Source organism: Micromonospora sp. WMMD1102 (assembly GCF_029626265.1).
Taxonomy (GTDB): domain Bacteria; phylum Actinomycetota; class Actinomycetes; order Mycobacteriales; family Micromonosporaceae; genus Plantactinospora.
Map to the genome: position 1 here is coordinate 50685 of NZ_JARUBN010000002.1, position 51324 is coordinate 102008.

Here is a 51324-nt window from a genome sequence, read left to right on the forward strand (position 1 = left end):
ACTCGGCATCCACGACGTGGATGAGCCTGCCGGCCTGACGCCGGACGCGAGGGCACGGTTTGCCGCACTCCCCCGCGCCCAACAGGTGGCGGTGATGGGGCGGGCAAGACTGGCGCTACTCGACGCCTACCCGGACCTATGGGACGACCTCGCCGTGCGTCGGGAGAACCCGAACTGGCGCCCGTCGTACGCGGTCCGGCCGGTACGGGACCTGCAAGCCATCGCCCGCCGTCGCGCCGCATAGCCCCCGATCGAACCCCTGCTGCTCGCACCCGTCGGGAGGAGTTGTCGTGTCCAACCGTCGGAAGCTACGGCCAGGCGCCTACAAGGTGCGGCTACGCGAATCCGCCGCCGTCCTCGGTCCGCCAGCGGACGTCGCCGCGTCGTCGGAGACGGTGATCGAAGGGTCGCAGCCGACACCGATCGTGCTGCACGAGACGTGGACCGAGGCCCGCACCGAACCGACAGCGGACGGCGCCCGACAACTGGTGCAGATCATCGACGCCGGATGGGGCTCATCGGGGTTCTACTCGCCGGACATGCTCGCCGAAGCCGGTCGTAGGCGGGTCTTCGCCGCCGGCACCCACATGTACCTCGACCACCCGACCGAGTCTGAAGACCACGAACGTCCGGAACGGTCGGTACGGGACCTCGCGGCGGTACTCACCTCCGACGCCACCTACGACCCTGCTCGGCGGGCGCTGGTTGCCGAGGTGCGGGTGTTCGCCGACTACGCCCCGTTGATCAACGAGAAGCGGGAGCACATTGGCCTGTCGATCCGCGCGAACGGCGTATCTGAGTACGGGGAGGCCGAAGGCCGCCGGGGTGTGATCGTCAAGGAAATCACCGAAGCGGTGTCGGTCGACTACGTCACCAAAGCCGGCCGGGGCGGGAAGGTGCTCGCTCTGCTGGAGTCGACCCGCACCAACATGCGGGAGGCCCGCTCTGTTGGGGCGTGGCTGGAATCCCGGCTCCACCTGGCGCTCACCCAGTTGGGCGACGACATGTACGGCGACGGGCGGTTGACCCGCGACGAACGAATCACGCTGTCGTCGGCGATCGGTGACGCATTGCAGGTGTGGACGGCCCGCGTTGAAGCCGACGCCCCGCAACTGTTCACCCGGGACCTGTACGACGAGCCGACACAGGCTGTCGAGGTCAACGAGTCCACCACCCCGGAAGCGGCCGTTGAGCCGGCCACTGACCCCGAGCCGGCGGTTTCCGGCGCCCCAGTGACGGACGGCCCCGAGCCGGCCGCACCCAACTACCCACCCATGGAGGCACCCGAGATGTCGGGAACTCAGACCGGCCCCGCGCCGGGCACGGCGGGGACGGCCACGGCAGCCGAGGCCCCGACCGTCAGCGCCGAAGCCCGCGTCGAAATCGTCACCGCCCAGCTCGGTGAGGCACAGTCGCGGATCACCGCCCTCGAAGCGCAGAACGCCGCCCTCACCTCCGAGCGGGACACCGCCCGCACCGAACTGCGGCGGATGCGGAACGTCGAAGCGGCCCGGGGTGTGTGCGCGAACGCGCTCGACACCCACACCGACCTGCCGTCGGCGACCCGGAATCGGATCGTTGAGGCTGTCACCCGTGACGTGCCCGTCACCACGACCGGCGACGTGGACACCGCCGCCCTGACCGCCGCGATCTCCCGCCATGTGGAGGCGGAGCAGGCGTACATCGCCCAGATCCGTGAGGCGGCCGGGGAGGGCACCCCGACCGGGCTCGGCGGCAGCACCCCGTCCACCGTCGCCGACGTCGGCCAGTTCCAGCAGCAGCTCGCCGACCGGTTCGCCGGGTTCGGTCTGACGGAGTCGGCGGCCTTCGCCGCCGCGAAGGGTCGGGGGTTCTGATGGCCACCAACCAGGTGTACGAGCACGGCGACGCGTTCGTTGTCGTCGCCTCCGACCCGACGACCCCGCAGTCCGGTGACCCGATCATCGTCGGTCAGCTTCCCGGTGTCGCCCTCACTGACGAGAACGCCGACGGTGAGGTCACCGCCAAGTTCAACGGTGTGTGGGAGTTCCCGGTCGAGGCCGAGGGCGGGGCGATCACCCCGGGCGCGATCGTCTACTACGACGCCGCCGACGACGGCCTGAACAACTCGTCGTCCGGCAACATCCGGTTCGGCTACGCCCTGGATGCGGTCGACAACGCGGCGACCACCACCATCCGAGTCAAGATCGGCTACTGAGGAGAGGCAGGCACATGTCTACCGCAACCCTGTCCGACCTCTCCCTGAGCGAGGCCGGCACGTGGACGGCGACGCACGACGCGCCCGTCACCCCCGCCCAGATCTACGCCGGTGAGCACGTCGGCTACCAGACCGGGCGTGCCCGCCGGGACGCGGACCCGAAGTATCGGGAGTCGTTCCTCCGCACCCTCGACCTTCTCGACGCCGTCATGTCCGGCAACGCATACGCCGCCCTCAGGTTCCGGGAGGCGATGTCGACCAGCGACTTCCCGCACCTGTTCGGTGACGCCCTCGACCGGATGGTGTACGGCGCCTACCAGCAGATCCCGATCCGGTGGGAGCCGATCGCCCGCCGGGGTACCGTCCGCGACTTCCGGCCGGTCGAGCGGTACGCGATCGACGGCGCCGAGTCGGCTCTCCCCGAGGTTGGGGAACTGTCCGAGTACCCAGCCGCGAAGCTGTCGGAGACCCCGTACACGTACCGGGTCAGCAAGCGGGGCCGGCGGGTGCCGATGTCGTGGGAGACGTGGCTCAACGGCGACCTCGGCCAGTTCCGGGACCTGCCGACCCGGCTCGCGAACGCGGCCCGGAAGACGGAGGAGAAGTTCGTCACCGAACTGTTCGCCACCGCGACCGGCCCGAACCCGACGTTCTTCACCGTCGGCAACGGCAACATCGTGGACGGCAACCCGGCCCTGAGCGTGCAGGCATTGCAGGACGCGCTGACGCAGATGGGCAACCAGCGTGACGCCGAAGGCGAGCCGATCTACATCGAGGGTGTGACCCTCGTCGTCCCGCGTTCGCTTCAGGTGGTGGCGGAGAACATCCTCAACTCCACCGAGGTTGACGCGGCGACCGGCGGCGGCGACAACACCGGCAACAACATCCTCCGGGTCCGGAACTGGATGCGGGACCGGGTCAGCCTGGTCGTCAACCCGTGGCTTCAGATCGTTGACGGCGTGTCGGGTGACGACGCCTGGTACGTGTTCGCGAACGCGTCCAGCGCCCGCCCCGCCCTGGAAATCGGATTCCTGATCGGGCACGAGGCGCCGGAGATCTGGATGAAGTCCGCCGACGCGGTCCGGGTCGGCGGCGGTGCCGTCTCTCCGGAGATGGGAACCTTCGACACGGACACGATCCAGTGGCGGGTTCGGCACGTTCTCGGCGGCACCCGCGTCGACCACAAGGCTGCGGTCGCGTCGACCGGCCAGGGCGACGGTTCCTGATGGGTCGCCGGCTGCCGACACCTCGTACTCCGGCTGACGAGTACGCGGCTGCGTCGTACGAGCTGCTGGGCGGTCTGGTGTCGGCGGTCGGCGAACTCAACCAACTGCTCCGTGACCGGCTTCCTTCGCCTGATCGGGAGGAGCCGGTCACGGGGGCGGTGCGGTTGACGGAACCAGCCCCACCGTCGGCACCCGAGCCGGCTGGGTCGGAACCTGTGCGGCTCACCGAACCGGACCCTCCTGTCGAACCTGTTCCGGCAGAACCCGAACCGTCGACAGACCGGCCCGCTCCGCCGCCGCGCAGCGGTCGAGGGTCCGGCCTTGACGCGTGGCGGTCGTTCGCCGAACAGGCGCAGGTCCGGTACGGGCTGGACGACAGCCGGGACGACATCATCGCCGCCTGTGAACGCGCAGGCGTCCTCAACGGAAAGTAGGACAACATGGCGGACACTGCGAAGGGCCAGCCGAACGGGCTGGCAACTCTCGACGCGGCCGGCAAACTCGCGGCGGACCAGATCCCCGGCGACCTCGGCGGCATCAGCCAGGGGGCGGCGGTCGCGAACGTCGCCACCGCGAACGCCGACGCCACCTACGGGCAGCCGGAAGCGGACCTGATCAACGAGCTGAAGACGAAGGTCAACGCGCTGCTGGCGTCGCTGCGGGCAGCCGGGGTCATCGACACCTGATGGCCGATGTGGTCACGAACCGGGTCAAGCGTTGGGAGGTCGGAACGTGGCGCTCGTAGAGGCTGCTCTCAACCCCGCCGTGGAAGCGGTCACCGACCTGGCCGCCTACATGTCGCTGCACTCCGCCGACCCCGGCTCCGGCGGCGCGAACGAGTTGTCCGGTGGCAGTCCGGCGTACGCCCGGCAACAACTGTCGTGGGCGGCGGCCGACGACGGCGAGGCGGCGATCACCGGAACGGAGACGTTCAACATCCCCGCCGGGTCGACGGTCGCCTACATCGGCCTGTGGACGGCCGTCACCGGCGGCACGTTTCTCGGCGCCGACGAACTCGCCTCGTCGGAGACGTATACCGGGCAGGGCGTGTACGAGGTGACCGCCGCGACCCTGACCGCCACCTGATCCGGGGCCGGTCGTGCCGCTGATCGGAACCCTCACCGACGATTTCGAAGCCGGCGTGGTCGACGCCGTCAAGTGGCCCGGGAACTACGGCGGGATCTCGCAGACCGGCGGCCGGGGGCGGGTCGACTGCGCGGTCGCCTACTGGTCGGGTTGGAAATCGGCGACCGCCTACACCCTGACCGGATCAATGTGCGGCGGCCGGTTCTGGCCACCGCCGTCGGCCGGGGCGACGACCACCGCCTACATGTCGATTTTCGTCACGACGACGACGGCGGGCACCGACGCCGGGTTCAACATCGACGCCCAGTCGGGGTTCATGGGCGTCCTGCTCCGGGCCGGGTTCTCGGACGCTGGTGCCGTGTTCCTCGCCTACAGTCCGACCGACCATGCGTGGCTGCGGGTACGGGAGGACGCCGGGAGTTTGCTATGGGAGGCGTCTCCGGACGGCGACACGTGGACGACACTTCGGTCCGCCACCACACCGGCGTGGGCGTCCGATCCCGATCTGGCGCTGCTCGTCGAGTGCAAACGCAACGACGGGGCAGACAACTACGGCGAGATCGACAACATCAACCTGTACGCGGCAGCACCCGAGGAGCACGCCGGGACCGCCGCCTACGGACTGACCTGCACCACAGTCGGGTCAGGGCGTAAGCAGGCAACCGGTACGGCGTCGACCGGTTTGACGCTCGCGGTTGCCGCCGCCGGACGGAAACACGCTGCCGGCACATCGGACCTCGCCCTGACCGCCGATGTCGCCGGGCTGGGACGCAAACGTACAGGTGGCGTTGTCGCCGCCGATTTGGCGGTTACCGCCAGTGGAGTCGGCATGGTGGTCGTGGAAACCGAGACGGTCGCCGCTCGCGGATCAGCGCGGGTTCCAGCGACCTCGACTGTTCGTGTCCCGGCCCGATCGGGGGTGCGGATCCGGTGAACACCCGCACCTACTGGCAAGGCTCCCGCTTCGTCGTCGAGTGGACGCTGACCGACCCGGAAGGCGCCTCGGTTACCGGCGCCACCGTCGCCGGAACCGTGTCCCGGCCGGACGGCACCACGGCGGCGATGACGGTCACCGACGACAGCAACGTCTATACCGCCTGGTATGACGTGGCCGAGCCTGGTACTCACGGGTATCGACTGGTCGCATCTGGGACCGGCGTGGACGCCCACGAGGGTGTGTTCGTGGCGCACCGGTCGTTGGTCGGCGCCGCACCGATCACCGTCGACCCGACCTCCGACATCGGCCGGGTGCGGATTCTGGCCACCGACCTGAACGAGATCGAACCGCTTTTCACGGACGCGCAGGTCACCGCCTTCCTCGCTCTGGAGGCTGGTGTCAAGCGGGCTGCCGCGTTGGCATTGGAGACGATCGCCGTCTCCGAGGTTCTGATCTCGAAGAAGATCCGCACCGGGGACGGGCTGTCCACCGACGGGCCGGCGGTGGCGAAGGAACTGCGGGAACGCGCGAAAGCGCTTCGTGACCAGGCGGACGTGGAGGACGGCGACCCCGACGACTACGGGATTGAAATCGTCAACTACGACCCGTACGCCGCCTACCGGGTCTGGGGCTACTAGTCATGGCACTCACCGGACGTCCCGGCCTCCGCGCCACCCATGTTGTGCCCGGTGCCTGGCAACACCACCACCGGCCGGTCAGCGACGACGGCATGCCCGACGAGTGTCTGATCGTCCGACCCACCAGCAGTGGGCGGGCTTGGAACGACACCACCGGCCGCAGCGAATATCCGACGCCGCCGACCGTCTACGACGGCCCGTGCCGATTGACGCGGGGTGGCACCGGCAGCATGCCCGCCGGAACGCAGGTCACTGTCGGCCGGGCAACCACCCTGTCGGATTACACCTTGGTCATTCGCACGGATTCGGACCTGGTGCAGGTTGGCGACATCGCCGAAATGCGCCAGTGCGGCGGTGACCCGGGCTTGGTCGGCCAGCGACTGAGGGTCAAGAACGCACTGCGGGGCTCGTACACGTGGGAGCGGCTGCTGTCCTGTGAGCTGGAACCGCCAACCACCCGGTAGGAGGCGGACCGTGGGTGACCTTGATGCGTTGGCCGCAGACTTCGACGCCGCCGGGGATGAACTCGGCCGGCAGGTGTACGCGTTGGTGCGCGCTTCAACGCTGCGCACTGAGGCGTTGGGCAAGGTGAACTCGCCTGTCCGGACCGGGTTCATGCGGGGCAGCATCACAAGCGAGTTCGACGGCGGCCCCGGCTCCAGCACTATGCGCGGCGAAACCGGGCCAACCGCCAACTACTCGCATTACGTGCACGACGGCACGTCGCGGCAGGCGCCGCAGCCGTTCATGGACCGGGCCGCCGACGTAACCGAGCCCGAGTTCTACGCCGCAGCCGAAACGCTGGGTGGGCGGGCCCTCGGTGGCTGACGCCGACGTCGGCTGGGCACACGCCGCCGCTATCGGCGCCCTGCTCGACACCACCACATACCCCGTCTACATCGGCGAGGTCGACACCGCCGACGACGATCTGACGTACCCGCACTTGGTGTGCTGGCCACCGCCGGCCAGCCGGCCTACGACAACCTTGGCCGGCTACGGCGGCGAGGCGTCCACCACGACACAGATCACCGCCGCCGGTCGAGACGTTCGCGAGGTCCTAGCCGCACTCGACCGGGCCTCGGCCGCGCTGCACCGCCGACGGCCCGCCATCGCCGGGCGACGCTGCTCGCTGATCACCCAGATTCCGGCCGCCGAACCGCCGCAGCCGGAACGTGACCCGGACGTGTCAACGCCGGAACGGCCGGTGTTCTTCAGCTTCATCCAGGTCAGCCTGACGTCGTCGCCGGTCGAGCCTCTCGATGTCGGAGGTTCGTGAGTGCGGCTCGTACTCCTCGGTAACCCTCGACTGCAACGAAGCTGGAAGAACTGCCTCGCCCACGCCGCACGCCTTCTCGGCTGGGACGTGACCATGTTGCAGGACGACGCGGTCACAGTCGGCCGGGTCATCGCCGAATGCTCGGGCGCTGACATGCTGTTGTGGGCCCGGTCCCACGGGCATTCCCCGAGCGGAGATGTGGAGTCGATGTGGCGGGCCGTCGAAGCCGGCGGCACGAAGACGGCGGCAGTGCATCTGGACCTGTACTGGGGTGTGCCGCACCGGCAGGCGCAGATTGGCCGGGACCCGTGGTGGCTGGCCCAGCACGTGTTCACCGCCGACGGCAACCCGGCACACCGGGCACTGTTCGAGCAGCGCGGGGTCAACCATCACTGGCTTGTGCCACCAGCCGCCGACCGGTACGCCCATCCGGGCCGGTATCGCAGCGAACTCGCCTACGACATGGTGTTCGTCGGCTCGTGCGGGCGGGTCCATGACCAGACGCGGCGGCGGATGCTCGACTGGGCCACGCAGCGGTACGGCAACCGGTTCTGCTGGCTTGGTCGGGGCGGGCGGGCCGGGATCTGGGGCCAGGACCTCGCCGACCTGTACGCGTCCGCCAAGGTGGTCCTCGGCGACTCGGTACCGAACCCGTACTACTGGTCGGACAGGGTCAGCAACACGCTCGGCATGGGCGGGGTGCTCGTGCACCCCGAGGTGGACGGGCTCGCCGACCAGTACGGTGCGGCGGTCGGGACGTGGCCGCGAGGCAACCTGACCGCCCTCGGCGACCTTGTTGACGGGCTGCTCGACAACCCGATCCGCCGTTCGTGGATGCGCGGCGCTGGCGCCATGACGGCCATGGGCCGGCACCTGTGGCGGCATCGACTACCGGAGATTGCCCGCGTCTGCGGAATCGAGGTGTCGTGACCGTACTCGACCACCTCGCCAACCTGATACGCGAACAAGGCATCCCAGCCCGGGGGCTGGTGCACGTCGGAGCGCACAAGGCCGAAGAACTGCCCATCTATCGGCGGATGGGTTTCGCCCCGATCGTGCTCGTCGAACCAAACCCGGACCTCGCCGGCCGGCTCGTCGACACCCTGCCCGATGCGGAGGTGATCCAGGCTGCGTGCGGTGCCTACGACGGAACCGCCACCCTGTACATCACCGAGAACACGAAACTGTCGTCCCTCTACCAGCCGATCACCCGGCCGATAGCAGGCCAAGTTGAGGTGCCGGTGCGGCGACTCGCCGACGTCATCGATGAGCGGGTCAACGTCGCCGTGGTGGACGTGCAGGGCGCCGAACTGGATGTGATGGCAGGCGCCCCACTGGACCGGCTCGACCTGGTGGTGATGGAAACCCGAATCCGGGCCAAGTATGCCGGGGCGCCGCTGCACTCGGATGCGGTCGGGTGGATGGCCCGCCGGGGTTGGGAGGTCGCCGCCGTGTGGGCGCACGACCCGAAAGGCAAGCTCAACGACGTCGCGTTCACCCCGAGGCGTCGGTGACGACGGTCATCGTCATCTGCGCCGGAGAAGCGTCAAGGTGGCAGAACTACACGGGCACCGCCAAGCATCTGATCGCACCGGAGGGTGAACGGCTGATCGACCGGACCGTCCGCCTATTCCGTGACGCGGGCGCCGAGCGGGTGTTGGTGGTCAGCAAGCCCGGCGACACACGGTATGAGGTCGACGGCGCCGAGCGGGTCGACGCCCAGCTACGCCCGGACAACGGAGACGCGGACAAGTTCCTGTCGTCGCGACACATGTGGTCCGACACCGGCCGGACCGTCGTCGTATACGGCGACGTGTGGTTCGAACATGCAGCCGTCACCGAGATCATGCGTGCCCGGGGCGACTGGACCCTGTACTGCCGGTCCGGCCCATCCCCAATCACCGGCGCCACCTCCGGCGAGTGTTTTGCTGTCGGCTTCCACCCGCAGCACCACACCGAATACGAAACCGCTCTACGTCGGGTGGCGTCACTGTGGCGCTCTGGTGTGTTGAGGCGGTGCGGCGGCTGGGAGTCCTACCGCGCCATCGCCGGCGGCCCAAATGCCGACCTGCGCCGGCATCGCATGTACGGCCGGTATGTGGAAATCGGCGGCTGGGTGGAGGACTTCGACAAGCCCGCCGACCTCGACAAGTGGGTCGACCGGCGTAGCCGCAAGGTCAGCGTGTTGGTGCCGTACCGGGGTGACGGCGGTAGCCGCGACGCCGCCTGGGCGTGGGTCAGTCGCCGATGGCAGGCCGTCTACCCAAACTGGGAACTCGTCGTCGGCGTATGCCCGGACGGGCCGTGGCGTAAGGGCGCCGCGATCCGCGACGCCGCCAGCCGTGCCGCCGGTGACGTGCTGGTTGTCGCGGACGCCGACTGCTGGTGCGACGGCGTGGCCGAGGCGGTGCAGGCCGCCTACGACGGCGCCGGCTGGGCCATCCCCCACCACAACGTGCACCGGCTCACCGAGTCCGCGACCGCACGAATCCTGGCCGGCGGTGAACTGCACGGCAACACCACCAGACGCCCCTACCGGGGCTTCGCTGGCGGCGGCATGTTCGCCCTACGCCGCGAAACCCTCGCCAAGGTTCCCGTTGACCCCCGGTTTGCGACGTGGGGTCAGGAGGACGAAGCGGCGGCGCTCGCGTTGGGATGCCTCGCCGGGCAGCCGTACCGGGGCGTCGCCCCCCTGTGGCATCTCTACCACGATCCGGCGCCCCGGTTGACGAACTACGCCGGCTCGCACGAGTCGCTGGAGCTGTTGAAGCGGTACAAGCAGGCAGCCCGTTCCCCGAAGGCGATGCGGGCACTTCTCGCCGAAGTCGTCTGACGACACCACCACACCAGCCGCCACGCCATGCGTTGCGCGGCCGGTTCCGCACGCCCCTTGGGAGGAGCACCGTGGCGCACCGCCGCTGGATCTGGGTGGAAGACACCACCACCGGTCACCGGTTCGACGTCGACCATCGGCAGGTTGACCGGCTCGTACAGGAGGGGTCGGTGGTTCTCGTCGAGGGCTATCCCGTCAACGAGGGACCGAACGCGCAGCCGCGACGGCCGAAGCACGCGACCGGTCTCGACGGCGAGCCTCGGCAGTTCGGTCCGCCCTCCGGCCCGACCTCGCCGGCCGATGTCGAGACCCCGGCCGCCCCGGCACCCGCTTCCGCGTCGGCCCGGCGCGGCACCACCCGACCGGCCACGGCGACGCCCACGGCCAGCAGTGAAGGAGTAGTGAGTTGAGCCAGCCAGTCGCTGTACCCGCCGACGGTAACCTTCGGGTCTTCTACGTGCAGACCATCGCCACCCCCGAGTTTCCACAACTCGCGGAACTGAACGCCGGCACCAGCAAGGACGTGTCCTGCTACATCACCGGCGAGGGCTTCCAAACCACCCTTGAGGAGCAGGTCACCACCGATGACCGGCTCTGCTCCCGGGCGACGTTCGAGCAGCCCGGCCGCTGGCAGAAGCAGATGACGCTGTCGTACGTGTACAACATGGACGACCCGACCAACAACGTCATGTACCTGACTCTGCCGTACCTGACGACCGGGTTCATCGTCGCCCGCTGGGGTGTGCCGTACGAGCAGGCGTGGGCCGACGGTGACCTCGTGGACGTGTACCCGGTCAAGGCCGGGAAGCCGATGAAGAACGCCCCGACGGCGAACAGCATGCTGACCGTGACCCAGAAGATGTTCATCACCGGCGAGTCGATCGATGACGCGTTGGTCGGCGGAAGCTGATGGGTCGCCAGGGGGGAACGGCGGCGAAGGGAGCCGCCGACGCGCCTGCGGACGGGGAGCCGCAGACGCTGTCAACGAAGGACAAGATCAGTCGGGCGACGTATCCGACCCGGACCGTCGACATCTGCCTCGAAACCGACCTCCAGGCGGAGTACGAGGCGCTGCACGAGGAGCTTCGCCAGGCAGTCGTCCGGGAGTCCGGCGACCGGCGGCTCAATCCGGGTGGCGAGTCGAAGCGGATCGCCGAGCAGATCGAGGCGTTGCAGCAGCAGATGGCGGAGTACGTCATCCGGTTTCGGTTGCAGGCGCTCGGCTCGCGCGGGTGGGACAAGCTGTCGAAGGCTCACCCTCCCCGGGAGGGCGAGAAAGACGATGCGGCGCTGGGGTACAACCCGGACACGTTCTTCGACGCGGCGATCCGGGCGTGCACGGTCGATCCGTCGGACCTCGACGACGACGACTGGACTGCGCTGCTCGGCGACGACGACGTTGACGGGAAGTTGACGGCGAAGCAGTACAACGACCTGCACGATGCCGTGCTCGCCTTGAATGTCAGGAAGATCTCCGTCCCAAACTCGTTCGCCGCCTCTCGGATTCTCCGGCCCTCCGAGCCCGAGTAGCGGCGGCACGCAGTCTCGGGATCAGCTACCGGGAGTTCATGGGCTGGACCCCGGAACGGATCACCGACTACGAGTACGACGATCGGGACCGGATGGTCCGGTCGACGGAGTATGTCGAGTCGGCGTGGAACGAGGACGAGCGGGGCTGGATGCTCGCCCTCGCCGATTGGGAGGCGTCCCGCTGCCCGTCCTGCGGCGGCGATCCGGACGAATGCCAGAGCCCGACGGCGGACATCAACAACCCGTTCGGGACGTGGGTGTACGACGCCGAATGGGTGGAGTGTCATCGGGCGTCCGCCGCCCGACGGTTGGCACACGAGCCGGAGGATCGGCGGGCGTTGACACCTCGGGTGTCGCGGCGACGTAGAGGGTCGGCCAGGTCGAAGCGGTGAGACGGGGTGACCTGTGGCCCGTCGTCGTGTCGCCGTCGAGTTCGTTGCCGAGCTGGGCCAGTTCCGGCGCGGCACACGGGACGGTGCCGACGAGGTTCGACGGCTCCGGAATGAGTCGAAGGCTGCGCAGGCCGAGGTGGCGAAACTTGCCCGGGAGTCGGTCCGGGCGCAGGCCGACCTGAAGCGGTTCGCTGACGGCCGCCGGCAACTCGTCGGCGTGGGGGCGGCTGCCCGGTCGCTGCGGCAGGACGTGTCCGCCCTGTCCGACCGGAGCCGGAAACTCGCGCACGACTTCGCCGCCGTCAACGGCACCGCAGCCGCCGCCCTGGCGACGTTCCGGCGCATCCCGTCGGCGGTGCAGGCGGCGGGCCGGTCGATCCGGTCCGCGAACTTCGGCCAGGCCGCGCAGACCGCGCAGGCGACCGCCCGGGGTGTTGGCCAGATCGGCGGGGCGGCGCCGCTTTCCACCGTCGTCGGACTCGCCGCCGTCCCGGCTGCGGCTGCGGCTGCTGCCGCGTCGCTGCAAACCATCCCGCCTCTGCTGGTTACCATCGGCGGTGGGCTCGGCGCCATTCCCGGCCTCGCCGCCGGAGCCGCTGCCGGGATCGGCACCCTCAAACTCGCGACTGTCGGACTAGGCGACGCCATCGAGGAGGTGTTCGAGGCACCGGACGGCGCCGACCCGTACGACCGGCTCACCGACTCCGGCAAGCGCCTCGTGGACGTCCTCGCATCACAGAAGGCAGCCCTGCTCGGCGTGCAGCAGGTCGCCCAACAGCGGACGTTCGCGAACCTCGACAGCGAGCTACAGATGCTCGGCGCGGTCGCGATCCCGTTCGCTACCCGGCAGGCGGAGCGGTTCGGTACGACCTGGAACAGCACCCTGCGGCAGCTTGCCCGGGTGGGCCGGAACCCAGAGTTCCTGGCTGGCATCGACGCGGCTGCCGAGGGCGCGGACCGGTTCTTCGACAACGTCAACACGCGGATCGGGCCGACGTCCCGGTCACTGGGGCAACTGTTCATCGGTTCTCGCCCGTTCGTGGACGCGTTCGGTGACAGCCTGCTCGGCCACCTCGACGACTTCAACGCGTGGATCGACCGGGCCGCCGCGAACGGCGACCTTGAGGACTTCTTCCGGGATGCGGCCGAGCAGGCCGATGCGCTGCTCGACGTCGGCAAAGAGGTACTGGTCCTCGTCGGCCGGATCGGTGGACTGCCGTATGGCGGCGACACGCTGCGGGACATGGCGGATGCCCTCGAACGGTTCAACGACGCCGCCCACAACACGCGCAGCGTCGAGGGTGTCATCGCCACCGGTAACGCCGCCGTCCGAGGACTGGTCGACGTGCTCGTCATCCTCGGCGAAACCCTCGGGGAGACGCTGGCCGACCCGGCAACCCGGGACGCGGTCGTCGCGTTCTTCGACATCCTGAAAGTTGCCGCGCAGGTGGTGACTGGTCTTGTCGGCGCCTTCTCTGCCCTACCTGGCCCGGTTCAGTCGACGGTGCTGGTGTTGATCGCCCTGACTGTCGTGTTCGGGAAGCTGTTCGCTGTCGCCGGCAGGATGGGCACCGCCGTTGGTGCGGCTGCCGGTCGGCTCGACCAGATGGGACCCGCCGGGCAGCGTGCCGGTCGAGGGTTGCAGGCGGCAGCAATGTGGGCGGGCCGGGCAGCAACCGCCCTGGTTGCGTTGCAGGTTGCCGGGATCGCCCTCGAAGCCCTCTCCGACAGCGCAGTCAAGGTCGACGCCCTGAACCGGTCGTTGAAGGACTTCGTGCAGACCGGCAAACTCGGCGGCGAACTGACCCGCCAGTTCGGTGACGGGCTGGAAGATCTCGACAACCGGGCCCGTGGTGCCGGCGACGGCTGGTTCCCGAAGCTGGGCCGGGCAATCGAAAGCATCCTGCCTCCGGCGAAGGCGTTCAACGAGCTGTTCTTCGGCGGCTCGTTTACCGGCGACGTCGAACGCTTCCGCGAACTGGACGCACAACTCAAGCAGATCGCCGAGTCGACGGGCGACCTTGAGGGTGTCAACGAGGTCTTCCGCAGGTTGCGAACCGAATCCGGCCTGGATGTGGCCGAGTTCAACAAACTGCTACCGGAGACGGCCGCTTGGTTGGCGGAGGCGCAGGCGCAGGCGCACGGCTACTCGGCCACCCAGCAGGCGTTGAGCGGGTCGATGGAAGACGCCATCGGGATCGTTGGCTCGTACACGCGGGCGTGGAAGGAACTCAACGGCGCGGCATTGACTACCGACGAGGCGCTGCTGTCGGCGAAGGACGCCCTCGACAAGGTGAAGGAGTCGTTCGACGAGAACGGCCGGGCGATCACCGGCAACTCCCGGGCGGCGTTGGAGAACCGGGTCGCTGTCGGCCAGTTCGCGCAGGCTGCTGCGGAGGCTGCGCAGGCGAAGTATGAGGAGTCCGGCAGTATCGCCGCCGCGAACAAGGTGTACGACGACCACATGGGGCAGCTCCGGAAGACGTTGACGCAGGCCGGGCTGACGGACGGGCAGATCAAGGCTCTGATCGGCACGTTCGGGCGGATTCCGCCGTCGAAGACTTCGACGATCAATGTGCAGACGGCGCAGGCTGACAAGAACCTGCGGGACATCATCGCCCTCTCTGCGAAGATCAAAAGCAAGACGGTGGTCATCACCGTCGACTACCGGGGTCGGACAACAACCCGGGCTGAGGGCCGCAACATCCCTATTGGGGACGGTGTCGGTGGCCGACGGTGGGGCGGTATCACCGAACACGCACAGACGGGCCTGCTGAGCGAGGCGGACATCTACGCGGCGGCGTCGAGCAGGCGGTACGCGTTCGCGGAGGCGGAAACCGGCGGTGAGGCGTTTATCCCCCGCTACGGCATGCGGGACCGGTCAGTGTCGATTGGCCGTCGGGCGATGGAGTGGTACGACATGGACGTCGTTCCTCACGGCGCCCTGCCCAAGGCGTTCCTGGCAGGCATGACCGCCGCGACTGCTCAAACCACGAAGGTTGATGTTCCGCCACTCGATCCGGCGGTGCTGGCGGCGGCGATCAGGTCCGTGTTGCAGGGCGTGCAGGTTGTCATGGACGGGCGAACGGTCGGCTACATGACGGGCCGCGAGGCCGGCATCTACGCGCGGACGTGAGGTGCCGGTGAGTGACTACGACCTGCGGTTTGTTGACACCGTCTCATCCACGGCCGCGACCCGGCTGGATCTGCGGGTTGCGCCGTTCAGCGTGCAGTCCGACACCGAGTTCGGCATGCCCGAGTTGCGCCGGTCGGCCGTAAGCACCTTGCTCGTTGACGGGGAGCGGTATCCGGCGGCGGCGTACGACAACCGGCTCATCACTCTGGTACTCAAGGTGATCGACGCCAGCGAGGATGCGACGGCTGCCCTGCTACAAACCCTGTACCGGGAGTTGGACCGACCCAGCAACGTTCTCCGGTATCAGCCCGGCACCTCTGCCCCGATATTCTTCCGCACCTTCCGGGCCGGGCCGTCGTCTGTCATCTGGGATCCCGTGCAGAAGCAGGTGGTTGCCCGGATTCCGGCGGAACCGTTCGCCGTCGGTTTGCCGGAGACGACTGGTGCGCTGACGGTTTACAACGATCCCGGCCTGCCGGGCGGCGACCTCAACGCGAACCCGTACTTCGAGACCAACGCGGCGAGTTGGACCGGGGTCGGTGGGACGGTGGCCCGGTCGACCGCCCAGTTCCACGAGGGGGCGGCCAGCCTGCTGCTCACCCCGGACGGGGTTACGGCGACGGTGGAGGCCCGGTCGGAGATGGTGCCGGTCGCGGTCGGGCAGCGGTACCGGGCGAGCGTGTGGGTGCGCTGTTCGTCCGCCCGGAGCATCACCCTCGCCTTGGTGTGGTTCAACTCGATCGGCGGGACGATCACCGCCGCGACCCAGTCGGCGTCCGTCAGCGCGGGCGTGTGGACGCTGATCGAGTTCGAGCGGTCGGCCCCGGACCTGCCGTCCATCGCGACCCAGGCCCGGATCGCGGTCAGCCTGGCCAGCACCCCGCCGGCCGGGCACACCACCTGGATCGACGAGGCCCGGCTCCGGCTCGTCGGTGCCGGTGGCGGCATGTACGCCGACCTGCCCGACATCCTCGGCGACGTGGAGACGCCGCTGCGGGTGACGATCCCGCAGGGCGGCACCCTGCTCGACACCAACCAGATGAGCCTTATGGCGATCAGGCGGCGGGGCACCCCGTCCGGGGCGCCGATGCTGTTGCAGGCGGAGAGCCTGACGCAGGGCGGCGGCACCACCGTCCAGACCAACAGCTCCGACGCCAGTGGGCCGGGCGGCAACTACAGCAGGTGTACCTTCGCCTCGGTCGACCCGCGTCTGAGCAGCGACGTGTGGCCGCTGATGGACACCCCGGACGTGCGGGGCCGGTACCGGGTGCTGGCCCGGATCCGGACTACCGTCGCGACCGACGTCATCTACGCCACGATCCGCTGGGGACTCAACGCCTACATCGCCGGGCTGGCGGAGACGTCGGTCGGCTGGGACGGCACCGCCGGGTCGACCGCGTGGCGGATCGTCGACCTCGGGCTGATCTCGTTCCCATCCGGTGCTGATCCCACCGTGGACGGGCTTACCGGTAGCCCGCTGCCGGCGCGGGGCCAGTTCTTGCGCCTCGACGCACGCAGGCAGTCCGGTACGGGCAACCTCGACATCGACTACCTGCTGTTCGTCCCGGCCGACGACCGACTCTTGATCGTCCGCTGGAACGACATCAAGAACAACGAAGGCGGCGACGTCGTGATCGACTCCGCCCAGGAGGTGGTGTACGGCATCCGTAACGGGGTGGTGTACGGCGGTGGCAGCCCACCGGCGATCACCGGGTGGATGTACGCCTCCCCGGGCACCGCGAACCGGCTCTACTGGCTGCGGAGCGTCGGGCCGTTGTCGTCCGACGACATCACCAACCAGACGTTGTTGACCATCGAGTACGTACCGCGTTACTTGTATGTACGACCGGTGGCGTCGTGACCCTGACCCTGCCGCTGGCGGTGCGGCTGTCGACAGCCCGGGGCGAGGCGCACATCACCCGCCGGCTGCGGGACCTATCGTGGCGGATCACCGCGCCGGGCGGGTTCGCCAGCATCACCATGTCGCTGCACGAGCCCATCGCCGGCCAGCCGGACTGGCTCGCCTACTACGGTCGGGCGTACATCTACGACCAGCGCACCGGCGCCGTGTTGTGCGAGGGCCGCCTGGAGGACCCTGGCCGCAGCGCGGGCCCGGACGGGCAGGTGTGGGACCTGGTCGCGGTCGGCCCGGCCGCGCACGCCCGTGACCGGCACGTACCGCTGATCTACGTCGACCGGTCGCTGGAACGCTGGATTCCTCGCGACGGTGGTAGCGCGCATCCGAAGGCGGACCGGCGAGCGGACGTGGACGCGAGCGACAACCCGGTGCTGCGTTTCCAGCCGCCGACGGGCACGTCGTGGGCGCAGAACCGGACCGGCACGATGGGGTACCCGCACCTGCGGTACGCCGGCCTCAAGTTGGGCGCGTTCAACGCGTCGGGAACCTGCGGGGCGAACACGACGAACTGGCGGTGGCAGCAGGTCACCCGCACCCCGGCCGGGGTCGGCACCGTGGCCCGGGACGTGGCGTTCACCGCACCGTCGATCTCCACCTCGCAGCGGGTGGCGTCGTTGTCCTTCCCGGCCGGTGACGACTGGGTCGAGATGCGGGTGCTCCAACAGAACGCCAGCGCTCAGACGCCGTCGGACGCGATCTGGTGCACGTTCGGGGACCTGTACGTCATGCAGGTGCTGGTCAACGAGTCCGGCACGGAACTGTACGAGCCGGCCTTCGACTACCCCGACGGATACCTCACCGCCGACCAGGTGATCCGGGACCTGCTCGGCCGGCTGCTGCCGCAGTATGACGGGCCGAGGGCGACGATCGCGGCGACGTCGTACCAGATCCGGGAGCTGGCATACCCGGACGGGGTCGACGCCGCGACGGTCCTCGACGACCTAATGCGGCTGGAACCGGCCTACCTGTGGGAGGCACTCGAATCCAACGCGGCCGGCAAGCACCGGTTCAACTGGCGGCAGTGGCCGACCGAGGTCCGGTACGAGGCCGATGTCGGCGACGCCGGCTACGACGCCCCCGGCTCGGCCGACGGGCTCTACAACGAGGTCACGGTGCGCTGGCGGGACGCGACCGGGCAGACCCGCACGACCCGGGTCACCCAGTCGGTGCCGGAGCTGACCGCCGCCGGCCTGACCCGGTCGCCGAAGCCCCTCGACCTGGGTGACGAGGTCGGCAGCTCGACGGAGGCGACGCAGGCGGGGCAGCAGTTTCTGGCCGAACACCGGGCGCCGCCGAACGGCGGCCGGTTGCGACTGTCCCGGCCGGTGCTGGACCTGATGGCCGGGACGCGGGTGGCGCCGTGGGAGGTCCGGCCCGGCTACCTGATCCGCGTCCGGGGTGTGCTGCCCCGGCCGGACGCGCTCAACGCCACGACCAGGGACGGCGTCACCGTCTTCAAGATCGCATCGACGGAGTTCCGGGCCAGCGACGCCACCGCGACGCTTGAACTCGACACGTTCGCGCCGTCGACCGCCCGCGCCCTGGCGACCCTGCTCAACCGGCCACTGACTAGGCGACGGTAACGACCTTGAGGGGCTGACATGTCCAAGCAGGACCGGCTTAACTGGATCAGCCGAGGATCACCGTTCACGTTGATGCGGCCCGCCGCGAAACTCCGCGACCGGCTCCGCGCGCACGGGTACACCGTCTACGACATCGGCAACCGAGAGCATCTCGAACACGAGCCGCCCGAGGACCACACCCCGTACTCGGAGACCGGCTGGCCCGGGAAAGCGAAGTACGGGGTCGGGTACGCGATCGACATCATGCCGCCGAAGTCGGGCGCCAGGTCCAAGTTGACCGGCCAGCCTCTTCCGTCGTTGCAGCGGCTCGGCGCGCAGATGGTCGCCGACCGGAACGCCGGCATCCCGGGCATCCGGTGGCTGAAGTACATGAACTGGGAGCCACAGCGAGACAACGGCGGCCCCTGCTACCAGGACTCGTGGAAGCCGAACCACGCCCGCCGGTCCAGCAGCGACCGGGGGCACATCCACCAGTCCGGGGCGACCGGGTTCGAAACCAGCAGCATCGGCGACGACTACGACCCGGTGGCCCGGGTTAGTGGAGAGTGGGACGAGATGGCAAGCAAGGCTGAGATCAAGGACGCGCTGATTGAGGCGCTGCGGACTCCGCTGCCGTTCGGCGCGTCCGGTCCGGCGCGACGGCTGAAGGACCCGAACCTGTATCCGCCGGCCGGCTGGTCGGATCAGAGTGTGCTGAGCCTGCTCGCCTACCTGTTCGAGGCCAGCCGCAGCGATGACGCGAACGAGCAGCAGATCGTCGACGGGGTGTTGGCTGGGCTCGGGTCGCGGGATCTCGACGACGCGGCCACCGCGCTCCGGGCGGCGTTCGGGGACCGGGCAGCCGAACTCGGCGCCAAGCTCACCCAGAGTGGCTAACCGGTGCCGATCGTTGTTACCGGCCGGCACCGCCCGCACGAAGTTGTCTTCCTCGCCTTCAGCGCTGTCGTCGGCGCAGCCTTCGTTGTCGGCCTGAAACCGCCCGGCTCGCTGGAACGGCTCGTTGAGCCGTGGATCCTGTGGACGTGGTACCTGCTGCTGCTCGCTTCCGGTGTCATCGGGCTGGTCAGCTTCGCTATCGCGGACCCGTACCGGGCGTTGGTGTTGGAGCGGGCGGCGATGATCGGCCAGATCAGCGCGCCAGCCGTCTACGGCATCGGTCTCGCGTCGACCGGCAACCGGTCCGCGATCTTCGTCGGGGCGTTCGTCGCCGCGTGGGCGGCGGCGTCCGGGTGGCGGCTGTGGCAGGTCAACCAGAGCATGCGGGCGCTGCGGCAGGCGGCGGGTGATCCCGGATGAGCGAGTGGTGGCAGCTCGCTTTGGCGGCTGTCGGCGGTGGTGGCCTCGCGGGTGTGGTCACGAGTCTCGTCGCCGGCTTGTTTCAACGGCCGAAGGTCAAAGCGGACGCGATGTCGATCCTCACTGACGCCGCGTTGAAGCAGGTCAACGAGTTGCAGGAGCGTACGGCTGAGGCGGAGCAGCGGGCGGCGGAGGCCGAACGTAAGTGCCGGGTCGTGTCGAGTGAACTCGATGACATGTTGGCCCGGATGCGGGCGTGGCGGGTGGAGATCTTGGCCGATCCGACCGCTTCGGACCGGTTGAGGCAGATGGTGTCGGTCGATCCGGGGCAGCCGATGAACGGGCGGCCCGGTCGCTAGTGCCGTGACCACGAACGTTCACGGTGTTGGATGACACGCCGTCCGGCTTGTCGGCCGGGCGGCGTCGTAGCGGTCAGGCTGTGGCGGTGGCAGATCCTGTACGCGTGCGGCGGCTGAGTGATCAGGAAGGTCAGCAGCTACTGCGAATCACTCGCCGGGGAACCGGTTCCCCGATCCGCCTGCGGCGGGCGATGGTCGTGCTCGCCTCGGCCGGTGGGAACACGGTGCCGGCCATAGCCCGCCTGGTCCAGGCTGACGAGGACACGATCCGGCAGGTCATCCACCGGTTCAACGAGATGGGCATGACCAGCCTGGACCCTCAGTGGGCGGGTGGCCGTCCCCGCCAGATCAGTAGCGACGAGGAACAGTTCATCGTCGAGACGGCCAACACCCGCCCCGAGAAGCTGGGGCGGCCGTTCACCCGCTGGAGCATCCGCAAGCTCGCCGACCACCTGGGCTCGCATGCCGCCCGCCGGGTCCGGATCGGGCGGGAACGACTGCGGCAGATCCTGCACCGACACCGGATCACCTTCCAGCGGACCAAGACGTGGAAGGAGTCCACCGACCCGCACCGGGACACCAAACTCGCCCGGATCGAGTACGTGAGCAGCCATTTCCCGCAGCGGGTGTTCGCCTTCGACGAGTTCGGGCCCCTGGTGATCCGTCCGCAGGCCGGCACGGGGTGGGCACCCGCGGGCCGTCCGCACCGGCTGCCGGCGAACTACCACAAGCTGCACGGCGTCCGGCAGTTCCACGGCTGCTACTCCGTCGGCGACGACCAACTCTGGGGCGTCGTCCGGCGCCGCAAGAGCGCCGCGAACACCCTCGCCGCGCTCAAGTCGATCCGAGCAGCACGTCCGGACGGAGCACCGATCTACGTCGTCCTGGACAACCTGTCCGCGCACAAAGGCCGCAAGATCCGGGCATGGGCGGCCCGCAACAAGGTCGAGCTGTGCTTCACCCCGACCTACGCCTCCTGGGCCAACCCGATCGAGGCCCAGTTCGGGCCGCTGCGCACCTTCGTCATCGCCGGCTCCAACCACCCGAACCACCCGGCGCTGACCCGAAAGCTGCAGACCTACCTACGCTGGCGCAACGCCAACGCCCGCCACCCCGACGTCCTGGCCGCCCAACGCCGCGAACGAGCCCGCATCCGCAGCGAACGCCAACGACGCTGGGGCCAACCCGCCACCCGCGCAGCCTGACCCCAACACCCTGAACGTTCATGGTCACGGCACTAGCCGGACTGTTCGGCGTTCTCGCGTTCCCTTGCATCCTTCCGCCGGAATTCAAGTTTCGGGCGGCTTCCTTACATTCCAAGATCCCCAGGGAGGGGTCATGTTCCAGAAGTACGGTAAGGCGCTCGCCGCCGTCGCTGGTGCGGCGCTCACGATCGCGTACGGCGCCCTGTCCGGGGACCAGCGCATCGAACCGGACGAGGCGGTACAGATCGCCATCGCCGCCGCCACCGCTGTCGGCGTGTATCTGGTGCCGCTGGTGCCCGAGTACCGGTGGGCGAAGACGGCGGTCGCTGCTGTCCTCGCCGTGCTTCAGGTGCTCGCCACCGTCATCCTCGGTGGGTTGGACTCGAACGAGTGGATCGCGCTGCTGCTCGCCGCGCTGACCGTCCTCGGTGTCGGCATCACCCCGGCCGTGTCGGACAACGGGGTGGCCAACATCCAGCCGCGCACGGTCGACGGCGAGACGACCTGATGGCTGTCGTCATCCTGCTGCTGCTGGTCGCCGCCGCCGTCCTCGCCGTGGCGCACGCGTTCGGGGTTGGCGGACGAGTCAACCTCGGCTGGCTCGCCATCGCCTGCGTAATCGCGGCCGTGTGGACGCTCCCCGCTCTCACGGCCTTCTGACTCTCCCCTCACCACCCCCCGGGGGGAGGAAACCGGCGCCTGAAATCCTCGCTCCCCAGCCTGGTCGGCGCCCGCCGCCCCCACCTGCCTCGTGGCTTCCGATAGGGCCACCGGCAGGTGGGGGCGGTCTTTCTGTGTCTGGATAACCGGGAGTGGCTGTGGATGACTGCCTGATCATGCGGCGCGTGCGGTAGGCGTCAGGCAGCCTTGCCCACCTGGTACGTCGTCACGGCGCCGGTGAACAGGTCCGTCACGTCCTCGGCGTACGGCTCGATCTCCTCAACGATCCAGCCCTGGCCGGTCAGGAACTCGGCGTGGAAGGTGCAGACAGCGTGCGGCCGTTGCCAGCCGGGCTTGCGGGCCTTGTGGGTAGCGGTGCTGTCGATGTCACCGTGGTCGGTGCGGATGCACTGTGCCTGCTGCATGGTTGTCTCCGTCCGGTCTTGGTAGGAAGCGCGTTCCTGAATCTTGGCGAGGTGGGTGGGGCCGCGTCTCGTGTGTTAGGCGCTGCACCAACCGAGCATGGGATCGTGCTCGCCGGCCGGCCACCCGCAGAGTTCGCAGGTCTCGATGCCGCGCTCGTTGAGTTCAGTCTCGATGGCGACCAGCACGACGATCCAAGGTGCCCGCTGGTCAACGTCGTCGTTTGCGGCGTTTGCCAGGCCACTGCCGACCTTGTAGTCCCGAATCAACTCGTCGGTGGAGCGAGAGATCACCATCGTCCGCATGTCATCCCGCAACTGCTGGGCCGTCTTTGCCATCTCGGCTCTCCCCTTCACCATGTCCTGCTGACATGGACAACGTTACGCTTCCCCTCTAAAGCTTGTCAATACCAGCAGGACAACGTATTTTCGGTGCATGGACGGCTACCTCACCAGCGCGCAACTCGCCGACAAACTCGGCATAAAGCCCTCGTCGGTCCATCGGTACCGCACCCGGGGCGATGTGCCTGAGCCTGACGAGTACGTCGGTCGGACGCCGCTATGGAAGGAGACATCCATCGAGACGTGGCTCGCCGAGCGACCCGGCCAGGGGTGGCGGAAGGGCAAAACCAAGGACGCGTGACCTACGCCGCTACCAGGCGGTCAGGATCGATGCCGCGCTCGAACATCCACTGACCCAGCGCGCCGATGTCCCGGGGCTCCCGCTGCGGAGCCGACGCCACCCACGAATCCGACACCCGCCACACCAACACCCGGCCGTCGGGCCAGATCTCGATCCGCCACCGGCAGCGTTCGACGTCGTACGGGGTGAGCCAAACTCGCACCTGCCGGGGGTACCCGCCACGGCAGGGTTCAGGCCGCCCGCAGATCGAGCGGTGCGACCGGCCCGCCCGGATACGGCACCAGCTCGCCCGCCCGCGTCCGCTCAGCCCACACCAGCATCCGACACGACCCGTCCGGCCCGCACTGCGCACACCGCCCCGACCCAGACACCCTCGGCTGCGGCACATGCTGCGCGACGACCAGGTCCGCCCCGGTCGTCAACGCTGTCCACGACGTCACCGCCCACCCACCGCCCTCCACAGAGCCTCCACCGAGGCGAGCAGCACCACGCACGGCTCCGGGCAGTCCCGGCACCCGACACGATGCCCGGCAAGCCACACCATGCGGTCATCCACGCGCGGTTCGTCCGGCAGGATCCGTGCTACCCGGAGCAGCACATACTCACTCGGCATCCGGCCGGGAGCGTGAGACCACTCACCGGGGGCGAGGTAAAGCCACCAGCCGTCCAGCAGCTGCGGGTCCGGCACCACCGGTGACGACGGGGTGATGTGGGCGGGACGGCCTCGGTTCCCGCCCGGCTCGGTCGGGAAGCGCGGGGACCGGTTACGGCGCTGTTCGGCCGGCTGGTCGTCGGGCAGCGGGTCCGGGACGTGGGAGCCGTAGGCGCCGGTCATGCCGAGGTAGCTGGACGCGGGCACGGCCACATCCCCCGGGTCGGCCGGTTCGAATCCCCGTGCTAGCCACCGCCATCTACCCACGAGCACCTCCCGGGTGTGTGGTGCGTGGCGGCGCCGACGCTGGGGAGCGGTCCCCTGAGGCGCGAGAGGGGTACCGGCGCCGCCACGCAACTACGGGGCTGTAACAGTCCGCGCCCCCGGCAGCGAACCGCTACGCCATACGCCGGGGATTCCCCCACCGGCAATTCCACACTGTCACCCGCAGTCCAAGGTCACAAGTAGACGCATGGCTATTGGCCAGCAAAAAGGAAGATCCGGCGCCCGAAGACGCCGGACCTTCAAACGCGAAACGGATCAGATGTGGTCGAACTCGCCAGCCTTCGCCCCCGCGAGGAACACCGTCCACTCCCGCCGGTTGAACACCTGCACCGCAGCCACCGGCCCGGCCTTGCTGTCGGCGATAGCCACATCACCCGACCCGTCCTCGGCCGACGCCACAAACAGGCAGCCGTCACTCCCGCCCGACGTGGAACCCTTCACCCAACGACGAAACCGTGGATCACTCGTGTTGCTGAACTTGGACACGGCACAACCTCCTAGACCGAGGCGGCCAACTTGGCGGCCACCTCACCGATCAGGGCCGCACTGTCCGCGTCAGACAGGGCAGCCCCGCGCAGCCGCTCATGCAACTGCACATACCCGTCGACCTCGGCAGCGTCCGTGATCAGCAGATCGGTCGTTACCGTGTCGACGATGACGATCGTGGGATCGTCCCGGTCAGCGTACGAGTAGATCGTGTACGGAGATCGAGGTGCCGCGCCGATCCCGTTCGCCACCTGCGCATCCACCGGCAACACCTGGACACTCACATCGCGGCGCTTCGCCAGGTCAAGCAGGTGGTGAAGCTGGTCGAGCATGACCGGGGGTGGCACCGGCCAGCGCCGCACGGTCTGCTCCTCCAGGATCACCGCGTACCGCTCCTCCTCCGACACGACGCCGAAGATCTCCGCCTGACGTCGGAGCCGGCCGGCGACGACCGCATCCACATCTACGTCCTGCCCGTCGGTGCCGACCTGCGCCCGGTAGCGCGCGTAAGCCTCCGTCTGTACCGGGCCGGGCAGCAACGCCACGCCGTAGTCGAGGATCAGCTCTGTCCGATACTCGGCCATCGCGAACGCCCGCTGCCGGTTCCGCATCGGGTCGGGGCCGCCCATGAACGCGTACTCGGGCCGGTCCCACCAGCCGCCCTCGGCGCCATCCTCAGCGCACGCGTCGAGCACGTCCCACAGGTCACTGCCGCGCTCCACGTCAAGCGCCCGAACTGTTTTGCGCGCCAGCGTGAGATTCGTCTTCCGGGTCAGGTTCTCCGCCGGCTGCTCCAGGCGGCCAACCAGCGACTTGCTGACACCGGCCCGCTCCGCAAGCCCTGCGAGCGTGTAGCCCCGCTCGGCGCGAAGCCGGCCCAGTTCGCGGGCGAGGCGGATGCGTCTCGACAGAGGATTACCAGCCATGAAGTCCCCGTTTCCGATTGGAGATTCCCCCGTGGGCAACGCACATCGTACCGACGGGTACAGCCTGTGAGGTAGTGGTGCATTTACCGCTATCCTTGACGGCAGGACACGGCAATGTGAGGGGCCCCGGTACGCGTCTCCGGGGCCCCTCAAGCCTTCTTCGTACGCACGGGCAGCAGCTCGACCCGATCACGCTTCCTAGCCAGCGGCCCGGACCGGAGAGTCCGCAGGAACTCGTCGGCGCACGACACAACCTCCACGTCGCCGCACCACACCCGCACCCGCCAACCGGCCAGCCGCTCCCAGTCGGGTTCGACATCCCAGAACAGCAGCGCCATCTTCTCCGCCGCGAACCGCTCAGCCCACTCGTGTTGCTCCTGCGGGGCGCCGGGCACGGACAGGGTGCCGAACGTTTGTACCTCGCCTCGTCGGCCGTGGACCCGCCACTGCCAGACTGTCGCTCCCCCGTGACATGCGCTCACCTGCGACGCCGCCTCGGCCGGGTCACCCGACGCCACCAGCGGCGCACCCGCGCGTAGCCGATCGACCCCCACACGACGGCGAACGGCGCGCACGCGACAGCAGCAGCCGGGGCTATCCGCAGCTCGTCCCACAACAGCCACGACCCGCGCAGCCCGACAGCGAAGAACGCCAGCCAGAGCACAGCCAGGCCGGACACCCACCATCGGCGTCGATCCCACCACCGGGCCAGCCGGGACCGAGAAGCACGGGTCGGCGTCTGCGGCCCGCTGGCACGCCTCGGACGCGGAACCCGGTCCTTCGGCGGCGGCACCCAGCCCGGCTCACGCCGCTGCCGGTGCTCGACAGCACGCCAAATCTCGATCCGGTCCGGGTTGTCCGTATTGAACTCGTAGTTGTAGACCGGCCGCTGCGGCGCCTGACCGGGAGCAAGAGTCACACCGTGCTTGATGTAGTACTGCTCCCGGGCGTCGAGTTCAGCGTCAGTCCACCAACCCTCTTCGATCGTCCACGACCCGCCGACGATGGTGTCGGAGAACGGCTGGCAGTCGCGGTGCTGCTCCTCTCGCTGCTTCACCGTCTGCCGGGACTTGCCGACGTAGCCGACTACCACCTGACCGGCGATCGGCATCCCGTGGGCATCAACCGCCCAGCATGGGATGCCGTACACGGCGCCACGGCGACGCACATCGGGCGACGGCAACGACTTCGCGGGCCGGGTCGCACCTATCGCGCCCGGCCCGCGAACAGTGTTGGCGACCACCGGTCAGCCCTTGTGGGGATCCGTCATGCGCGGCCCGCGCGTGTACGGCTCCCGCTGGCCTGCCTGGAACAGAATCCCCACCTCGGGACGGGCATCGTCCTTCATCCAGCCATTGACGGTCTGGTAGGTGGTCGCATACCCCTCGGCCTCCAACTGCCTGTGTACTGCCGTCGGGCCGACCCCTGCCTCACCGGCGTCCCAGACGAGCTGCCGCATACGGATTCGGGGGATCGGCTTCCGCTTCCCAGCCGAGTCCGTCGCCGGGGCGCCATCCTTCAGCCACGACTCGACGACACTCCAGTCCGCCTGCGGCAGATCCTCCTCAACAGGGCCGGGATCCGGCAGCGGTTCCACCTCGGCCATCCGCTGCTGCGCCGCATCCAGGGCGTTCATCGCCTCACCCAGCGACGGACCCTGCACCCGAGGCGTTTCCCGCTCACCCGACGACGGCTGCCGGTCGGCGGTCGCCGAGACAGGCTGACGCTGCGCCGCGACCTTGGCTGCGGCGGGGAAGATGATGGACCGGGTGCGAGTCCACCGATCGGTGTACACGCCCGTGAACTTCCCCTGATCCTTGAACCCCTCCGGCGTACGCACGTCCAGAACCAACGTGTCACACCGGGCGATCGACGCGGCGTCGAGCTGGGGACGCCACGGAGCGACGGTGATCGAATCGGCGTCGATCCGGGCAGGCTCGATCCGCCACCCCTTGAACTTCTCCGGCGGGGCCGCATCCGACGACCAGACACCCGCACCCCGGACGCGCATCGACGACATGTCGAACCGCCCCGACCGCCACGTCCGGTCGAACAGGTACTGCAACTGCTCCTCATCCTGGACGCGCATCCCGACCCGCTCGCGGGACTGGGTGACCATCGCCCGGGGGATGTACGTCGAAGTCGCTTCGAGCGCGCAGGAAACAACCCGGACCCCGGCGCCACGGCCGGTGTCGGAGATCTGCCGCAGGTTCTCCGCCACACCGGGCGGGAGGCTGCCGAACTCGTCGACCACGATCACGATTTCGGGGACCTCCGGCGAAACCATGATCTTGTCCCAGTTGTTTTCGAACATCAACTGCTCGTAGTCGGCGGTCCGGTTCGCGACGATCGCCAACGCCGCCTCGGTCATCAGCAGCGCCTCTTCGGCGTTCGGCGCGATCCAGTCGATCGCCGGAGCCTCCACCCGCCCCTCATGCCACGCCCGAGCCCACGGACGCGGATACCGGCCGTTACCGGTCAGGTCGATCGCCCACACCAGCGCATCCGTGCACCGGACGAGCTGGCGGGTAAGCACGTTGAGCTGGTTCGACTTTCCGGAGTCGACCTGGCCGACCAACACCATGTTGTTGTAGCGGATGTTGACGGTCGCCTCGGTCCGATCCGACCGGATGCCGATGCTCAGCGGGTTCTCGATCGTCTCCTGGGTGCAGTCGTCCGGCAGGTGGTGGTCCTCCGCCATCGCATCGACGGTGCCGACCCGGATGTGCACCACCCGCCGGCCGACGTGCGGGTCGATGACCTCGACCGCGCAGCCTTCGGGTACGTCCATCGCTGTTGCGAGGGTCTTCTCGTACGGCTTGATGTCCTCGATCGTCGTACCGTCCGCCGGGAGGGTGATGTCGAGGGTGAAGCCGGTGTTCGGGTTCCAGAACTCGACACCTTCGACCTTCACCTCCCGCTTCGTCTGCCGGCGGATCTCCGTCTGCCACAGGGCGGCGATCCGGTCGTGCTCCGACGCCAACACCGCCGCCTGCGCCTCCAGTCGCAGCCGCTCCAGCTCGGCGGACACCTCCTGCTGCCGCTCCTCCTCCGCCTTCCGCTCCTCTCGCTGGAACGCGAGCCCGGTGAGCGCGGCGCCGATCGTTCCGACCAGCAGCGACGCCAACGCGGTCGTCGACCACGGGCCGGAGAACGGCTCCGCCGTCGCGGTCGCGAGCGCATACGTCGACCAGCCGCCGGCACCCATCCAGCACAGTGCCCGATACGCGAGCGCCTTCCCCGGCGCATCCTGCGCCAGCGAGGCAATCGTCGCCCCGGTCGCGGCGAACGTCCCGCCGACGAGTCCCCACAGCGGGTCCACACCGGCAAGATCGGCGACCATCGTCAGGCCGAGCGCCGACGCCGACGAGTTCACGACACCGGAGATCGGGCCGTGACCCGGCCCGAAACTCCAGTCGACTCGACGGGCAGCCATCACTGACCGCCCTGGTTCCGGGTCATGTCCCACATCTCCTCGCCGACTCGCGGGTTCCGCAGCCGGTCGAGTTCCTTCTCGTGGATTCGCTCGATCGTCGGGCCGATCGTCTCCGACGCGGTCACGACGGCGGCCTGCGCCTTCGCCATCGCGTCGTACATGTCCTTGATCGACTGGTGGAGTGGCTGATCCTCCGCACGCGCGTAGTAGATCCGCAGCGCCTTGGACAGGTTCTCCAGGATCGTCGGCAGCAGGTGCGCCTCAGCGGTCACCTGAAGCATGCCGTGCGGCACGGTGCGGCGGGCGGCGAGGAGGAAGTCGTCGGAAGCGACGAGCAGCGGGTGCTTCATGATGATCAGTCCTTCGGGTCGGTTGACGGGGGTCGGGGTGCTGCTGGGTGGGGTGGCGATGCGCGGAATCGGTGCGGGTGCCGGCTTCCGTTGCGGGTCTCCGACTGGCACGGCAGTCGCCGACCGGCGCACCTGCGTGTTGACGGCGGCGGCCTTCGACTTCGCCATCGCCTGAGCCAGTCGGGCGTCACGGCGGGCGTTGAGTCGCTGCCGGGCAGCCTCGCGACGCTTCCGCCCCCGGCGGGCATCCCACGCCACCTTCCCGGCCGCGAGACCAGCGGCCGCGAGGCCAGCAGTCGCGCGACGCAACGGGCCACGGTGCTTCGGCTTGTCACCGGTGACCGCCTTCCGCGCCGCAGCCCACGCCTGTCGCGGGGTCGGCCGCTTACCGTCCGCTGGGGTGGCGGTCGCGGACCGGATGGCATCCGACATGCGCGGCCCCGGCTCGCGACGGTTCGCGAGCTTCCGTCGGGCGGCGGCGACCTTGCTTCCGGTCAGCGGCGACTTCGACGACGAGCCCGGCTTTGACCCGGCACGCCGGAACCCGGCGGGCCCGCCATGCGATCCGCCGCCCGAGCTGCGCCCCTGGCCACCGAACAGGCCACCGCCACGACCCCGGCCGGACGCGCCGGCCCGGGGAGACGGTGACGGCTTACTGCCGGCCGGGCGCCCGCCACCGGCAGCACGGCCGGCGGTAGACGGACGACCCCCGCCGCTTGCGCGGTTGGCACTGCTGCGGCCCGGGGTGCCGGCACTCGACCGGCCCGCCCGAGGCAGCCCACCTGCTCGGCCACCCGACGACGACCGGCCGGGCGAACCGAACAGGCCCCCGCCACCCCCGCCACCTCCGGACTGGCGTGCCTGCTTCGCCGCCCGAGCACCACCCGCCTTCCGGCCAGCAGACGCCGCAGCAACAGCAGCAGCACCGGCAGCGCCAGCGGCGAGGACCATCCCGCCGCCAGCGGTGACAACGGTCGCCCCGCCGATCACGGCTGCGTTCAGGGCTCCGACAGCGACCGGGCGCACCGACACCGTCGGACGAGTAGCTGCCCGCGACTTGGCGGGCTTAGGTGCCGCCTGCTGCGGCGTGATCGTGGTGGTATCGGACATTCCCGGCCTCCCCTCCTTGGTTACTGGTTGTTGATGTCGCGGTTAGCGGTTAGCGCCGTCATCGGCGACAACCGAGGCGGATTCAGGGTCCACGCAGTGCAGCCCCCCCCTCTGACCTGGGGCGATATCCGCGATGACGGCGCCAACCGATATCGCCACGCCAACACGGACAGTCACCGACGTTCGCGGATGCGCTCGTAGAACGCGGCCAGGATCAGCAGTGCCACCACCCCGCCGAGGATCTGCGCCTGCCCGGTCCGGTCGGCGTACAGCCACGACCACAGGGCCAGCAGGCCGAAGACACCGGCGGTCCCGGCAAGCCCAGTCGACAGCGGCATCACCGCCGCGACCTGCCCGTTTGTCGGCTCCGGCTCGGTGGCCATGGCCACGGCGGTGCTGGTTCGCCGCACCAGGTCAGTCGTCATCGGTCCTCCTTCTTCGGCCCGGTCGGCATCGGGTCCGGCCACGGCCATCCGTACGTCACGTCCATCTCGTCCTCCTCGGGTTCTTCGGCTCATTCGGGTCGTCGAGGACCCTTCGTTTCCACGTCTCGGCTTCCTGTCGGATCGCCTCGGCACTATCCGGTGAGGGCTGCGGCGAGGCCACGGCTGTCCTCCTTGTCGTCGTCGGAGAGGTCCCCACCGCTCGCCCCGCTGCCGCTCTCCGAACGCCGACCGGCGCCGTTCACCGACGGGCTCCCCGCCTCCCCGGTGAGGGCTCTCCGCCCGTTCCCCGCAGCGGCACTCCGGTGGTGCTCCGCGATCGCAGACTGGAGACGCTGGAGACGCTCCCCGCCCGCCCCGGTGATGTCCCGAATCTGCGGCTGCGACCACTGCCACTCCGGCTCCGGATGTGCGCGGAGAAGCGCCTGAAGTGCCTCTTCGTCGCTCATCCGGGGCCGGTTGGATGCCCCGCCGGTCTTGGCGGAGAGGCCACCCCGCTGTCCGGTGCGCCCCTTGCGGGCCTCCCCGTTGCGGTAGTCGGAGAGCTTCACCGTCGACATCTCTGCCCGGATCCGGGCGACCGTCTCCGCCGTCTCCGCCTGCAACCGGGCCACCGTCTCCGACAGTTCGGCCCGGTGCTTTTCCGACACCTCGGAGAGCGTGCCCCGGAGAGCCGCCGCAGTCCTCTCCGCCTCCTGCGCGGAGAGCCGAGCGGCAGTCGTCTCCGACCGGGCGGCGGAGAGCTGTTCGGCGATCACCGCCGCCTCCTGCCGCGCTTCGATCCACTGCCCTTCGAGCCGGTCGAGACGCGCCTGTGCCTGCGCCAGTTCGGTGCGGGCGGTCGTCACCTGACGGTCGGCGAGGCTCTCCGCCCGGTGCACCGTCTCCGTCGCCTGCTGTCGCAGCCGGGCCATCTCCGCCTCAACGGCGGTGCGGGTCTCCTCTGCCTGCCGGAGAGCCGCAGCGGCACGGTTCTCCGCCGCCGTCTTCTCCGCCACCGCCTGCCGCAGCCTCTCCGCCGTGTCGGTCCGCTGCTGCTTCTCCGTCTCGAAGTCGGCGACCACCTGAGCAAGCCGGGCAGACATCTCCGCCATCTCCTCGTCGCGGGCGGAGAGGACGTTGTCGAGTTGCTGCACCCGCGCCCACGGGGCGACCACCGACCACCACGGGGCAGGAAGGGTGCCCGTCTGCACGTTGACCTTGAAGCGGGCGATCCGCTTCGCACGCCGCACCATCTCCAGGTGCGCGACCGCGTGGCGCACCGACCCGTACCAGACGATCTGGTCATCGGTCGGGGTGGCCGGCAGCGGGCGCGGCGGGTGGTTCTGCCACGCCAGCCAGGCGCACAGGGTGTTCGGCAGGTACGTGACCCAACGGAGGCCGAACACCGGGGAGATCCGGGCGGTCTTCTTCTCCGTGTGGCTGCGGAACAGGTCCAACAGTTCGTGGAGGATCGCCATCGCACCGAGGGCCAGGAACGCGAGGTACATCGCGGCGAACGTGGACGCGATCGTGCGGTCGTACTCGTGCGAGAAGCCGATGGTCGCCGACACGGCGGTGGCGACCCACACAACCCGAGCCGCTCGGTTCGCGGACCGGCCGCCGCGCACAGCGGCGAACATGAGGACGGCGAATGCGATCGCCACGCCGTCGAGGGTGGCGGGGACGAGGTATTCCCAGCCACCGGTCCAGTTGAGGGTGTCGCGGCCCCAGCCGATCAGGTTCTTCGCCGAGCCGATGAGGACGCCGGCCCAGAGGATGACGGAGACGGCTACGGAGGCGTAGAAGAGGCCACCGAGCGGGTTGCTGCCGTCCTTGTTGGGGGTCGGGTTCGCGTTGCGCGCCTTGTTGAGTCGGTAGCGCATGACGAGGAGAGCGACGAAGAGGACCGCCGCCAGGGCGAGCCACACCAGCGCCGGAATGCTGTCCAACCAGCCGGCGAACTGGCCCCACATGCCCGGCTCGACCGGGGGTGTGACCGTGCCGACGGCCGGTGCCTCCCCGTCGTCGGGCCTGAACAGTGCGGACTCGTAGGTCACCGGCCGGCTCCTCTCTCTGGTCTGTGAGGTCTTCTCGGGTCGATCGACCATCACCGTCATCAGTGTGCCACACTGTTGGAGGTAATGGAGGTTCGGGGGGTAGCAGAGGTCTTGGAGGTTTCGTGAACGCTGGAGGGTGTGTCCCTCCGGCCCATGCCTCACCTGCCAGAAGGTCTGCCAGACTGTGGTGACCTTGGAGGTTTTAGAGGTGGGGGTTCTGGTGGGCGAGGGGCGTTGGCTGAGGATCGGCCAAGTGGCCGAGATCCTTGGCGTGCACACCAACACCGCACGGAACTACGCCGACACCGGCAAGTTCCGCCGGGTCCGCCGCCTTGCCGGCGGGGATCGGCGGATCTGGTCGGAAGACGTCGAGAGCTACCTCCGTGAGATGGAAGCGGAGCCTGAACGCGACCAAGGCGCCTCACCGCAGCAATAGCAAGCGAAGGCATCCCCGTTGGATTCGCCACCTCAAGCTGCACTGCGGCCCTGACCTCAGTTGAGGCGGGGCCGCTTTCGTCGTGCCGTCGGACCGACTTGGACGACTGGCTGCCGAGCGAGGGATTGAGCCGGGAGTAGCGGGGTCTACGCTGGACGTGGCGGGTTGCCGGACCCCTGGGTTCGGGGTACACCGGCCCGCACAGACAACGGCCCCGGCTTCGCGGTGAAGCCGGGGCCACTTGGTCTGTTCGTCAGGCGGCAGTGATGACGAGCACCGTGTTGGTCAGCCTGGCGAGTTCGATTGCGAGCAGCAACACGACCGGCCACCACGGACCTTGGTCGGGGGTCTGGTGTTGCCGACGACGCTTGTTGGGCATGAGTGCCTCCTTGGGGGCAGACGAAGGCGGCCCCGGACTGTCCGGGGCCGCCTTCGGTCGGTTCTGTGTCGCACCGGTTGGGGGTGCGACCTATAGGCAGTGGTCCTCACCTCTGCGCCCCACGGGTCAGGCGACATAAGGGTGCAATTTGGATGTCCGCTATACCCGTGTTGACATCTTTGATGAGCATTGGCCATCCGAATTGCCACCTGACGCCTTGATTTCAGCAGCGTCAGATCGTCCCGACATCTGAGCAAACGGCCCCGGCTCCGTGATGGAGCCGGGGCCGCGCTGGTGTTGCGGGCCTAGAGGTACGGCTTGGCGGCCAGGGCGGCGGCGAGCGTGTCGTACACGCCCTCCGGCACGTCAACCCCGAGACGGACGAGCATGGTCACGCTGGTGTGGTCCTCCTCGTCGCCGTTGTAGATGCCCACCCGCGTGTGATGGACGACGTGCGACTCGTCCACGGCGCCCTTGTGCGTCTCGTAGTGGACGTTGCCCGGGTCGGTGTCCCAGTCGTAGTCCGGGTCGTCGCCGCGATAGGAGACGGCTACGGGCAGGTAGACGGGTGTGCCGGCGGCGAGGGTGTCGGCCAGTTCGGTGCGGTCGCCGATCCGGCCCCACATCGGGTCGTCGTCGCCGGTGTCGACTCCACCGACCGGTGGGGTGTCGGTGCCGGCCCACTCGTACCATCGCAGTTTGCCGACGTCGGGCCGGTCGAGCAGGTCGAGGGTGTTCGTCACTGCCCGATGGCCTCGCGCCCGTCGTCGGTCAGGGTGTAGTGCCGCACCATGCCGTAGGTGGTGTGGGGCGGCTGGCGTCGCACCAGCCCCGCCTTCTCCAGGTCGGCGACGATGCCGGTCACCTTCCGCTTCGGCGCGTCGGATTCCTTCAGCCACACGTCGGCGTCGGCCCAGGACTGGCGGATGGTTTTGAGGGCGTAGACCTCGATGTCGGTGGAGGCGATGGCGTGGAGGATCGCCGCGCGGGTGGGGGTGATCTGGATGCTGGTCATCGTGGTCTCCTCTGGTCTGCGTTGACTCTAGATTAGCGGGTACCCACTAGTAGTGCAAGTGCCTACCCGCTAAGATGTTGTCCATGAACCCAGACCCGCTCGCCCCCCTCGACAAACTCCGGGCCGAACTCGCCCGACAAACCACCCCCGTCGACCGTGCTCGCGTCTGGGGACTCATCCTCGACGCCTGGCCCGACCTGCACCGCGCTATCGCCGACGCCCGCGCAGCCGACGTACGGGCTGCCCGCCAGACAATGAAGGACACCGAGATCGCGGAACGGCTCGGCAAACACTTCACCACCGTGTCCCGGATCGCCCGGGAAGCCGGCCGGGCGCCGAAGACATAACGATCACCGGTAACCGCCACCGGTAGAGGTCAGGGAACGATCCGCTTGCCGTAGTCAGTGGCAGGGTCGTACCGGCCTTCGAGGTAGTCGACGAACCGGTGGGCGTGCCCACCCCGGTCCTTGGTCGTCTTCGCCGCGTACGGCCCGTCCTCGTGGGCGGCCACGTACTCGTCGGCAAGCCTGCGTAGCTGGGCGATCTGGTCGGCGGGAAGTTTCGGGGTCGGCATGGCGGTCTCCTCCGGGTTGAGATGTGCGGCGCCCATCATGCACCCGGCGGCGTGGGCTGAGAGTCAATTCACTGACGCCCGGTTCGCCTTGCGGTCCACCTGGCCGAGGCGGTATCGGGTGTCAGCCGTCGGTGCCGGCGATGACGGCCAGGAGTTCGTCTGCCCGGGTGTAGAACGGCACCCGCGCCCCGTCGTCGAGCGTGAACGAGTCCCACCGGTCCGGGCTGCCGGCGTCAGCAGTCCACAGGTGTCGGGCTAGGTTGTCACGCTGCTGCTGCCGGTCTGGCCCGTAGTCGAAGGCGACCACCCGCTCGTCACAGACGCCGTCGTCGTTCCATGCCCGGATGACGAGCTGGTCACCACGGGCCGGGCCGTCTCCGGGGAGCCCGCCGACGATCTCGATCAGGGTCATGCGGCGTCGCCGCTTCCACCTGTCGACGGCGTCCTTGCCTGCGTGGTACCGCTTCCACGCTTCGGCTTCGGTGGTGTTGCCCTCGGAGGCGTAGGCGGAGAAGCCGAACCCGGCGAGGAGGCCGGGACGCAGGTGGACGCCGAAGTGGTGGAACTCGTCCGGCTTGACGCCTTCGACGATGTCGCCGCCTCGGGCCTGCGTGTCGAGGGTGAGGCCGGCGGTGACCTCGGGTGGCTGGTCGAGATAGGTGTACCGCTGGGTGACGGTCATTCGCCGGCCGTGGGCGAGTAGGTTCCGAACGCGGGCGGTCAGGTGCGGCATGGTGTCGAGGGCCGCCATCGCGGTCACCTCCCGCTGGCGCAGGATCCGCTCCGGGCTAACCACGGTCGCCCTCCGCGAGGATCGCGTCGATCAGCCGGTCCGCCGCGTCCCGCTTGGCGTCACGCTTCCGGAACTCGTCCATCTGCTGATCGGTGAACCGGCCGAACTTCTGGGTGCGCCACGGCCGGTCGGGGTGGTCAGTCTTGGTGAAGGTGATGTTGTTGTGCCGGATCGTCGCTCCGATCGGCATGTCGGCGGCGGGCTCGAAGGTGGCGGCCTGCTCAGGCACGGTCGAACTCCCGCCTGCCCGCCTCGGCAATCGCCTTCGCGAGGCGGACGGCTTCGGCTCGCACTTCCGGGTCGTCGCTGTCTGCCATCTTGCCGAGCCTGTCGTAGAGCTTGCTGTGGATCTGGAAGTGCTGGTCGTCGTCGTCGAGCATGGTTGTCTCCTCAAGTAGTCGGGGTGTCGGCGGTCATCGCGACGTGCGTAATCCACGCCGTCCCGGTCGGCTGCCACGCCTCGGTGGTGTGCCATCCGTGCTCGGCCAGCGCCCGTTCGGCAGCCTCGGTCGGCTCCTCGCCGCGTTGTACGGGCACGGGCATGGACGCGAAGGTCTGGCCGTAGTTGGAGAGCCGGACAATGGCGCCGTGGACGGGGTGGGTGTTGAGTTTCGCGGAGATCACGGTCGGCGCTCCTCAGATCGTCGGGGTGTCGGCGGGCGGTGGGCTGCGACGGCCTTGTGTCCGTCGAGGGTCACGGTGCACCGGTTACCGCCACCCAACCTCGGCAGGGCGATCAGGCCGGCGGCAAGAAGCGGCTTCCACCAGTCCAGGTCGACGGCGTCGGACCGGTCGTGGGCGGTGCCGACGTACAACGGCACCGGCTGGTCGAGTCGGGCGCCGGTCGCCTCGTCGTAGTAGCGGACGGACGCGTACAAGGTCAGGTGACCGTCGGCCATGTCCCGGAGCCGCTTGTACTGTTGGTGGGTCAGGTTAGTCATGGTCATTGCCCCTTCGCGTCGAGTTCGGCGAGCACCCGCCGGCCGTGCTTGGTGATGTGCCGAGCCGACCCGCCATGCACGGCGGACCCCGGCGAGAAGACGCCCTTACGGACGAGCCCTTCGACAGCCTTCCGCTCCTTCGGCGACGTCCAAGCGCCGACGTGGATGAGTCCGTTGTTGGCGGCGGCTTCGCGGAGGAGTCGGGTTTCGGTCGGCGACAGGGTGACCGGGTTCGGGGCCAGCTTCGCGGTGTTCACGGTCACGCCTCCAACGCCTTGTCGGTGACCTCGAAGTACCGGTCGTGTCGACCGGCCGGCGGCGGGCAGGTCACCAACCCGGCCTCTTCCAGGCTGGTCAGTTCCGCCACAACATCGCTGCCGGCCTCGCGGACGTCGGTGCCGTGGTGCTGCCAGATGACGCCGCCGTGGTCGCGGAAAACCTCGCGTCGGACGGCGACAGCCAACGCGTACAGGGTGCTCGGGCTCCTCGGGATCCGGTCAACCATCGGGGTCACCTTTCGTTGCTGAGGAACTGGTCGGCGGGCGCATGCCACGGGCCGATGATCTGCGTGCCGTCTGGCAACACCCGCACCTCTTGGAATGCCGCGTAGGCGCGCACCGGGTGGCTACGGTCCGTCCGGCCGGACAGGGCCAACGACGCCGAGCCGAGGTTGATGTCGTCGGCGTCGCGGCGGGCTTCCGCCTCGTCGACAGCCGGGACGAAGGTGGTTTCGCCATCGGCGGCGACGTAGGCGATAGCCCAGTCGGTTCGCTGCGGGGGTTCGCCGAGGGCGTAGGCGATGGCGTCGGCGGCGGCACGGAAGGTGGCGGTCATCGCCATCACTCCTCGTTGTTCTCGTCGCAGCGGCAGTCGTCGGCCAGTTCGCCGCAGCAGTCTTGGTGACCACCACCAACAAACCCGGTACCGCCGCACGCCGCGCAGTCCCAACCGGGGCTGGACTCGCCGGTGCCGTCGCAGGGTCCGCAGTCGCCACGCTCGGCGGTCGAGATCAGGGTGTCGGGGTCGAAAGTCATCGGGGTCACGCCTCCTCGGGTACGAACCTGTACCGGTACGCTGCCGGCATCCTCAAACCGGCCGATCACGGCAGGAATCCCGCCCGGCTGCATGGCGACAACCCGGTCGCCGGGTCGGGTGAGCAGCGGCGTCACCCACACACCCGGCTTGTCGAACACGCCGGCTTCCGCCAGTGCGTCGAGGTCGTAGCCCATCGCCATCCGGAACTCGGAGTCCGACAGGCTGACACGACGGAAGCCGTGCTCGGCGAGAATGCGAATGGCTTCAGCTTTGGTGGTTGCGACAACGATGACGCCGGCTTGCCGGATGTGACTGGCGAGGCCGAGCGCGTCGCGGGTGGCGGCGTCGATGAAGCCGTTGCTGCCGAGGGTGTAGGTCTTCAGCTTCGCCATCGGGTTACGCTCCCTCGGCCACACGTCGGGCGTTGGCCATGTCGTCGTCGGTCTGCGGGGTGCCGCCGCCGTTGACGAGGCCGAAGATCTCCGCCTCCTCGCGCAGCGTCGCGACCTTCGCCTCGATGTACGGCAACTTCGCGTGCCGCTTGAACCACGTCTGTCCCGTCCGGGTCAGCCCCGTGTAGCGCACGTACGGGCCGTCGTCGGTGTCCTCGGTCGCGGCGACCATCTCCGGGTCGAACCACGACGCCGGCACCGCGAACTCTCCGGCGAACCAGGCGAGGGTGGTGCGGATCCGCTGCTGCCCGTCGATCACGGCGTCGCTGGCCGGCTCGTCGGAGCGGGGGTCGAACACGTCGGTGTCGGTCCACCAGCGGGAGCGGCGGACGTTGACGATGACGGCGGCGATCGGCACGCCGGTAAGCCAGGAGCGGACCAGGGCGATGTGCTGGTCGAGGTTCCAGACCGAACCGCGCTGGTATGGCAGGTCGAGGATCAGTTCGCCTTCGTTTGCGGCGATTACGTAGCCGTACGCCTCGCGGTTCATGGCGTGCATGTCGTAACTGACCAGCGGCTTTGAGGTCTGGCGGGTCATCATCTACTCCCATGACGATTTAGTGGCTATCCACATCCTAGCGCACCTGAGACTAAGTGGCTAGCCACATGGCATACTGATTTCATGACCGAGAAGCCCAAGACCACCGACCGCCACCGCAACCCCAGCATGGCCCTGCGACCCGATCCCGAGCTGCGCGAACGAGGGGCGAAGGTTCTCGACGACAACAACTGGAACATGACCGAGTTCTTCGAATCCTGCCTCGAAGTACTCCTCCAGAACCCCGACGCGATGCTGAAGCGGCTGGGCCAGGTTCGGCGGACCCGCAAGAAGGGGCGCCCGCCCAAGCCCAAAACCTGACCGCCGCGTCACACCTACTCGGACGACTCGTAGACCTGCTCGACGTCGGTTGCCTCGCGGATCACCGGGCCACGCCCCAGGTTCTCTTCCTGCTGCTCGATCGCGTCGATCGCGTCCAGCCCGGTAGCTGCCCGGACGACGCCGATCACCCGAAGTTCGGTGGGGATGGCGTAGGTAACCCGCCACAGCGGCAGTTCGTTCATCGCAGTCCTCCTCGGGCTGGTCGGGTCAGCGGGTGTAGGTAGCGGCGGCGTTCAAATGGTTGGCCAGCTCGACCGTCAAATCCCGGTCGCGGTTCTCCCACTCCCACTCCCGAAAGTCGGTGCGGAGTTCGTACGTCCAGTAGTCGGCGACCCGGCTGAGGAGTGTCATCCAGTCGCCGGCCCGCATGTCATCGGCGGCGACACGGAGCGCACCGATCAGAGACACGGGACCGCTGGTCGCGTTGTCGGCGATGCCCTGTCCGTGTCGGTGGTGGCCGCGCTCGCGAACGAGCGCGGCAGCCCGGCGAAAGACTGGGGCGAGGTTGATGTTCGTCTTCATGCGCTCCTCCTCGGACTGGTCGGCGTTGGGTTTGGTGCCCTCGGCCGGTTTCGATCCGGCACCTCACGGTCGTCGCCTCCCGGCGAGACAAGGACTGGCGGCTAGCTGACGACCCGGCCGCCGAGTTCCTTCACTGCGGCCAGCAGGTCGGCCTCCCGCTCGCGGGGCACCTCCACAACCACCGTCACCGTCGTCTGCTCCCCCCGCCACCGCTTCAGCAGTGTGAAGAAGTTCGGGGAGCCGTCGCGCAGGTCCCGAGCAGTGATCCAGGTCGTGGGGCTCGGCTCGCGCGGACCCATCACCTGCCACTCCAGCGTCAGATACTCGATGGTGATCGGCTCGCTGTCGTCGCCGTCCCACCACTGGTCGGGAATGTCCGTCTCCTCGATGCACCAGTCGTTGCCGAGGACTTCATCCCAGAAGCGGTTGAACTCATCTCGGGTAATCGTCACCTTGGGCATCTCGGTCTCCTCGCTTCTTGGGCTGGTTGGGTCTCTGGGAGCGGATCGCCGGGGATTCGAACCCCGCTGGTGCGCCTACACGATCCGAGGTCGGGCACCCCGAAGGGTGCGGATGGTCAGTCCTGGCTTTCCAACTCGGCGCGCAACGCCTGGTACGCCTTGTTCGCCTCGGCCTCCGTACCGTGGTCAACCTCCTCCAGTACGTCACCGGTCGCGAGATCCACGATGGCGACCTTGGTTCCTGCGATGTCGGCGGCGAGCCTTTGCGGCAGGTACATGTCAGTTCTCCGATCGTCGGTCAGTACGAGCTGCGGTTGCTGTGCGCGTCCAAGCACCGCTGGCAGTTGATCGCGCTCGTCACCTCGTCGAACACCACGTCCTGCGCGTCGTCGGCCCGCACCTCGTGCATCATCGCGCCGCAGTAGGTGGCGAAGTCCCCCGCCAAGGCGAGGTGCACCACGTGCAGCGGGGAGCACACGTCGCAGATGCCGGAAGTCCGGCCGGGCTGGACGTTGGGGCCGAACTCGGCGCAGCAGTCACCGCAGTAGGTGGCCTTCTTCGTGCGGGCCATGGTCAGTGCTCCTGTCCGTTGTGAAAGTGGCCTTCGCCGACCATCCGCTGACCCTCGGCCCGCAGCCGACCCAGCAACGCCCGCTCGTCGGCCGACGGCTCGTGCGGCATCTGCTGCGTGTCGGCGACCTCCCGGCCGACGGCGTACAGGGACAGCTCGTACCAGACCCCGGCGTCGTCACCGGCGGCCCACGACAGGGCGATGTTGGCGCCGTCGAGGTATTCGGCGTCGCACAGGTCCGTGTCGCAGTCTTCGGCGTCGCAGTCGACGGCGTGGAGGATCAGGGCGTTGATCGTCTCGGCGGGGGTGGGGATGGAGCGGAATTCGAGGATGCCCTGGGGGGTGCCGTACAGGTAGCGGGCGGCTCCGGCGTTGTGGCGGGTCTCCTGCATCTTGTCCTCCCTCGAATCTCTGTCTCCGTTGTATGTACAGCTTAAGCCACGCCAATCCACCAGTCAACAACTAGGACAGAGTTTTAGAGGCTAGCCCTGACCAGCAGACTTACGCGGCCGACCACCCACACCCGACCGATCCTGCTGCCGCGCAAACCACTCCCGGATCTCCTCGGCCCGCGACAGATTCCACCACGGCCACTTCCCGTTCACCCCGTCCGGCTCCGGAAACGGATCCGACTCGTACGGGCCACCCGACTTCGACCGCTGCCGGTACCGAGACACCGTCGCCGCCTGCACACCACCCAACGCGGCCACAGCCTTCGTGTCCATGAACGGCGCCTCACCCACAGGATCCTCCGAAACTCGGTCCACACAACTTGCCGGACCATACGCTACCGAAGCACCCACACCAATCACCCCGCCTTCGCCGCAGACGCAGCCACCCCGCGCACCAGCTCGCGCAGCGACTCCCACGTCACGAGCGGAGCGCCGGGAATCTGCGGACAACCGTCCGGGGCGACCATCTCCCCCTCGTCCAGCAGATCCAATGCCCGACCGAAGTCGCCCGCGTGGAACGCCTCGCTGGCCTGACGTTCGAAGTCCCGCCCAACCTGCCGACGGGCTTCCTGTCGCTCCTCCATCTCACGTTCGGTGAACGAGGTCGCCAGCACCTCCGGGTGCTCGCCGAGGTAGGCGTACACCCAGTCGCACAGCTCGCGCCAGTCCCAGCCGCGTCGATCACCCAGGCCGGACAGCGGACCCTCGGTCACGTAGCGGGCCACCGACGACGCGCTGCCGCCGATCATCGGATGGGCGTACAGCCGGCCGGCGTGGTCCTCGATGATGTGCGTGACCCGGACCAGGTCAACGGGGTCGATGTCCATGTCACTCTCCACGGGCTCGGGCGACATCCGCCTCGGCGGCGATCGGCGTCAACGTGTCCAAGCACAGGGCTGCGACGGCCGAGGTCACGGACCGCTGCACGGAGGCCGCCGTACTTGAGTAGCTGCCGCTTTCGACGCCAACCGAGCCGGCCCGACTACGGAGCGACACGGCGAGCTGTTCTAGTTCGTCGGCGGCCCGCTCGATGTGCCGTCGCAGCGTTTCGGCCGCGTACCCCTCGACGGTGGACGGGATCGGGTTACTCACGGCGTGCCTCCTGACGGGTTCAGAGTCTTCTCTACAGCGGACCCGCGCGACACCGGTCAGGACCACATCACGACCGCGTTCCGCTCTCGCGCCCAGGATGCGATCTCGTGCAGTTGGGTGAGCCGTTCGGCGAGGTAGCCGGGGCGTCGTCCGCAGTCGATCCAGTTGGTGCCCTCGATCCGGGCCGGCAGCCCTCGGGTGTCGTCGGTGGCGACGTCGGAGAGTGCCTGGGCGAGCAGTACGCGGCCGAGGAAGTCCTCGGCGGCGAGTTCCCCGCATCCGTCGTTGGTGAGGCCGAGCAGGTCGAGGACCTGGGCCGCGTTCCCGTTGGCCATGTTGACCGTGGGGCCGCCGACGGTGGCGGGGGCGAAGGTGATGGACATGGGGGCCTCCCTGGGTTGGGTTGGGTGGTGCTCGCGTTCCCTTAGCGCCCGTTGGCGTTGGGGAGGCCCCTTGTCCCGCTCGCGCGGGTCCGCTGTTGAGTTAGAAACTTGGTGCGTGTTGTATGTACAGCTTAACGACTACCCGGGGGGCGGTCAACAACATAGACAGAGTTTCTGTCAGTCTCCTCGAACCGCAGCCCACGCCACGGTCATCGACCCGCCATCCCGATACACCTCGAACTCCCCCGCAGCCCGGTCGACAGCAGTCACCCACCACCCCGGCCCGTAGTCGACGACGATTACGCTCACCGCCTCACGCCGGTCGAACCGGTCGGCTACCTGCTCGGCGAACTCGTTGCGGCGATTGCGGCGCCGGTTCCGGTGCACGGTCAGCGGGCGCTCTACGGTCGCGGTCATCGGGTCTCCTCGCGGGTTTCGGGCGGGCACTCGTCGGGGCAGTCACCACGCTCACGGTCGGTGCCGCACGGCTGGTGGATGGTCGGGATCGGCTCGTACGTGACCGGGCGACGCCGGGGGTAGCCGTAGGTGGCCACCCCCGACCGCATCTCACCGCCGGTCACTGGCGGGGCAGATAGCGAGGGTCGACGATCGCGCCGACATCCGTCCGCTGGGCGACGGGGCGCGTCTCACGGCGTACCGCCGCGCGGATGAGTTTCGCGCAGCGGACGCAACGGCCACAGGAGCACGACGCCTGCCCGTTAGCATTGGCCATGCTGACCTCCTTCGGGGGGTTGGTGGTGAGGGCAGCCGGTGGCTTTCCAGGGCTTGATCGGCTGCCCTCGCGCTGGTTGGGGTGATCGGCTTCCGTGCCGGTCCCGCAGCGCTCGACCCCCTTCGAGGTCGAGCGCCACGGCGGACCGTGACGGTCAGAAGATTGACGTCAGTCCGGCGGCGACCACACCAAGCAGCAGTGCGGTACGCAGCAGGTCGACAGCGGCCCGCTGCCGGCGGTACTTCGCATCGGCGAGCCGGGACAGTGCCCGCAGCGTTTCCGTCCGCGAGCCGTCCCGCACCATCCGGTCGATGTCGTCGTCGGTGGCGGTGGCGTAGCCGACCAGGCCGTGCCCGCCGTTCAGGTTCGGTCGGGCCGAGCCGAGGAGGATCCAGCCGGCGGCGACGGTGGCAACCAGCGCGGCGACGAGCAGCACCACACACAGCGGCGGCTGGTCACGTCCGAGGAGGGTCACCCCGCCGGCCAGGGCGGCGGTGACGACGGCGAGGAGCAGGCCGGCTTTCGTGTCGACGCGGCCGAGTTCGGCCCGCACGGCGCCGATCTCCTCCCCGATCCGGTCGCCGGTCACGACGACCCGCCGTCGAGGAGTTCCATCAGCAGCGGCACGTGCGCGGCGAACACCTGGCCGCCATACTCGCCGGTCAGATGCCACACCAGATCGGCGTACAAGTCGGCCGGCACCCACACGGCCCGGCGAACCTCGCCCGGTTGCGGGATCAGACACGGGAACCAGCCCGGCCGGTAGACGCCCAGCCGCACGCGTGTCGGCACGCTCACCATCCACGCCTCGTCGCTGCACCTCGGGTCCGGCATGTACCGGGCCGGTAGCGTCGTCCAGTCTGCGTCGATGGCGAGCAGGCCGGTCTCCTCCAGCAGTTCGCGGCGGGCGGCCGTCTCCGGGTCCTCGCCCGGGTCGACGTACCCGCCGGGGACCGCCCACCCGGAGGTCCCGTCGCCGCCGGCACGTTCGATCATCAGTAGCCACCGGCCGCCGTGGGTGTCGGTCAGCGTCACGACCGCATCGGCGCACACCTGCTCACCCCAATGGCCGAGCCGGTTCCGCCCGTACCGAACCTTCGTTGGGGCGTGCGGGTTGACCGGCCGCCCGTCAACCACCTGGAACGGGATCAGCGCGGCAGCTTGCCGGGCGGTCCAGTCGATTCGGGCCGGGTTGGTTTCCGGGTCGGCCCACGACTCGCCACGGGCAGCAGCGGCCAGCACCTTCGGATCGGTGTAGGTGACATCGTCGGTCACCGTCCACCGCCGATGACGGGGCCGGGCGGGCAGGCGGGGCTGCCGTCGCCGTGTTGTCGCTCCGGCTGGTCGCCCCACGGACGTCCACCGCGCGGCGGCGGGGCGAGCCGGGTCGCCTTGTCACAGTCGGGGCACCGGCAGGTGTGTGTGGCGACACACAACGCGCTCGGGATGTAGTCGGGACCTGACCGCCTGCGGTCAAACACGACTACCGCCGGCCCTGCTTCTGCTTGTTCCGCAGCTCGTCGGCGACCGGGACGACCTTCGACGGCGACAGGTCGCCAAGCTGCCGACCGATCCCGCTGTCCTTGTCCTTGTTGTTCTGCGCCATGACGTCTCCTTCAGGGAGTGGTTGGGGGTGGACCGTCCGGCCCCCTGCCCCGGCACGACACGGATTTGCGCCGGAGAGGGATCGGACGGGGCTACCGCCGTCGGGTGAGGAGTCGCCGCAGCGGACCCTCTGTGATCGTCTGGGTGGTCCACTCGTCGTAGCCGCGCAGATGGCGAGGCAACGTCGTCTCCACCACCTCGACCCGGCCGTCCTTGCCGATCCGGTGCCCGTACTCGCGCTTCGCCACTACACGCCCTCGCTCTTCCACCAGGCGACCAGCGCCGCCCGGCCGTCGTCGCTGATCGGCTCCGGCAGCGTCCGACCCGCAGCCGTCCACCAGCCGGTCAGCGTCGCGAAGTCGTCTTCGGTGATCGCCTTGTGGTCGCGGAGCGCGACCGCCATCAGCACCTCGGACGGGCCGAGCCCGATCCGCATCCGTACCGCCTCCACCCACGGGTCGATGTCGGTGATGCCGGCGCACGACGACGAGGATCCGATCGGGTGCTCCTCGTACGCCTCTTCGGCGCGGTCGGCCGCGTCCTGGTGCCGGTCGGGGTCGGCGTTGTAGGCGTCGCGGTAGTGGTTGTTGAGCTGCTCCTGGTCGGCGACCGAGCGCCGTTTGATCTGGTCGAGGATGTTGTGGATCGCGGGTCCGAACTCGGCGGGCGGGGCAACGCCCAACCACGCGTAGTAGTTGAACGGGTCGATGTCCTCGTACGGGTCGACCTGCTCGTCGTCGTCGAGGAGTGTGTCGGTCATGGCTGTCTCCTGAGGGTTGATTGCCTGTGGTGACCCTGCGCGGGCCGGGAGTGCAACGCCCGGCCCGGCAGGCTCGCCGACAGACCGGTCAGTCCTCGAACCGCCGCCAACCGGTGATCGTCACCGAGTAGCCGGGGTGGTTCTCGTCCCTGATCGTCTTGGTGATCGCGCTGATGTCGTCGCCGGCGCGGATCGGTGGGCACGTCATGTCGGACCAGCCGTAACCGAGTCCGTCGCGCGTGGCGTAGACGTAGGTAACGAAGTAGCGGATGCGCTGTTCGGTCACCGGACGCTCGCCCACGACTCGTTGATCGCGGCCCGGCGGGCGTTGCCCCGGTTCGGACGGACCCGGATAGTGGCCCGGTCCTCGCCGTAGCCGACGGTGCGGGTGGAGCGGATCTCGCGGGGCAGGTGACCGTTCGTGGCGCTCGCGTACATGACAGTTCTCCTCATATCGGGGCGAATCATCGAACTCTGGATAGACCTCCGGCCAGGCGGCCGGGGTTTGCTGCTGAAAGGTGGGTCAGAAAAGAGAGATCAGAACGGTGTCGGTTAGCGGATCGAACGCCTCACCGGCCTGCCACGGGTCCACCGGCACGGCCAGACGCTCCACCCCCGACCGGTGCAGGCCCACATACCGGGCGGGCCGGCGGAACAGGCGACTCACCGGACACCCCCGACCAGCGCGGCCCGGCGCAGCAACTCGGCCTCGTCGGCGTGCCGGACAGCATCCGCGAGCGGAGACGACGGCAACGCCGCATCCTCAGCCAGCGCACGAGCGAACGCATCCTCGGACATGCCCTCGATCGCGGCGACGTGCGCGGCCTCGAACTTGGCAACCTCCACCGCGTTCACCGCCGCTCACCCGCCTTCGGGTCGTTCACCGGCACCCCGGCCGGCATGCTCGTCGGCCAGCGACGAACAGGCTGGCTGGTGTTCAGCTTCGTCCACGACGGCTTCCCGGCAGGCTTCGCGTTCATCGGGTCACCGCCTTGAGCGCGCCGTCCACGAACGCCAACGCCTCCGTCGACTCGTAACCGCCCGGGACCGTCAGCCGCAGCCGGCGCAGTGTGCCCGGCCCGACCGGCTCGCCCCCGACCGCTACCGACGCCCGGTGCAGTTCCCGCACGATGCGGACGTACCGGTGTTCGTTGGCCGGGTCGATCTTCACGTCCGGGTCAACGCGCACGGTCTTGAGTTCGTCGATGTACACCCGGCCGGCGGCCACGTCTGCGAGGACTCGAAGCGTGAAGGTGTCCACGTCAGACCACCTCCTGCTCGTCCAGCGAGGGGTGAATGTCGGGAGTCATGCCAGCCCCCCCGACTTGCTGTGCCGCTGACCGGCGGCGGCTGCCGCCTGGGACGCGAGCCGGTAAAGGTCGTCGAGTTGCGCCATCGACATCGGGCCGGCGTAGGCGCGGACCGGACCGGTCTTCACCTTCCCGGCGTCGTCGGTCCGGTCGACCCGGCGCATCGTCACCTCGTGCCCGGACACAATCCCGAACAGGTGCTCGTGGGTAACGGACCCGTCGTCGTTGATGGTGTGCCGCTCCGGCTGGCACCACGGCGGGCAGGCGACCTGCGCGTCGGCCTGCGACATAACCTCGGTCTGCTCCACGGTCACACCTCCCCGACCGGCTCGAAGTAGCCGAGGAGAATCACCGGCGCGACCCGTCCGGACGGCATCCGACAGCTCGTGAACAGGCCGCCGTGCTCGACGAACACGACCTCCACCAGCAGGTCCGGCCGGGTCAGGCACCGCCACCGCTGCCCCACGGCAGGGCGGGGTACGTCGATCGGGCGGACATCGTCCGGGCCGACTGTGATTCGACCGATGGTCCCGGCTGTGAACACGTCAATCCAGGGGTGCCCGTCCACATCACGGACGGCGGTGACCTCGCCGGGGTTCTCTACCCCCCGGTGGTCGGTGGCGAAAACGAGGTCGCCGACAGTGGGCAGGTACGTCATGGTCACGCCACCTCCCGGCCCTTGCCGTAGGCGTAGTTCGCCGCCGCACCCCAAACCGCGTCCCACATGCCGCCACGCTTCAGCGGGCGCTGGAAGACGTCGAGCATCGCCGCCCGGAACTCCGGGTCGGCGTTCGGCCGGCGGGTCGGGGAGAACACGTCGAACGAGCCGGAGATCACGTCAAGGTCGGCGCGTGTTTTCGGGTCCGTCGTCGGGTCGGTCAGGGCCACGGACACCCAGCGGGCGTAGCCTTCCAGTTCGATGTCGAGCGGGCTACGGTCGTCGGGCTCCGGGAAGGCGAGGGCGGTCGTCGTCATCGGGCCACCCCCGTCCGGGCGGCCCGCTCGGCGCGGTCCCGCTCCATGCCGGCCCGGAACTCGTCCCGGAACTCCTTGAACGTGCGCGGGTGGGGGATCTCGGCCGCCACCTCGGCGAGCGCCGTGCCGACCTGTGCGGTCAGCGCGTTCAGCGTCTCCTCCGAGATCGGGTCGACCAGGTCCAGCAGGGCGTTCAGGTGCTCGACCCGGGCCCGGGACGGCCCGTCGGTACGGCGCTGCATCCGGTGCAGCTCGGCCGTCAGAGTCTCGTTCAGGTCGGCCCGGATCTCCTCCGGCGACTTGAACGCCTCCCCACCGGTCGCGATGACCTCACGGGCAAGGATCGCCGTGGCCTGGTCCGGGGTGGTGAAGGACAGCTCGTCGTGCCGGTACGCGGTGGTGCCGGCGTAGGTGTTGATCGCGAAGCCGCCCTCGACGGTACGGCTCGACTGGATGGACAGCGCGCCGTGCCTCGTAGTGAGGGGCGCGGGCAGCGTGGAGGTAGAGTCCACAGCAAGATTCCCTTCGGGGGATCCGTGGGCCCCTGCACCGGTCGTCCGACCAAAGAAGTCCGGTGCGGGGGTTTCTTCGTTGCTGTGGTTAACCTTGCCCGACTGTCATATGAAAGTCAAGGCTTCATACGTCACGGCGCAGGGAACTTGTAGACAACCTCGTACGCCTCAGCGTCGAGCACCATCCGGTTCACCTCGACGCATCGCTCCCCCGACCAGGCCAGACGCGTGATCTCCAGAACCATCGCGCCAACGCTGCGTAGCTCCAGACCTTCCACCTCGGTAGGCCGAGGCGCCCGACCGATTAGACGCTCCTCATAGCGGGTCGGCTCGTAGCCCAGTTCGGCCAGTACGCCATGAATGCCACCAGGGCCCGGACTAGAGTGCTCAATTCGGGTGCCGCGCGTAAGGTCGGTTGGTAGGTACGACACCGAGAGCTGCACAAACCGGCCGTCGACCTTGAAGCGACGAAGCCGGGATAGCACCACCGTGCCGGGCTCCACGCCCAGGGCTTCGGCAACGTCTGGCGGAGGTACAACGTCGGCCACGAGCGGATTTACGGCACGCCAGCGATCGCCAGTGTCGTGATCCTGGATCATCTTGCCCTGTGCTCGAAGCTTCGGGTCGAGCCGATCCGGTGAGACACGCCTAATCCGCGCGAACTGCTTCGCCACGTAGAAGCCAGACCCTCGGCGCGACATGACCCAGCCCTCGCCACGAAGGATCGACAAGGCGTGCTCCGTCGCGCCCCGGCCGATTCCGTGCTCTTCGGCCAGCTTGGCGATCGACGGCAGCTTGGTGCCCTCCCGGAGGGCACCGGACTGGATGTCCTCGCGCATCTTGTCGGCGAGCCTGCGCGCCGCCGGGTCCGGCTCCGTCACCTAACACCCCCAACTGTCATCTGACAGTTGGCAGGCTACTTCACTCAGAAGTAGTCAACCGCAGGTGTAGCGATAGCGCCTGACCTGCTGGTATAGCAAGATCGCTCCGTCATACGTCAGATTGACTTTCATATGACGATCCGGCATGATCTAGGTATGGACTTTGACCGCATCGTGCTACTCGCGGACGCCCGGAAGCGGGTTCGCGACGGCAAGACCGCCCGAGACATCCGCGTCCAAGCCGGCGTGACCATGGAAGACATGGCGTACGCACTCGGCGTCACCCAATCAACCATCAGCAGATGGGAGGGCGGCTCCCGGCAACCGCGCGGCGACGCAGCGATCCGGTGGGCTCAACTTCTCACCGAGCTGGACCGTCTCAACCAGTCCGTTGCCGCCGCCTGACATGAACAGGTCGGGCCGGGCAGGTGCGTCAACACCTGAAGCCCCGGCCCTTGATCGGGAGGTCCCCCGACCCGTGCCCAATCGTAATTCGCGCCCCCGCCAGAACAGGTGTGCGGTTCCTGCGCCTGCCGACCACCTCACTGCCGGCATAACGCTCAACGCCGTCGGCTCCATCGCCAACGGCCAGCAGACATACACCCGAGACCAGGTCTCCTACCTGGTCTCGCTCGCCTACGAGACTGGCCGAACCCACGGCGCCACCGAGGACATGGCCGAAGTCGTCGCCTGCTGGGCCGAGTTCGCCGAGCCACGGGCGACCCGACAGCAGCGCACCGCCGCCCGGCTCGCCGAGATGAAAGCTGGGCACGAGCGCGAGCAACGTAGGCCACCCAACCAGTGGATGCGACGGGTCTACGACGACATGGAGTGGCCCGAGGTCGCTGTGCCCGGCGCCGTCGACCTGAACACCCTCAACGGAACCTGGCCGGCCCTCGCGCCCCGCGAAGCGCCTTCGGCTAGCAGCAACGGCCGCAACTCTGGCCGTCGCCACCTGCGGGTGGTGGCATGACCGTCACCCCCTACCGTCAAGACTGGTCGGACATCTTCGGCGACGAACCGCAGTCAGATGGCGAACCACGGCGGATCATCGTCCCCACCGTCTCCACCGCTGGTCGCGGTGCTGGCGCGACTCCGTTCACCGCTGGCGCCGGTTACGCGCGGCGGTTCCCGATCGACGCACTCCCGCCCGACATGCGGTCGTACGCCCGAGATCTAGCCATTCGCAAGCAGGTTCCGGTTGACCTGCCGGCGTTGACCATGCTCGGCATCCTCGGCTCCGTCGCCGGACCCCGGGTCACGATCCGCCGGGATCTCGACTGGCGGCAGCCAACGAACCTGTACACCCTCTGCGCGCTTCCCTCCGGCGCCGGAAAGTCGCCGACAGTAGATGAGCTGCGACGCGGGTTATGGAAGGCACAGAAGGCACTTTCGGAGGCACACGAACTTGACGTGGCGGCGAAGATCGTAGAACTGACCCGCCAGGTCGAGGAGATGCGCACCAAGGCCAACGACATCAGCACCCTGCCCGACGAGC

The 51324-nt window shown here is 68.7% G+C and carries 88 protein-coding genes (2 of these 88 running past the window's edge); 35 read left to right on the plus strand and 53 right to left on the minus strand.

Annotated elements, in window-relative coordinates; all coding sequences use genetic code 11:
* The 27 genes from O7626_RS40000 to O7626_RS40130 form a co-directional block, all read left to right on the plus strand.
* Positions 1–244 carry the 3' end of a hypothetical protein gene (locus tag O7626_RS40000; protein WP_278066623.1) on the plus strand. 836 nt of this gene lie to the left of the window's left edge, so only the last 244 of its 1080 coding nucleotides appear in the window; the start codon falls outside the window, past its left edge; its stop codon occupies positions 242–244.
* Positions 245–290: 46 nt separating this feature from the next.
* Positions 291–1856, plus strand: coding sequence for a hypothetical protein (locus tag O7626_RS40005; protein WP_278066624.1), 1566 nt, complete (start codon positions 291–293; stop codon positions 1854–1856).
* Positions 1856–2197, plus strand: a complete 342-nt coding sequence (locus tag O7626_RS40010) for a DUF2190 family protein (RefSeq protein WP_278066625.1) — start codon at positions 1856–1858, stop codon at positions 2195–2197. The genes O7626_RS40005 and O7626_RS40010 overlap by 1 nt, the downstream gene beginning before the upstream one ends.
* 14 nt (positions 2198–2211) lie before the next feature.
* Positions 2212–3423, plus strand: coding sequence for a Mu-like prophage major head subunit gpT family protein (locus O7626_RS40015; RefSeq protein ID WP_278066626.1), 1212 nt, complete (start codon positions 2212–2214; stop codon positions 3421–3423).
* A 440-nt stretch (positions 3424–3863) separates the two neighbouring features.
* A complete protein-coding gene (locus O7626_RS40020) occupies positions 3864–4109 on the plus strand; it encodes a hypothetical protein (protein ID WP_278066627.1) in 246 nt (81 codons plus the stop codon).
* A 46-nt stretch (positions 4110–4155) separates the two neighbouring features.
* Positions 4156–4509 (plus strand): hypothetical protein, encoded by a 354-nt coding sequence (locus tag O7626_RS40025; protein ID WP_278066628.1) that lies wholly within the window; start codon positions 4156–4158, stop codon positions 4507–4509.
* 13 nt (positions 4510–4522) lie between these two features.
* Positions 4523–5443: a hypothetical protein gene (locus O7626_RS40030; protein ID WP_278066629.1), complete on the plus strand. Its 921-nt coding sequence runs from the start codon at positions 4523–4525 to the stop codon at positions 5441–5443.
* Positions 5440–6084, plus strand: a complete 645-nt coding sequence (locus tag O7626_RS40035; RefSeq protein WP_278066630.1) for a hypothetical protein — start codon at positions 5440–5442, stop codon at positions 6082–6084. The genes O7626_RS40030 and O7626_RS40035 overlap by 4 nt, the downstream gene beginning before the upstream one ends.
* A gap of 2 nt (positions 6085–6086) precedes the next feature.
* A complete protein-coding gene (locus O7626_RS40040) occupies positions 6087–6548 on the plus strand; it encodes a DUF6093 family protein (RefSeq protein WP_278066631.1) in 462 nt (153 codons plus the stop codon).
* A gap of 10 nt (positions 6549–6558) precedes the next feature.
* Positions 6559–6912 carry an HK97-gp10 family putative phage morphogenesis protein gene (locus O7626_RS40045; RefSeq protein ID WP_278066632.1) on the plus strand — a complete coding sequence of 118 codons (354 nt, stop codon included), beginning with the start codon at positions 6559–6561 and terminating at the stop codon, positions 6910–6912.
* Positions 6905–7360, plus strand: coding sequence for a hypothetical protein (locus O7626_RS40050; RefSeq protein ID WP_278066633.1), 456 nt, complete (start codon positions 6905–6907; stop codon positions 7358–7360). The genes O7626_RS40045 and O7626_RS40050 overlap by 8 nt, the downstream gene beginning before the upstream one ends.
* Positions 7361–8290: a glycosyltransferase gene (locus tag O7626_RS40055; RefSeq protein WP_278066634.1), complete on the plus strand. Its 930-nt coding sequence runs from the start codon at positions 7361–7363 to the stop codon at positions 8288–8290.
* The gene (locus O7626_RS40060; RefSeq protein WP_278066635.1) at positions 8287–8874 is read left to right on the plus strand and encodes an FkbM family methyltransferase; all 588 of its coding nucleotides are present in this window, start codon (positions 8287–8289) and stop codon (positions 8872–8874) included. The genes O7626_RS40055 and O7626_RS40060 overlap by 4 nt, the downstream gene beginning before the upstream one ends.
* On the plus strand, positions 8871–10193 hold the full coding sequence (locus O7626_RS40065; RefSeq protein WP_278066636.1) for an NTP transferase domain-containing protein: 1323 nt from the start codon (positions 8871–8873) through the stop codon (positions 10191–10193). Before O7626_RS40060 ends, O7626_RS40065 begins: the two co-directional genes overlap by 4 nt.
* Positions 10194–10264: 71 nt before the next feature.
* On the plus strand, positions 10265–10603 hold the full coding sequence (locus O7626_RS40070) for a hypothetical protein (protein WP_278066637.1): 339 nt from the start codon (positions 10265–10267) through the stop codon (positions 10601–10603).
* The gene (locus tag O7626_RS40075; RefSeq protein WP_278066638.1) at positions 10600–11103 is read left to right on the plus strand and encodes a hypothetical protein; all 504 of its coding nucleotides are present in this window, start codon (positions 10600–10602) and stop codon (positions 11101–11103) included. The genes O7626_RS40070 and O7626_RS40075 overlap by 4 nt, the downstream gene beginning before the upstream one ends.
* On the plus strand, positions 11103–11723 hold the full coding sequence (locus O7626_RS40080; RefSeq protein ID WP_278066639.1) for a hypothetical protein: 621 nt from the start codon (positions 11103–11105) through the stop codon (positions 11721–11723). Before O7626_RS40075 ends, O7626_RS40080 begins: the two co-directional genes overlap by 1 nt.
* 38 nt (positions 11724–11761) lie before the next feature.
* The gene (locus tag O7626_RS40085) at positions 11762–12115 is read left to right on the plus strand and encodes a hypothetical protein (protein ID WP_278066640.1); all 354 of its coding nucleotides are present in this window, start codon (positions 11762–11764) and stop codon (positions 12113–12115) included.
* Positions 12116–12470: 355 nt separating this feature from the next.
* Entirely contained in the window at positions 12471–15251 is a 2781-nt protein-coding gene (locus O7626_RS40090) for a hypothetical protein (RefSeq protein ID WP_278066641.1), read from the plus strand.
* Between the two features lie 7 nt (positions 15252–15258).
* Positions 15259–17112 carry a carbohydrate binding domain-containing protein gene (locus O7626_RS40095; protein WP_278066642.1) on the plus strand — a complete coding sequence of 618 codons (1854 nt, stop codon included), beginning with the start codon at positions 15259–15261 and terminating at the stop codon, positions 17110–17112.
* A complete protein-coding gene (locus tag O7626_RS40100; protein ID WP_278066643.1) occupies positions 17109–18752 on the plus strand; it encodes a hypothetical protein in 1644 nt (547 codons plus the stop codon). The genes O7626_RS40095 and O7626_RS40100 overlap by 4 nt, the downstream gene beginning before the upstream one ends.
* 18 nt (positions 18753–18770) lie before the next feature.
* Entirely contained in the window at positions 18771–19628 is an 858-nt protein-coding gene (locus O7626_RS40105; protein ID WP_278066644.1) for a hypothetical protein, read from the plus strand.
* Between the two features lie 3 nt (positions 19629–19631).
* On the plus strand, positions 19632–20048 hold the full coding sequence (locus O7626_RS40110) for a hypothetical protein (protein WP_278066645.1): 417 nt from the start codon (positions 19632–19634) through the stop codon (positions 20046–20048).
* Positions 20045–20407, plus strand: coding sequence for a hypothetical protein (locus tag O7626_RS40115; protein ID WP_278066646.1), 363 nt, complete (start codon positions 20045–20047; stop codon positions 20405–20407). The genes O7626_RS40110 and O7626_RS40115 overlap by 4 nt, the downstream gene beginning before the upstream one ends.
* Positions 20408–20493: 86 nt before the next feature.
* Positions 20494–21612: an IS630 family transposase gene (locus tag O7626_RS40120; RefSeq protein ID WP_278066647.1), complete on the plus strand. Its 1119-nt coding sequence runs from the start codon at positions 20494–20496 to the stop codon at positions 21610–21612.
* A 133-nt stretch (positions 21613–21745) separates the two neighbouring features.
* Positions 21746–22120, plus strand: coding sequence for a hypothetical protein (locus O7626_RS40125; RefSeq protein WP_278066648.1), 375 nt, complete (start codon positions 21746–21748; stop codon positions 22118–22120).
* Positions 22120–22272: a hypothetical protein gene (locus O7626_RS40130; protein ID WP_278066649.1), complete on the plus strand. Its 153-nt coding sequence runs from the start codon at positions 22120–22122 to the stop codon at positions 22270–22272. The genes O7626_RS40125 and O7626_RS40130 overlap by 1 nt, the downstream gene beginning before the upstream one ends.
* Before the next feature lie 197 nt (positions 22273–22469).
* On the opposite strand, the gene O7626_RS40135 is transcribed toward O7626_RS40130, so the two are convergent.
* Both O7626_RS40135 and O7626_RS40140 read right to left on the minus strand, forming a co-directional pair.
* Complete coding sequence (locus O7626_RS40135) at positions 22470–22697, minus strand: hypothetical protein (protein ID WP_278066650.1); 228 nt, start codon at positions 22695–22697, stop codon at positions 22470–22472.
* Between the two features lie 75 nt (positions 22698–22772).
* The gene (locus O7626_RS40140) at positions 22773–23033 is read right to left on the minus strand and encodes a hypothetical protein (protein ID WP_278066651.1); all 261 of its coding nucleotides are present in this window, start codon (positions 23031–23033) and stop codon (positions 22773–22775) included.
* A 97-nt stretch (positions 23034–23130) separates the two neighbouring features.
* On the opposite strand from O7626_RS40140, the gene O7626_RS40145 reads away from it, so the two are divergent.
* Entirely contained in the window at positions 23131–23337 is a 207-nt protein-coding gene (locus O7626_RS40145; RefSeq protein WP_278066652.1) for a helix-turn-helix domain-containing protein, read from the plus strand.
* 1 nt (position 23338) lies between these two features.
* Here O7626_RS40145 and O7626_RS40150 read toward each other — a convergent pair whose 3' ends face one another.
* The 8 genes from O7626_RS40150 to O7626_RS40185 all read right to left on the minus strand — a co-directional run bounded on the left by O7626_RS40150 (position 23339) and on the right by O7626_RS40185 (position 29472).
* Positions 23339–23539, minus strand: coding sequence for a hypothetical protein (locus O7626_RS40150; protein WP_278066653.1), 201 nt, complete (start codon positions 23537–23539; stop codon positions 23339–23341).
* A gap of 234 nt (positions 23540–23773) precedes the next feature.
* Positions 23774–24196, minus strand: a complete 423-nt coding sequence (locus tag O7626_RS40155; RefSeq protein ID WP_278066654.1) for a hypothetical protein — start codon at positions 24194–24196, stop codon at positions 23774–23776.
* Positions 24197–24529: 333 nt separating this feature from the next.
* Complete coding sequence (locus tag O7626_RS40160) at positions 24530–24760, minus strand: DUF397 domain-containing protein (RefSeq protein ID WP_278066655.1); 231 nt, start codon at positions 24758–24760, stop codon at positions 24530–24532.
* Positions 24761–24771: 11 nt separating this feature from the next.
* On the minus strand, positions 24772–25686 hold the full coding sequence (locus O7626_RS40165) for a helix-turn-helix transcriptional regulator (protein WP_278066656.1): 915 nt from the start codon (positions 25684–25686) through the stop codon (positions 24772–24774).
* Between the two features lie 149 nt (positions 25687–25835).
* Positions 25836–26081, minus strand: coding sequence for a hypothetical protein (locus O7626_RS40170; RefSeq protein ID WP_278066657.1), 246 nt, complete (start codon positions 26079–26081; stop codon positions 25836–25838).
* Between the two features lie 83 nt (positions 26082–26164).
* Positions 26165–26797 (minus strand): hypothetical protein, encoded by a 633-nt coding sequence (locus O7626_RS40175; protein ID WP_278066658.1) that lies wholly within the window; start codon positions 26795–26797, stop codon positions 26165–26167.
* 135 nt (positions 26798–26932) lie between these two features.
* On the minus strand, positions 26933–29122 hold the full coding sequence (locus tag O7626_RS40180; protein WP_278066659.1) for a hypothetical protein: 2190 nt from the start codon (positions 29120–29122) through the stop codon (positions 26933–26935).
* Positions 29122–29472, minus strand: coding sequence for a hypothetical protein (locus O7626_RS40185; RefSeq protein ID WP_278066660.1), 351 nt, complete (start codon positions 29470–29472; stop codon positions 29122–29124). Before O7626_RS40185 ends, O7626_RS40180 begins: the two co-directional genes overlap by 1 nt.
* On the opposite strand from O7626_RS40185, the gene O7626_RS40190 reads away from it, so the two are divergent.
* A complete protein-coding gene (locus O7626_RS40190) occupies positions 29471–29647 on the plus strand; it encodes a hypothetical protein (RefSeq protein ID WP_278066661.1) in 177 nt (58 codons plus the stop codon). The genes O7626_RS40185 and O7626_RS40190 overlap by 2 nt on opposite strands.
* Before the next feature lie 1108 nt (positions 29648–30755).
* On the opposite strand, the gene O7626_RS40195 is transcribed toward O7626_RS40190, so the two are convergent.
* Both O7626_RS40195 and O7626_RS40200 read right to left on the minus strand, forming a co-directional pair.
* Entirely contained in the window at positions 30756–31007 is a 252-nt protein-coding gene (locus O7626_RS40195; RefSeq protein WP_278066662.1) for a hypothetical protein, read from the minus strand.
* Positions 31008–31159: 152 nt separating this feature from the next.
* A complete protein-coding gene (locus O7626_RS40200) occupies positions 31160–33064 on the minus strand; it encodes a DUF2637 domain-containing protein (protein ID WP_278066663.1) in 1905 nt (634 codons plus the stop codon).
* Positions 33065–33272: 208 nt separating this feature from the next.
* On the opposite strand from O7626_RS40200, the gene O7626_RS40205 reads away from it, so the two are divergent.
* Positions 33273–33500 carry a helix-turn-helix domain-containing protein gene (locus O7626_RS40205; RefSeq protein ID WP_278066664.1) on the plus strand — a complete coding sequence of 76 codons (228 nt, stop codon included), beginning with the start codon at positions 33273–33275 and terminating at the stop codon, positions 33498–33500.
* A gap of 253 nt (positions 33501–33753) precedes the next feature.
* Here the strand turns inward: O7626_RS40205 and O7626_RS40210 are convergent, their stop codons facing one another.
* The 3 genes from O7626_RS40210 to O7626_RS40220 all read right to left on the minus strand — a co-directional run bounded on the left by O7626_RS40210 (position 33754) and on the right by O7626_RS40220 (position 34894).
* On the minus strand, positions 33754–33879 hold the full coding sequence (locus tag O7626_RS40210) for a hypothetical protein (protein ID WP_278066665.1): 126 nt from the start codon (positions 33877–33879) through the stop codon (positions 33754–33756).
* 305 nt (positions 33880–34184) lie between these two features.
* Complete coding sequence (locus tag O7626_RS40215; RefSeq protein ID WP_278066666.1) at positions 34185–34622, minus strand: hypothetical protein; 438 nt, start codon at positions 34620–34622, stop codon at positions 34185–34187.
* Positions 34619–34894, minus strand: a complete 276-nt coding sequence (locus tag O7626_RS40220; RefSeq protein WP_278066667.1) for a hypothetical protein — start codon at positions 34892–34894, stop codon at positions 34619–34621. The genes O7626_RS40215 and O7626_RS40220 overlap by 4 nt, the downstream gene beginning before the upstream one ends.
* 83 nt (positions 34895–34977) lie before the next feature.
* On the opposite strand from O7626_RS40220, the gene O7626_RS40225 reads away from it, so the two are divergent.
* Positions 34978–35241, plus strand: coding sequence for a hypothetical protein (locus O7626_RS40225; RefSeq protein WP_278066668.1), 264 nt, complete (start codon positions 34978–34980; stop codon positions 35239–35241).
* A 29-nt stretch (positions 35242–35270) separates the two neighbouring features.
* Here the strand turns inward: O7626_RS40225 and O7626_RS40230 are convergent, their stop codons facing one another.
* The 11 genes from O7626_RS40230 to O7626_RS40280 form a co-directional block, all read right to left on the minus strand.
* On the minus strand, positions 35271–35468 hold the full coding sequence (locus O7626_RS40230) for a hypothetical protein (protein ID WP_278066669.1): 198 nt from the start codon (positions 35466–35468) through the stop codon (positions 35271–35273).
* Positions 35469–35589: 121 nt separating this feature from the next.
* Positions 35590–36264 carry a hypothetical protein gene (locus tag O7626_RS40235; RefSeq protein WP_278066670.1) on the minus strand — a complete coding sequence of 225 codons (675 nt, stop codon included), beginning with the start codon at positions 36262–36264 and terminating at the stop codon, positions 35590–35592.
* Positions 36257–36490 (minus strand): hypothetical protein, encoded by a 234-nt coding sequence (locus O7626_RS40240; protein WP_278066671.1) that lies wholly within the window; start codon positions 36488–36490, stop codon positions 36257–36259. The genes O7626_RS40235 and O7626_RS40240 overlap by 8 nt, the downstream gene beginning before the upstream one ends.
* Positions 36483–36641 carry a hypothetical protein gene (locus O7626_RS40245; RefSeq protein WP_278066672.1) on the minus strand — a complete coding sequence of 53 codons (159 nt, stop codon included), beginning with the start codon at positions 36639–36641 and terminating at the stop codon, positions 36483–36485. Before O7626_RS40245 ends, O7626_RS40240 begins: the two co-directional genes overlap by 8 nt.
* 10 nt (positions 36642–36651) lie before the next feature.
* Positions 36652–36885, minus strand: coding sequence for a hypothetical protein (locus O7626_RS40250; RefSeq protein ID WP_278066673.1), 234 nt, complete (start codon positions 36883–36885; stop codon positions 36652–36654).
* Entirely contained in the window at positions 36882–37202 is a 321-nt protein-coding gene (locus O7626_RS40255) for a hypothetical protein (protein WP_278066674.1), read from the minus strand. The genes O7626_RS40250 and O7626_RS40255 overlap by 4 nt, the downstream gene beginning before the upstream one ends.
* 2 nt (positions 37203–37204) lie before the next feature.
* Entirely contained in the window at positions 37205–37465 is a 261-nt protein-coding gene (locus O7626_RS40260) for a hypothetical protein (RefSeq protein ID WP_278066675.1), read from the minus strand.
* Positions 37462–37707, minus strand: coding sequence for a hypothetical protein (locus O7626_RS40265; protein ID WP_278066676.1), 246 nt, complete (start codon positions 37705–37707; stop codon positions 37462–37464). The genes O7626_RS40260 and O7626_RS40265 overlap by 4 nt, the downstream gene beginning before the upstream one ends.
* Before the next feature lie 5 nt (positions 37708–37712).
* The gene (locus O7626_RS40270; protein ID WP_278066677.1) at positions 37713–38036 is read right to left on the minus strand and encodes a hypothetical protein; all 324 of its coding nucleotides are present in this window, start codon (positions 38034–38036) and stop codon (positions 37713–37715) included.
* A gap of 5 nt (positions 38037–38041) precedes the next feature.
* Positions 38042–38629, minus strand: a complete 588-nt coding sequence (locus O7626_RS40275; RefSeq protein ID WP_278066678.1) for a hypothetical protein — start codon at positions 38627–38629, stop codon at positions 38042–38044.
* A 4-nt stretch (positions 38630–38633) separates the two neighbouring features.
* Positions 38634–39227, minus strand: a complete 594-nt coding sequence (locus O7626_RS40280) for a DUF262 domain-containing protein (RefSeq protein WP_278066679.1) — start codon at positions 39225–39227, stop codon at positions 38634–38636.
* A gap of 84 nt (positions 39228–39311) precedes the next feature.
* On the opposite strand from O7626_RS40280, the gene O7626_RS40285 reads away from it, so the two are divergent.
* Entirely contained in the window at positions 39312–39548 is a 237-nt protein-coding gene (locus tag O7626_RS40285; protein ID WP_278066680.1) for a hypothetical protein, read from the plus strand.
* 14 nt (positions 39549–39562) lie between these two features.
* Here O7626_RS40285 and O7626_RS40290 read toward each other — a convergent pair whose 3' ends face one another.
* The 27 genes from O7626_RS40290 to O7626_RS40420 form a co-directional block, all read right to left on the minus strand.
* Positions 39563–39751, minus strand: coding sequence for a hypothetical protein (locus O7626_RS40290; protein WP_278066681.1), 189 nt, complete (start codon positions 39749–39751; stop codon positions 39563–39565).
* A gap of 25 nt (positions 39752–39776) precedes the next feature.
* Complete coding sequence (locus O7626_RS40295; RefSeq protein ID WP_278066682.1) at positions 39777–40091, minus strand: hypothetical protein; 315 nt, start codon at positions 40089–40091, stop codon at positions 39777–39779.
* Positions 40092–40192: 101 nt separating this feature from the next.
* A complete protein-coding gene (locus O7626_RS40300; RefSeq protein ID WP_278066683.1) occupies positions 40193–40552 on the minus strand; it encodes a hypothetical protein in 360 nt (119 codons plus the stop codon).
* Positions 40553–40668: 116 nt separating this feature from the next.
* Entirely contained in the window at positions 40669–40830 is a 162-nt protein-coding gene (locus tag O7626_RS40305) for a hypothetical protein (protein ID WP_278066684.1), read from the minus strand.
* A 20-nt stretch (positions 40831–40850) separates the two neighbouring features.
* Positions 40851–41123, minus strand: a complete 273-nt coding sequence (locus O7626_RS40310) for a hypothetical protein (RefSeq protein ID WP_278066685.1) — start codon at positions 41121–41123, stop codon at positions 40851–40853.
* Between the two features lie 2 nt (positions 41124–41125).
* Positions 41126–41515 (minus strand): hypothetical protein, encoded by a 390-nt coding sequence (locus O7626_RS40315; RefSeq protein WP_278066686.1) that lies wholly within the window; start codon positions 41513–41515, stop codon positions 41126–41128.
* Positions 41516–41931: 416 nt separating this feature from the next.
* On the minus strand, positions 41932–42402 hold the full coding sequence (locus O7626_RS40320; protein ID WP_278066687.1) for a hypothetical protein: 471 nt from the start codon (positions 42400–42402) through the stop codon (positions 41932–41934).
* A gap of 1 nt (position 42403) precedes the next feature.
* The gene (locus O7626_RS40325) at positions 42404–42667 is read right to left on the minus strand and encodes a hypothetical protein (protein WP_278066688.1); all 264 of its coding nucleotides are present in this window, start codon (positions 42665–42667) and stop codon (positions 42404–42406) included.
* A 56-nt stretch (positions 42668–42723) separates the two neighbouring features.
* Positions 42724–43050, minus strand: coding sequence for a hypothetical protein (locus tag O7626_RS40330; RefSeq protein WP_278066689.1), 327 nt, complete (start codon positions 43048–43050; stop codon positions 42724–42726).
* 177 nt (positions 43051–43227) lie between these two features.
* Entirely contained in the window at positions 43228–43467 is a 240-nt protein-coding gene (locus O7626_RS40335; RefSeq protein WP_278066690.1) for a hypothetical protein, read from the minus strand.
* Positions 43464–43631, minus strand: a complete 168-nt coding sequence (locus O7626_RS40340) for a hypothetical protein (RefSeq protein ID WP_278066691.1) — start codon at positions 43629–43631, stop codon at positions 43464–43466. The genes O7626_RS40335 and O7626_RS40340 overlap by 4 nt, the downstream gene beginning before the upstream one ends.
* 306 nt (positions 43632–43937) lie before the next feature.
* Positions 43938–44372: a Pycsar system effector family protein gene (locus O7626_RS40345; RefSeq protein WP_278066692.1), complete on the minus strand. Its 435-nt coding sequence runs from the start codon at positions 44370–44372 to the stop codon at positions 43938–43940.
* Complete coding sequence (locus O7626_RS40350; RefSeq protein WP_278066693.1) at positions 44369–45058, minus strand: NUDIX hydrolase; 690 nt, start codon at positions 45056–45058, stop codon at positions 44369–44371. Before O7626_RS40350 ends, O7626_RS40345 begins: the two co-directional genes overlap by 4 nt.
* A 208-nt stretch (positions 45059–45266) precedes the next feature.
* Positions 45267–45389, minus strand: coding sequence for a hypothetical protein (locus O7626_RS40355; protein WP_278066694.1), 123 nt, complete (start codon positions 45387–45389; stop codon positions 45267–45269).
* A 91-nt stretch (positions 45390–45480) separates the two neighbouring features.
* The gene (locus O7626_RS40360) at positions 45481–45636 is read right to left on the minus strand and encodes a hypothetical protein (protein ID WP_278066695.1); all 156 of its coding nucleotides are present in this window, start codon (positions 45634–45636) and stop codon (positions 45481–45483) included.
* Positions 45636–46148 carry a hypothetical protein gene (locus O7626_RS40365; protein WP_278066696.1) on the minus strand — a complete coding sequence of 171 codons (513 nt, stop codon included), beginning with the start codon at positions 46146–46148 and terminating at the stop codon, positions 45636–45638. Before O7626_RS40365 ends, O7626_RS40360 begins: the two co-directional genes overlap by 1 nt.
* 88 nt (positions 46149–46236) lie before the next feature.
* Positions 46237–46449 (minus strand): hypothetical protein, encoded by a 213-nt coding sequence (locus O7626_RS40370; protein ID WP_278066697.1) that lies wholly within the window; start codon positions 46447–46449, stop codon positions 46237–46239.
* Positions 46431–46586, minus strand: coding sequence for a hypothetical protein (locus O7626_RS40375; RefSeq protein WP_278066698.1), 156 nt, complete (start codon positions 46584–46586; stop codon positions 46431–46433). Before O7626_RS40375 ends, O7626_RS40370 begins: the two co-directional genes overlap by 19 nt.
* 85 nt (positions 46587–46671) lie before the next feature.
* Complete coding sequence (locus tag O7626_RS40380; protein ID WP_278066699.1) at positions 46672–46815, minus strand: hypothetical protein; 144 nt, start codon at positions 46813–46815, stop codon at positions 46672–46674.
* A complete protein-coding gene (locus O7626_RS40385; RefSeq protein WP_278066700.1) occupies positions 46812–47003 on the minus strand; it encodes a hypothetical protein in 192 nt (63 codons plus the stop codon). Before O7626_RS40385 ends, O7626_RS40380 begins: the two co-directional genes overlap by 4 nt.
* Positions 47000–47128, minus strand: a complete 129-nt coding sequence (locus tag O7626_RS40390) for a hypothetical protein (protein WP_278066701.1) — start codon at positions 47126–47128, stop codon at positions 47000–47002. Before O7626_RS40390 ends, O7626_RS40385 begins: the two co-directional genes overlap by 4 nt.
* Positions 47125–47409, minus strand: a complete 285-nt coding sequence (locus O7626_RS40395; RefSeq protein WP_278066702.1) for a hypothetical protein — start codon at positions 47407–47409, stop codon at positions 47125–47127. The genes O7626_RS40390 and O7626_RS40395 overlap by 4 nt, the downstream gene beginning before the upstream one ends.
* A 45-nt stretch (positions 47410–47454) precedes the next feature.
* Positions 47455–47766 carry a hypothetical protein gene (locus O7626_RS40400; RefSeq protein WP_278066703.1) on the minus strand — a complete coding sequence of 104 codons (312 nt, stop codon included), beginning with the start codon at positions 47764–47766 and terminating at the stop codon, positions 47455–47457.
* A gap of 2 nt (positions 47767–47768) precedes the next feature.
* The gene (locus O7626_RS40405; RefSeq protein WP_278066704.1) at positions 47769–48122 is read right to left on the minus strand and encodes a hypothetical protein; all 354 of its coding nucleotides are present in this window, start codon (positions 48120–48122) and stop codon (positions 47769–47771) included.
* Complete coding sequence (locus tag O7626_RS40410; RefSeq protein ID WP_278066705.1) at positions 48119–48433, minus strand: hypothetical protein; 315 nt, start codon at positions 48431–48433, stop codon at positions 48119–48121. The genes O7626_RS40405 and O7626_RS40410 overlap by 4 nt, the downstream gene beginning before the upstream one ends.
* Positions 48430–48945 (minus strand): hypothetical protein, encoded by a 516-nt coding sequence (locus O7626_RS40415; protein ID WP_278066706.1) that lies wholly within the window; start codon positions 48943–48945, stop codon positions 48430–48432. The genes O7626_RS40410 and O7626_RS40415 overlap by 4 nt, the downstream gene beginning before the upstream one ends.
* A 131-nt stretch (positions 48946–49076) precedes the next feature.
* Positions 49077–49826, minus strand: coding sequence for a GntR family transcriptional regulator (locus O7626_RS40420; RefSeq protein WP_278066707.1), 750 nt, complete (start codon positions 49824–49826; stop codon positions 49077–49079).
* 156 nt (positions 49827–49982) lie between these two features.
* On the opposite strand from O7626_RS40420, the gene O7626_RS40425 reads away from it, so the two are divergent.
* From O7626_RS40425 to O7626_RS40435, 3 genes are all read left to right on the plus strand, one after another.
* The gene (locus O7626_RS40425) at positions 49983–50231 is read left to right on the plus strand and encodes a helix-turn-helix transcriptional regulator (protein WP_278066708.1); all 249 of its coding nucleotides are present in this window, start codon (positions 49983–49985) and stop codon (positions 50229–50231) included.
* 73 nt (positions 50232–50304) lie between these two features.
* Positions 50305–50799: a hypothetical protein gene (locus O7626_RS40430; RefSeq protein ID WP_278066709.1), complete on the plus strand. Its 495-nt coding sequence runs from the start codon at positions 50305–50307 to the stop codon at positions 50797–50799.
* Positions 50796–51324, plus strand: the 5' end (the start) of a protein-coding gene (locus O7626_RS40435) for a YfjI family protein (protein ID WP_278066710.1). The gene runs 800 nt beyond the window's last position; 529 of the gene's 1329 nt are visible here — the first part of the coding sequence; its start codon is at positions 50796–50798; its stop codon lies beyond the right edge, outside the window. The genes O7626_RS40430 and O7626_RS40435 overlap by 4 nt, the downstream gene beginning before the upstream one ends.

Coding starts and splice junctions, on each gene's coding strand:
- O7626_RS40040 (WP_278066631.1), top strand. CDS start 6,087: ATGGCACTCACCGGACGTCCCGGCCTCCGCGCCACCCATGTTGTGCCC.
- O7626_RS40115 (WP_278066646.1), top strand. CDS start 20,045: ATGAGCGAGTGGTGGCAGCTCGCTTTGGCGGCTGTCGGCGGTGGTGGC.
- O7626_RS40355 (WP_278066694.1), bottom strand. CDS start 45,389: ATGGCGCAGAACAACAAGGACAAGGACAGCGGGATCGGTCGGCAGCTT.
- O7626_RS40210 (WP_278066665.1), bottom strand. CDS start 33,879: ATGCCCAACAAGCGTCGTCGGCAACACCAGACCCCCGACCAAGGTCCG.
- O7626_RS40390 (WP_278066701.1), bottom strand. CDS start 47,128: ATGAACGCGAAGCCTGCCGGGAAGCCGTCGTGGACGAAGCTGAACACC.
- O7626_RS40295 (WP_278066682.1), bottom strand. CDS start 40,091: ATGAAGACGAACATCAACCTCGCCCCAGTCTTTCGCCGGGCTGCCGCG.
- O7626_RS40135 (WP_278066650.1), bottom strand. CDS start 22,697: ATGCAGCAGGCACAGTGCATCCGCACCGACCACGGTGACATCGACAGC.
- O7626_RS40255 (WP_278066674.1), bottom strand. CDS start 37,202: ATGACTAACCTGACCCACCAACAGTACAAGCGGCTCCGGGACATGGCC.
- O7626_RS40185 (WP_278066660.1), bottom strand. CDS start 29,472: ATGAAGCACCCGCTGCTCGTCGCTTCCGACGACTTCCTCCTCGCCGCC.
- O7626_RS40145 (WP_278066652.1), top strand. CDS start 23,131: ATGGACGGCTACCTCACCAGCGCGCAACTCGCCGACAAACTCGGCATA.
- O7626_RS40305 (WP_278066684.1), bottom strand. CDS start 40,830: ATGTACCTGCCGCAAAGGCTCGCCGCCGACATCGCAGGAACCAAGGTC.
- O7626_RS40300 (WP_278066683.1), bottom strand. CDS start 40,552: ATGCCCAAGGTGACGATTACCCGAGATGAGTTCAACCGCTTCTGGGAT.
- O7626_RS40270 (WP_278066677.1), bottom strand. CDS start 38,036: ATGACCGCCACCTTCCGTGCCGCCGCCGACGCCATCGCCTACGCCCTC.
- O7626_RS40330 (WP_278066689.1), bottom strand. CDS start 43,050: ATGTCCATCACCTTCGCCCCCGCCACCGTCGGCGGCCCCACGGTCAAC.
- O7626_RS40285 (WP_278066680.1), top strand. CDS start 39,312: ATGACCGAGAAGCCCAAGACCACCGACCGCCACCGCAACCCCAGCATG.
- O7626_RS40275 (WP_278066678.1), bottom strand. CDS start 38,629: ATGGCGAAGCTGAAGACCTACACCCTCGGCAGCAACGGCTTCATCGAC.
- O7626_RS40425 (WP_278066708.1), top strand. CDS start 49,983: ATGGACTTTGACCGCATCGTGCTACTCGCGGACGCCCGGAAGCGGGTT.
- O7626_RS40280 (WP_278066679.1), bottom strand. CDS start 39,227: ATGACCCGCCAGACCTCAAAGCCGCTGGTCAGTTACGACATGCACGCC.
- O7626_RS40190 (WP_278066661.1), top strand. CDS start 29,471: ATGATGATCAGTCCTTCGGGTCGGTTGACGGGGGTCGGGGTGCTGCTG.
- O7626_RS40140 (WP_278066651.1), bottom strand. CDS start 23,033: ATGGCAAAGACGGCCCAGCAGTTGCGGGATGACATGCGGACGATGGTG.
- O7626_RS40220 (WP_278066667.1), bottom strand. CDS start 34,894: ATGACCAGCATCCAGATCACCCCCACCCGCGCGGCGATCCTCCACGCC.
- O7626_RS40290 (WP_278066681.1), bottom strand. CDS start 39,751: ATGAACGAACTGCCGCTGTGGCGGGTTACCTACGCCATCCCCACCGAA.
- O7626_RS40230 (WP_278066669.1), bottom strand. CDS start 35,468: ATGCCGACCCCGAAACTTCCCGCCGACCAGATCGCCCAGCTACGCAGG.
- O7626_RS40085 (WP_278066640.1), top strand. CDS start 11,762: ATGGGCTGGACCCCGGAACGGATCACCGACTACGAGTACGACGATCGG.
- O7626_RS40105 (WP_278066644.1), top strand. CDS start 18,771: ATGTCCAAGCAGGACCGGCTTAACTGGATCAGCCGAGGATCACCGTTC.
- O7626_RS40245 (WP_278066672.1), bottom strand. CDS start 36,641: ATGCTCGACGACGACGACCAGCACTTCCAGATCCACAGCAAGCTCTAC.
- O7626_RS40165 (WP_278066656.1), bottom strand. CDS start 25,686: ATGGCTGGTAATCCTCTGTCGAGACGCATCCGCCTCGCCCGCGAACTG.
- O7626_RS40335 (WP_278066690.1), bottom strand. CDS start 43,467: ATGACCGCGACCGTAGAGCGCCCGCTGACCGTGCACCGGAACCGGCGC.
- O7626_RS40020 (WP_278066627.1), top strand. CDS start 3,864: ATGGCGGACACTGCGAAGGGCCAGCCGAACGGGCTGGCAACTCTCGAC.
- O7626_RS40010 (WP_278066625.1), top strand. CDS start 1,856: ATGGCCACCAACCAGGTGTACGAGCACGGCGACGCGTTCGTTGTCGTC.
- O7626_RS40015 (WP_278066626.1), top strand. CDS start 2,212: ATGTCTACCGCAACCCTGTCCGACCTCTCCCTGAGCGAGGCCGGCACG.
- O7626_RS40310 (WP_278066685.1), bottom strand. CDS start 41,123: ATGGCCCGCACGAAGAAGGCCACCTACTGCGGTGACTGCTGCGCCGAG.
- O7626_RS40225 (WP_278066668.1), top strand. CDS start 34,978: ATGAACCCAGACCCGCTCGCCCCCCTCGACAAACTCCGGGCCGAACTC.
- O7626_RS40175 (WP_278066658.1), bottom strand. CDS start 26,797: ATGCCGATCGCCGGTCAGGTGGTAGTCGGCTACGTCGGCAAGTCCCGG.
- O7626_RS40195 (WP_278066662.1), bottom strand. CDS start 31,007: ATGACGACTGACCTGGTGCGGCGAACCAGCACCGCCGTGGCCATGGCC.
- O7626_RS40265 (WP_278066676.1), bottom strand. CDS start 37,707: ATGGTTGACCGGATCCCGAGGAGCCCGAGCACCCTGTACGCGTTGGCT.
- O7626_RS40315 (WP_278066686.1), bottom strand. CDS start 41,515: ATGCAGGAGACCCGCCACAACGCCGGAGCCGCCCGCTACCTGTACGGC.
- O7626_RS40125 (WP_278066648.1), top strand. CDS start 21,746: ATGTTCCAGAAGTACGGTAAGGCGCTCGCCGCCGTCGCTGGTGCGGCG.
- O7626_RS40410 (WP_278066705.1), bottom strand. CDS start 48,433: ATGACGACGACCGCCCTCGCCTTCCCGGAGCCCGACGACCGTAGCCCG.
- O7626_RS40320 (WP_278066687.1), bottom strand. CDS start 42,402: ATGGACATCGACCCCGTTGACCTGGTCCGGGTCACGCACATCATCGAG.
- O7626_RS40180 (WP_278066659.1), bottom strand. CDS start 29,122: ATGGCTGCCCGTCGAGTCGACTGGAGTTTCGGGCCGGGTCACGGCCCG.
- O7626_RS40130 (WP_278066649.1), top strand. CDS start 22,120: ATGGCTGTCGTCATCCTGCTGCTGCTGGTCGCCGCCGCCGTCCTCGCC.
- O7626_RS40365 (WP_278066696.1), bottom strand. CDS start 46,148: ATGACCGACACACTCCTCGACGACGACGAGCAGGTCGACCCGTACGAG.
- O7626_RS40375 (WP_278066698.1), bottom strand. CDS start 46,586: ATGTACGCGAGCGCCACGAACGGTCACCTGCCCCGCGAGATCCGCTCC.
- O7626_RS40080 (WP_278066639.1), top strand. CDS start 11,103: ATGGGTCGCCAGGGGGGAACGGCGGCGAAGGGAGCCGCCGACGCGCCT.